This window comes from Mesorhizobium sp. WSM4837 (assembly GCF_055811435.1).
In genome coordinates this window covers 1-57671 of record NZ_JBVVQE010000002.1, presented here as the reverse complement: position 1 = coordinate 57671, position 57671 = coordinate 1, and the positions used below count along the sequence as shown (strand labels likewise).

Here is a 57671-nt window from a genome sequence, read left to right as displayed (position 1 = left end):
TGCCGTCCTTTATCTCTGAGATCCGCGCATTGTTTATCGACCGGGTGGGCCGGGAGAAATACGCCTGGATATCCTGGGGCACGTAATTGCGGGACAACATCGCTTTGACGATCGCGACCTCCCATTTTTCGAGCGTATTCCCTGGTCGCCTTGCCAATTTCGTGCCCCCCGTTCCTTATCTGCGCAGTTCGTAATGTCCCGGTTCTAGTCGTTGCCGTAGTCGGGCTCGTATTCCATTTCGCGCTCCTGCTGGTCCTCATGGATGTAGCTGAGGCCGGAGGCATCGATTTCGTCGCTTCCCATGAGCGTCAGGTCGCACGTCGGGCAGCGGAATTCCTCGCCGACGAACTCGCGGTCGACGATTTCCCAGATCGCGTACTCATCGCGCTCTTCGCTGATGTTTTCGCCGGTCTGCTCGCCGGTCATGAAAGCGCGGCATGCGCAGGCTGGGCAGCTCTCCACCCAGATCTCGTCGTAGCCACCCTTGAAAAGCCCCGCTTGATGATGCGGCTCGCGCAATTCGGCTTCGGCGGCGAGGCGCTCCCGTTCGGCCTTTTTCAGCGCCTCGAACTGCTCCCTGGCGGCTTCGACGCGTAACTTGACCGCAGCCTCAAGGGCGTTGGCGGCTTCATCGAGCAATTGGCGGGGTGCCTTTGCATCGGCCGCGCCGAGCCATTGCTCAAGGGATGACCCCATCTGGTGCAGGATCGTGTCGCAGGCATGCCAATAGCGCGCCTCCCAGGCGTCGAGACGCATGGCCCGGAATGGAAGGTCGGCCGAGTGCAGCTCAGTGTTTCTTCGCTCGGCGATGTCCTGGCAGAATTTTTGGACCGTCTTGTCGAACCGGGGGACGAGATGCGCGAGGCGCTCGAACAGGGTTTTGGCCGTGATGGTCTTCACGTCGGTCGTGACGTTGATGCCGGCGGCGACGAACATCGACTGCCAATGCGTCGGATCGACCACGAGGCTCGGGTGCTTCCGGGCCAGCGCTGCCTTGCCCAGCAGCTCGAGCGCGAGGGACGCCCAGAGCTGATACTCGTCGAGGTCGCCGGCGCCTTTCCGCGAGAGGGCACGGCCGATGTAGACCTTCGACTTGGCATGCAGAGCGTCACCGTTGATGGCAATAAAGACGTCTTCAGGCATCGATGAGAATCCTTGCAAGGCGTCGGCCGGACCCTTGGTCCGACGGCCTGCGCCCGTGCAGGACGCGCCAGTTATCAATGATGAGGATGTCGCCCTGGCGCCAATGATGCGCCTGGGCATAGGAGGCGGCGCCGGCGATCCGGTCTTCCACAAGCCTCAGGGCGTTCCGGCCGCGGGCGTCCAAGGCTTCGACGCAGCCGGGATCGTATCGCAAGAAGGCGCCGCCGGGCGCCAGGATGGTCGAATAGAAGGAGCGTCGGCCCGTGCGAACGAGGACCGGCGTGGCTTCGAGGAGGTCAAGCTCCTGCTGTGAAAATCCCAGGTTCCGCCAGTCGAGGAGCATTGTCGCTGCGGCCGGGGATCCCGGATCGATGCACCCGAGAAGGAGGTAACGGCAGGGTTTGGTGCGGTGGCTGAGTTCGGTGTGGAAGGGCAAGGTACCCACGCCGTAGCGCGCGCTCAAGGATCGCGGGTGGGCATCAGCTATGGGACGAGGCTGGATGACCTCTTCAAGGGAACCGGCGCGCCCCGCAACACGCGTCCCAAGGTGGTCGCCGATCCGACCCAATTCCCGGACTATCAAACTGGGGTCCGCGCCTGCGACGCAATGACAAGACCAGCCGCGCTCCGCCGTCGGGCTGAGATGCTGTTGAGGTTCGGAAACGGCGGTGTCGAGCGTGGCCATCTAGCAATCCTATCGATCGAGACGCACGCGAAGTCGCCGGGCGCGCTCGCGGAAAGCGGCTTCACCACCTTCGACGATGTCGCAGACCGCTTTGCGGATTGCAGCGTTCTCCAGCCCGCCCGCCACATAGCTGATGGGCGGCAGACCGCCTGAAGGATGTGGACCTGCTTCAGCGACGATGATCTGGTCCGCGTCGGTGTTGATGACGAGGTTGGCGTTGTGCGTGACCATGATCACCTGGCGCTTTGCTTTCGCGGCGATGAAGAGCGCGACAAGCTCGTCGAAAACGGATTTCGGATCGAGATTTTCTTCGGGCTGGTCGATGATCAGCGGACGATCGTCAGAGTCGTCGAGCGCCAGATAGAGCAGCAGAAGCACGATGCCTCGCGTGCCGGGCGAGAGCTTGCGGATGTCGACGCCGTCATAGGAGATTTCATAACGAACGGTGATGTGGTCGGTGCTGAAAAGCCAGTGTGCGAACTGCTTCGACCATGTCCGGAATTCGGCCTGCTGCGTCGGCGCATAAGGCGCATGCGACAGCAGATCCCGCAGGTACTTCGCCATAAACGCCGTCATAGCGGCCTGCACCTCAGCCGCCGTCCCGGTCTCCCAGGCCGACTTGAGCGCCTCCGTCGCCGCGGCGATCAGGGAACCGCGCCCGTAGAAGGGCCCGGTCTTGCGCCGATCGAGAAGCTCTTCCTCCGCAATGGTGCCCCAGGCGTGGACGTCGGCGATCCTGCGAACCGAGAAGCTCAGCTTCTTCAGCGTGCCCGACGATGCGGCAACGCGCGCCATCAGAGGCGCGTAGAGGCCCGCCAGCGCATCCTGCTCGTTGATGATCGCCTCGAAGACCCGGCCATATGTGTCATCGCGCTCGGTCTGCAGGTCCTTCCGTCGCGCGGCTGCGCCCTGCGCATCGGTAAGGCGGGTTTCGAGAGTTTGAAGGGCGGAATTTTCCTGTGCGATGCGTCCGGTCAGGGCCGCATATTGCTCGCGCACCAGCTTGTCGGAGCTAAACAGCGCCTCCAGCCGCGTCATCTCGGCGGCGATCGGCGCGAGCGGCAATGTCGTTATGTCGGCTGTGTCGGCGATGAGGGCGACGTTCGGATCGCCGGGGGGCGGCACCACACCGTTGAGCTTACGGACCTCGCCGTCCGCCCAGGCAATGTAGGCCGTGAGGCTCTTGTCGACGTCGCCTTTGTAGATCAGCAGGAAGCCGTCCCACTGTTTGGCGTCGAGGCCGCTATTGGCGTGTCGAGCCTGTGCCTGGCGCAGCATCTCGGGTGCGCCGGTCGCCCGCATGCTACGGACCTCGTCCTGCAAGGCAACGTAAGTGCGGCGCTTATTCCCGAAATTCTGGATCCTATTCCTGAGCTTCTGCGCCGCCTCGCTTAGCTGCGTGTGGCGGGCGACCTGAGCTTCGGTCCCTTTGACGACGAGCTTCGCGCGGTCGGCTGTATAGTCGGCGATCAGCTTCTTCTTCTGGCCGACCTGGGTCGTCAGCGAGGCGACGAGGCTCTCTTTCTCGAATTCGGTCGCGATCCGATCCGAGATATCGGAGATCGCCTCGGCCTCACGCTCGCGCGCCTGCTGGAACCGTGAGGTCTGCTGGTCGCGCAGCTCGTCGAAGTCGAGCGCCCACTCTCGATCGTCCTGCGAGTGCGATTCGAAAATCACCCGTTCGATCTCGTCGACCAGCCCGTCCGAAACCCCTTTCGCCGAGCACAGCTCCTCGACGAACTGCTGGGACAGATAGCGGGCGCGTGGAAACGACATATGCCCGTTGGCGTCGCGTCCATCGAGTGCGCGTATGACCGTAGCGCCGCTGCCCCACGTCAGCGTGGTCGTCGCATCGCCAATCAGCCGGCGCGCACGCGCCAGGAACGAGGGGCTGATGTTTTCGTCCGCGTCCCACCCGGAGGGTGTGATCGCATCGCAGCCGGCCGCGATGACATCTGCGAGCGCGGTCTTTCCCGAGCCGCGTGCGCCGATAATGGCGACAAGGCCGGGGTTGAGCGGGATGTCCGGTGTGATTGCCCAGTCCGCATCGTCGATCCGGACATGCGAGATGACCTGAGATGGCATTGCCGAACGCGGCGGCTGCTCGCCAACATAGGCGCGGCCTTCGGGATCAATGCAGGCTTGCCGGAGGGCATCGAATTCCAGCGCGCCCTTGATCCACGAAAAGCGGTTGTCGACAGGCTGGCCCACGGTTTTCTGGTCATGCGAGTCGCTGCCATGCAGACAGGGCTTGCACCCGTCATATCGATCGCGCAGCTCCTCGATCGTCACGCCGCGCTGGCCAATCCAGAATTCGCGCTGCGCCGGGCTGCTCGAAAAGATGATGTGGGCGAACTTCTCGATCTCCTGACGGACGGTGGAGTCAGCGGCCTGACGGACGCCGGACGTGCCGTCTCCGGCCGCGCCGGCGACGGCGATAAGAATGTTCTTCTTCGCCCATTCGCTTTCGTCGATGACCTTGCGCAGTTGATCGAAGTTGACCTTGAACTGCGTGGCACCGTGCCGGAGCGCAGAGCCGTCGTCGGTGATCGACTGGTCGGATCGCTTCCCGAGTTTGATTAGCTCCTCGCGGGTGCAATCGAAGCGGTCATTGAACGCGTGGAACTGCAGGCGCTTGAGGATGCGCTTCACCTCGTTGAGGTGGTCGGGATCTTCAGGGCTGACCAGAAGGTGGACGTTCACGAAGCCCGACTTCGCCGCCACATCTAGGCGCAACTCGATGTTGGGAAAGACCAGCTTCACGCCGGGCAAGCGGCCTGCCGCCTTGTGCTTGAGGAACTCCTCGTAGGTGTCGGTAACGTAATAGTCGGTGACCGCAACCGCCTCGACCTTCGGCGTCAGCCCTTCGAGCGACGTAAGGTAGACACCCCAGGGATCGGCTGCCCCGAACTGATTGTTGAGGATGGTGCCAGGGGCATGAATATGCGGCTCCCAACGGTGCCATTCCGAACCGCGACTGATCATACGCCCCCCCTGGTCCACTTATTGGGGGAGTACTTGCCACATTGGCGCCCGGCGAGTCGAGAATGGCGTGCTGAGCGTAAGTATTACCTTCGGCGCAAGCCTGCGTGATTGTGACCAGCGGCGCCATTTCGTGCTTTTCGCAGTTTTCGTCACGACGTGGCCCTCCGCGCCGGCTTCGGATCAGTCACGGGTTACGGCAGGTCTGCTTTCTCGCTCACGCTTCCCGAAGCAGCTAGTCTGCTTGCGGCCCATCTTCCCCCTGGGCGGAAGGAACCGACGACGGCCGCTGGGGGCATTGCCGTAGATCTTTTGGCGGCCATAAGCTTCCCGCAGAAGCATTTACTCTGCAGCCCGCGTTCTCGCCTTGCAGTTGGGTGGGTGGTTCGCGGCTTTGGAAGCAACACGCCTCAACCATGTTCGACCACAGTTTCCTGGCCCGAACACCAAGATAAGCAATGGTGCTGCTATCCTCAGGGGTTCTCGGATACGCTTTTCTTAAGCCTATTGATGCTATGAAGTCCGGCTGACAGGTGTCAGGGGGACGGAACTTGGGGTTCAAACCTACCGAAATCGCAGGAATCCAGCCGTGGCGGAAGGCGGTCTTCACCACCTACGCGCTCAGTCTGTCGTTCTTCGAATCCGTCGTTCTCGATGCACTCGTGCGGGGCCGCAGCCAGGAGGCGCTGATCCTCGCCGACGTTGAAGGAATCCGATCCGGACTGAGCGAGCAGGGAGCGCAGCGCGTGGGTCGCGACTACGAGATCGAACCCGTTTCCGTCAGCAACGGGGTCTTTCACCCCAAGGTCTCCGCGTTTGTATCCGACGAGGACTGCCATCTCATCGTCGGATCGGGCAACCTCACCTTCAGTGGATGGGGCCGCAATCTTGAGACGGCCGAGCACCTTCATCCCTCGTTTGCAGCCGATGCCTTCCACGGGGCCGCGCGATTCTTTGAACTGCTCGGCGGTCAGCGGGGAATTACGCACGGGGCGCAGGAAGTGTGCGCGTCACTCGCACAGGATCTCTCGCGCGCGGCAGGCCGCGGACGCGGGGATGGTTCGGTGCGCTTCCTGCACAGCCTCGAAGGAAGCATCGCCCAGTCCATGGAAGACATCACGGGAGAACTCGGCGGCGCGACCCGCCTCACGGTTGCCGCGCCCTTCTGGGACGGCGGCGGAGCGGTAGACGACCTCTGCAGTCGGCTGAAGCTGGAAGAAGTGCACGTTCACGCGCATGCGGGAGGCACAGTGCGGGGCACGGCAGGGGCCAACTGGCCGTTCGGCGCGAAGTCCCGGGTCGTTGCGGTAGCCGCAGAACCGTTTACGGAGACGGCAAACAGGAAGCTGCACGCCAAGGCATTCGAAGTCGCCTGCAGAAACGGCAGGCTTATCGTCTCCGGAAGCGCGAACGCCTCCGGGGCGGCGCTGACCGGTTTCAATGTCGAGGCCTGCGTGGCGCGCGTGCAGCGCGGCTCGACGGTCAACTGGCATCTTGTCCCCGCCGCTGTGCCGCTTCCCGTTCTCCCTTTGGAAAACGAAGCAGAAGACGATGGCCCGCAGCCCGGCGTGCTGCGCGCATCCGTAACTGGCGACGCAATCACGGGACGCGTGCTCTCGCCCAGGATGAAAGGGCCTGCCCAGATCCTTCATTATGGGTCCGCAGGATGGAGGCCGCTCGCCGATGCGTTCCTCGACGATGAAGGGAGCTTCAACGTCGCGATCCCCGGATTCGAGGCCGCTTCGCTGCGAGGGGGGCGCGTCGTTTTCAGGGTCGAGGCGGGACAGAGCGCCGCGGAAGGGTTTGCATCTCTCTCGGCCATTACGGGCCTGAGACGGTTCGCGGGAAAGGCTGCGGCCAGTCTCATGGCTATTCTCGGCGGCACCGAAACGCCTGACGACTTCCGTGTGCTCCTAGAATGGGCGCACGACAATCCCGGCTTCCTCCGGCCCGAGATCGCCGGAGGCGGAGGGAGCGCGGCACCTAAGCCGGCGGGGCCTTCCATGATCCCGACATCGGATCTGTGGAGCACGGGCGGCTCGGCAACGGCGATGCCGGGCGGCGCGGAAGCCGGCCGGGGCTGGGCACGGTTCGTAGATGCGCTCCTGTCCGCGCTTAAAGAGCGCCGCGGTCCGATCGGACGCGATGACAACGAAGACGAACCCGAACCGGGCGACGGCCGGAAGAAGCCGAAGTCCGGAAAGGCCGACGGCGGAGCCAATCGGGATCCCCTCGAAGTCCTCGATAAGGTGCTCGAGGCCATGCTTGCGAAGGGAGCCAGCCGCGAGACGGCGCTCAGGGCGATGACCCTGGTGGCCTATGCATGTGACAGACTTACCGACCGTGTAACCGCAGGCAAGGCCGAACAGTGGCTGAAGCGTGTGGTGGATGCCTACTGCGCCGCTGCCGTGGAAGGACCTCTGGACGAAGAGGCCGCATCGGCGATCCTCGCCCTGTGCGGACCTGATCCGTCCCCGGACGCAGCGCGCGCGGCGCGCCAGCGAATCATGAGGACCGGAGGCGACCTCGACGGAGACTGCCCTACCACAAAGCCAGCGGAACCGTTCATCGCCGCGATAGGGCGCGAGGCTTCCTACGAAGCGGCCTGGGCCAGGATCGTAGAGATCAGGACGTGGCGCGAGCAGGCAGGGGCATACGCCGCTGCACTGGCAGACGGCAGTCCCTGCGACGGATATGCCGAACTGCTCGGCTCGTGTCCCTCGGAATCGCAGCTGATGGCAGACGCTTTCGCATCCGAAACGGCTCGGCGCCGCGTTTACATAATGAGCGGCACGGGATCGTGCTGTAACCGCCGCATGACGCTCCCCAAGATTGAGCAGGGAAGGCTAAGAAGCTTTGGCGTGGCCCGATCGGCCAACTGCTGCCAGAAAGTTCTCGTTCTGCCGGAGGGTGTCGATGGCTAAGCGGACAATGGCCGAAATCCTGTCCGAGGCCAGCGCGGCGGGTGGACCCAGCGTCGTCGTCGACACGCAGATCGCGCATTCCTCGGTAGATCCGTGCGGCCTGCGTCAGACGAACTTCGACCTCATGAACATGGTGGCTGACGGCCTAAACAACGTCGCGAGACACGTCAGGCCGTTCTCCTTCGTCTCCTGGGCGTGGCGCCGCGCGCTGAGGCTCGCCAAGGCCGAGGGCAGGCCGGACACCGACGCAACGGTCCTTGAAGACTTCGTGGCGCGCTGCGAGGTCATCTTCGCCTGGTCGATCTTCATCTCGGGAAGCCAGACGGATCTTCCGGGACGGCAGGCCATGGCGCAGCTGCTTGGCGCGCAAAACATGGACTTCCACGGAGCGGCGTGGGAAGCCTTCCGGGAAGGTCGCGCCGACAGCACGTCGCTCTCCGCCGCAGTGAATTACGGACCAGGCCTCAAGTCGCTGGGCTGGCTCGGACGCAACGACATGAACGCGAAGGTTCTAGTGCCGCCAAGCAACGTCGACGCGGCTCTCGATGCATTCGAAGCCAGGATTGCCGACCGCCTCGGCCATCCTGCATTTTCGGGTTTCGGCCCGGCGACGGTCACGAGAGAAGAAGCACTTGCATGGGCGCAGGCATGGATGCCCGACGAACTGACGGAAGAAGAACGCAGACATGCAGCGAGAACCCTGACCGGCGACCTTGCTACGGAGACCCGGGCCGAGGGCATGAAGCTGCTTCTGCACGCCGCCGCCCGCCCCGAACTGGGTTCGACCGAAGCGGTGAGGTCGGCTCTCGCAGGGGAAGACCCCGGCTTCGAGGTCCCAGAGGGGTTGGAGAGAGCGGCCGCGCGGTGGCGACGGCTCCAATACAGGCAGCTGTTCCGCTACGCAGTGGAGTCCCTTCTCGCATGGACCCTGGACAGGCTGGCCCAGTCGGACGGCCCGCTAGGCACTCCCGCACTGGTCTCCACCTTTCTCGGCGAAGCCGTAATCGACGGGGCCGGACCCGCATCCGACTGGCTGGACGGAACGGACCCCACAACGCCACCGTCGTCCGCGACGGTGGCTATCGCCGACGCGCTACGCAGCCAGTCAAGGGAAGGCCTCGCCGCCGCGATCGCGCAAGCGCTCGCCCTGTGCATCGCCCACTCGCCGCACGACCCGGAAACCTTCGACCGGGAAGACCGCCTGCCGCTGCGAAGGGCGGGTAGGGAAGCGAACGCCCGCCGGCATGCGCAGGCGCGTGAACTCGTCCGTCACGCGATCGAGACATGGGCGATAGCGCAGCACGTCTACTGGGCGGTAGGAAGGGGACTGCAGGACGCGCGCGGTGGCGGCAAGACGATCCTGCGCCTCAAGCTGGTGATGGAAGAGGGTGGCTGGACGGCGCTGCCGGGCAGGAGCAGGCTAACTCCCGCGCCCACTCCGGACAGGATAGAAACAGCTATCTCCCTGGCCGCAGAGTGCGGCCTCTTTCCGGAGGTGGCGGCCTGACCTCGTCCTCACGCCAAGCACGGCGCTACCGGGCATCGCAACTGCACCCTATCTGCTTGACCGCGTCGTCAAAGTCGAACGGATTCTGTTCGATGCGCAATCTTGATCAATTCGAAGAATCGAAGAACTTGCAATGGAAATCGCAGTAAGCCTGCGCTTGGGCCGACCGACTACGAGGAGCCGCCTCTCGGCTATACGAAGAAGGTGTCGCTGTACCGCGGCCTGAGCCAAGGCGGTTGCCCGGCTCGGCACCCCATCCGGACAGTCCCGAACTTGGCGTGACGGGCCGTCCGCGCCCGGCAAGCCCCGGCGTCTGTGGCCCTGTCGAAAACGACATGGTTCGTCTTGTCAAATCGTTCGACGCGGCCCTCACCGCTGTGTTGATGGAGCTTCAGCGCACACAGAGCGAAAGCGAAGCTGACGCTCGAAATCGAGGCAGAAGCCCAGCGACGGGTTGCCGAGGGTGACGTTATCATCGATCGGGACAACGCACAGCAGCTCAAGTTCAACTCTGAATCGACCGGTTTTGAAGAGTAATCGTTCTATTCCGCCATTCGACATGCCAACGCTTTGCCTGTAACAGAAACTGTGATAGTCGAGTCATTGACTGTGGCTAAGTTGATTAGCAAAATCAGCAGGTTATGGTGCCACCAAATTTAGAGGTGTGAGTCCTCTTCTGGGCACCAATCCCTTTGTAAGCTCTTGATTTCCTGGAAACCATAGGTTTCCGGGTCATCGGCTGCTACACAAAGCTGTCGCCTTGCGAATGACCTCACCCAACAAGGAGTCCTGATACGCCCCCTGGTTCTTAAGGCGCATGCCTGCGGACATCTCTGAGGTTGTCGCGCGGCGGCCGTGTCTGAGCATCTTCCCATACGGAATGTCATCGAGTAGCGTGCAGGGGCGGCATGTGACGGCGCTCTCCTTGGCGAATGCACTGCTGCACCTTCAGCAGTTGCCGTCAGACCATTGGGCTGCTGTCACAACCCGGTGCTTGCCGAGACAATTTGTTCCCGTCCCGGTTCATTTCAGCACCGAAGCGAGGGGAAAGAAATGCACAACCGATTGCGGCAGTGCCTGCGGAGAATGTCGCTTGCGGCATTGATGCTGGCGGTAAACATCCCGGTCCACGCGGCTGATCTCGTCATTGCGATGCCGAACTGGCCGTCGGGCCAGGCGACGGCAAACATTCTCAAGGTAAGCCTGAAGCAACATTTCGGGCTCGATGCCGATGTGCGCGAGATGGGGACGCTTATTGCCTTTGCCGGCCTCGATTCGGGCGAGGTGGATATTCATCCCGAAATCTGGCTGCCCAACCTGGACAATCTGGTGAAGAAGTATGTCGACGGCGCCGGCACGGTAGCCATCAGTCCCATCGGTGTGCCGGCATGGCAAGGCATATGCGCTACCCGCGAAACGACCGACAAATTTGGCATTCGCGACATTTCGGATCTCACCGACCCGCGCAAAACCGCCGCGTTGGACACTGATCGGGACGGACGCGGAGAACTCTGGATTGGCGCCGAGGGTTGGTCCTCGACGGCGATCGAGCGTGTCCGCGCCAACAGCTATGGCTACGCCGAGACAATGACATTGCTGGAGACGCCGGAGGATGTCGGAATGGCGGCTGTCGATGCCGCGGTTGCCACGGCTCATCCGATGGTGTTTGCCTGCTATGCGCCGCATCACGTGTTTGAACTGCACGAAATTGTCCGGCTTGCCGAGCCGCCTTTTGACCCGGCAAAGTGGAAGATCGTGCTGCCTTCCGAGGACCCGCTCTGGGTCTCGAAGTCCAGGGCGCCGGTGTCATGGGATTCGGCACATTTCCACATCGCTTACGCCACCTCGCTGCGCAAGAAATATCCTGAGGTGGTCGCGTTCCTGGAACGGGTCGCCCTCAAGCCCGAGGACGCCACCAAGATGAGTTATGCGCTCCAGGTGGAGCGCCAGGATCCTTACGAGTACGCCAAACAATGGGTCGCCGCGCAAGGCGCTCGGGTGCAAGGGTGGGCAAATCCATGACCGGAAAGCTGACGATCGCGGGACGCACCGCTCTCCAGCGGCGCTGCCTGACGGCAACTGTCGCGGTAGCGCTCGGTCTTGTCGCGGTGGCGGCGCTGGCTGCTGGAACCCAGGTTTTCGATCCAAAAACCCGCAAATGGGTGGACTACGACCGCGCCAAGGCGCGCAAATACTATGCCGCGCATAATCAGGTGCCAGAGGCGTTTCGCCCGCAGATGGTCAAGTTCCGCACCGCGGAAGCGCCCGGTACGATCATCATCGACGGCAACCAGCATTTTCTCTACCTTGTGCAGCCGGGTCAGCGCGCCATGCGCTACGGTATTGGCGTCGGCCGGGAAGGCTTTGGATGGGCCGGAATCGTGCGCGTCGGCCGCATGGCGGAATGGCCGACCTGGACGCCGCCGGCCGAAATGGTCGCTCGCGATCCGAATGCTGTCAAACATGCGGGAGGCATGCCGGGAGGGCCCGACAACCCGCTCGGCGCCAGGGCGCTCTATCTGTATGAGCGCGACCAGGACACGATCTACCGGATACACGGCACGCCGGAGCCGTGGACGATCGGGCTCGACGTGTCATCAGGCTGCATCCGGATGCGGAACGACGACATCACCGACCTGGCATCACGCGTCAAGGTTGGGGCCAAGGTCATCGTTCTCATGCAGGGGGCGGCACTTTACAAGGGTGTTTGAAGCCAGGGTGTTTGAAGCCGGGGTGTGTGAAGCCGGGGTGTGTGAAGCGGCATTCGGAGAGGGACAAGCAATGTCGGCAAAACCTGCAGTGAGAACTTCGATCCGGGCAACAGCAATTGGGTTCCTGGCAGGGGCCTTGAGCGCTTGCGTCAGCACGCCGCCGCCGCCGCCGCCTCAGGACCAGATGTCCAGGACCCAGGTCGAGACGGCCCCGGCCGACCTTCAGCTGCTTTGCGCCGACGCAGCCGCCAAGGCGAGCGGTGCCGACAGCAGCAAAATACTTCCGGTTTCGTCGAGCAAGATCGATTCCACAACCTATCGGGTCGAACTCGATGCCAGCGGCAAGAAGACAAGCTGCCTTGTCGATACCGAAGGCAATGTCAAATCCGTTCAGCCCACCTGATCCGCTCTGGTCGAAGGATTTTGCGGCGATCTGACGATTGCCGCGAACGTGGCGTCGGCTTCGGACGTGACGATTGGTGGCGACCAGCCGCGGCGAGGTTCAGACACTAGGAGAAAAAGCCCGGCCGACGGCAGCGTGTCTCAACCCAGCGGCATCATCGCGATTGGCAGCTTCGGGCATTCGCTGTACCATTCCTGCGCCGGTCGGCGAAATTGCGCGTTCCGGCAAGGGAGAAACGTCCATGTTACGATCAATTTCGCTCGCGGTTTTCCTGGCGGTCGTTCCTGCGGCAGCCTTTGCAAATTCATGCCCGACCATCATGGCCGCGATCGACGCGGCGTTGCCGACCGCGACGCTGGCCGAGGCCGACATGAACAAAGTCAAGGAACTGCGCGCCCAAGGCGAGAAATTGCACGCCGCCGGCGATCATGCAGGGTCGGAGGCTGCGCTCAACCAAGCCAAGTCGATGCTCGGCATATAGATGCTCCCCCTTCTCCCCCTGTGGGAGAAGGTGGCCGAGCGAAGCTCGGTCGGATGAGGTGTTCCAGCTTGGCACCAACAGAGCTCCGGCCAACACCCCTCAACCGTCTTGGCGCTGCGCGCCAATCCACCTTCTCCCACAAGGGGAGAAGGAAAGCTCTCCACCGGCAGGGCCGCGTGGGTTGGTTCACCCCAGCCCAATCCGCCTGGCGCCCTGCCGGAACATCGCCTCAGCGTCCGGCTCGAAGCGGAAGGTGCCGATGAAATCGTCGGCGCAGTAGTTCGGCAGCGTCTTGCGGATAGCGGCCGCGAAAGTGCGGGCCTCGTCAAGCCGCCCCGCCAGCGCCAGGCAGTGCGCCGCGATCGCCAGGATGATGGCATGGGCGTTGGGACGGGCGGCGGCCTTCAGCGCCCATTCGGCGGCCTCGTCAAACTGCCCGAGGCGGACATGCGCCATCGCCCTGGCGCCGAGCATGCCAAACAGCAGCGGATCGAACGGACTGAGATGGCGCGAGTGATCGGATGAACCGATCGCCGCGTTCGGATCACCCGACTGCGAGTGGACAAACGAAAGCGCGTAATGCCCGAGCGCGAAGTTCGGGCTGAGGTCCACCGCCCGTTCCAACTCGATGAGGGAGCCGTCCTGCTCGCCGCGCAACCACAGCGCCCGGCCCATGGCCCAGTGCGCGGCCGGATTGTGATCGTCGATCAGAAGACTTTGGCCGGCGGTCTCGAAGGCGAGCGCGCTTTCCTGGTCGCGGTCTCCCCAGCGCTGAAAGGCGTTCTGCCAATGGGTGAAGGACAGGCCGGCATAGGCGCGGGCGAAGGTCGGATCGAGCTTCAATGCCATTTCGAAGAAATGCCGGGCCTGCTCGTTTTCCGTGCGGGTGAAGCGATACATGTGCCAGAGGCCGCGATGGTAGGCTTCCCAGGCGTTCAGCGAGCTGGGGGCTTTCAGCATGGCGCGGTTGCGTTCGACCATCTCGATCTCGGCGGAGATCGACGAGACGATGCTGTTGCCGATATCGTCGAGGACGGCAAAGATGTCGTCGGGCCTGCGTTCGAAGGTTTCGGCCCAGACGATCCTGGCCGTGCGCACCTCGACAAGTTCGACGCTGACCGCGACACGGCCAGCCTGGCTGCGCACCGTCCCGGTGGCGACGTAGTCGACGTTGAGCCGCCGGCCGGCATCTTCCGGCGCGATGTTCTTTTCGGCCAGCGCAAAGACCGAGCCGCGGGCGATGACGAAAAAATCCCTGAGCTTGGCCAGACGGGTGATGATGTCGTGGGTGAGGCCGTCGGCCAATCCACCGCAAGAGGGGCCACCGCAAGGGCCGCCGACAGCTGCCTCCTCGACAAACGGCATTACCGCGAGCGACGCCTTGCACGGTGCAGCAACACCGGAATCGGGAAGCACAATTGACGTTTTGGCGGCTGCGGGCGACAGCGCCGGCTGCGGCCGGAGCGTTGCGGCAGGTCGTTCGCTGCGGATCGTCCGCCATGCCTCACGAACGGGTCCGAAATCGAGATCCTCCGAGGCAAATAGCTGCGCCGCCGAAGCAAGATGGTCCTCGCAGGCGGCGATCTGGCCATGCCGCGCCAGGCTTGCCAGAAGAGCCACGTGCGCGCGCGCGTCGAACGGATTGAGTTCCAGCCATTTCTCCAGATGCGCGGACATTTCGTCGGCATCCGCCGGGAGCTTGCTGACGAGCTGTTCCAGAATGGCGGCGTGCCACGAGCTGAAGCGGCGGCGTTGCGCGATCAGCCAGCTGTTGAAATGCGGGCTGCGGTCGATCTCCAGCCCGTCGAGGAAGTCGCCGACGAATAGTCTGGACAGGGCCTGCAGCCGCTCAAGATCGAGCGTCTCGATGCCCGTGGCGGCGGCCGAGGCGATATCGAAAGCGTCGACGGAAACGCCCTTCAGATCGAGCGCGACCGTGTCGCCTGATGTTTCGATCCTGTGACGATCCGGTTCGTCAAGAATGCCCCTGAGCTTGCTGAGGCACCAGCGAAGCTCGCCGCGCGGATCGTTCGGCACATCCCACAAAAGCTCGCACAGACGGCTGCGGCCGACGGCATGCGGCGCGAGCGCCAGATAGGCGAAGAGCGCGCGCAGCTTGCGCGATGCCGGCAGTTGCACGGTGGCGCCGTCACGGATGACCGTCAGCGGCCCGAGCAGCCGCACGGACAGCCCGGCCGCTGCGCCGTCCAGGCTCGATCGAGCGGATTCCACGTGCGTTTCCACGCTTGCTCCCACGCTGGCCAGTTGTCCTCTGTTTTACCATCGAAAGCGATCGAGGGCATCCGGCAACGAATTTTCCGCGCCGGTTGCCCGCATTGCCAGCTTTCCGGGCCGCGTTGACGGCAACGGACCGTATCGCGGCAAGGTCTCGAAACCTCGCCGCCCAAGCCGCCGGTTTGTAACCGGCTCGTGACAACGAACACCTCGTGACGACAACAAAAAGGGGAGAGCAGACATGTTGCAGCAACGGAAAATCAGGACCACGGCCGGTCGCGGCCGCCTGTTCGACAGCATTATCGACACGGTCGGCGATACGCCGGTGATCAGGATCAACAATCTCGGCCCCGATCATGTGACGATCTATGTGAAGGCCGAGTTCTTCAATCCGGCAGCGTCGGTGAAGGACCGGCTGGCGCTCAACATCATCGAGGAGGGCGAGCGCAGCGGCGCCCTGAAACCGGGCCAGACCGTCGTCGAGGCGACCAGCGGCAACACCGGCATCGGTCTGGCCATGGTCTGCGCGCAAAAAGGCTATCCGCTGGTGGTGACGATGGCCGACAGTTTCTCCATCGAGCGGCGCAAGCTGATGCGCATGCTGGGCGCCAAGGTGGTGCTGACGCCGCGTGCCCAGAAGGGTTTTGGCATGTACAACAAGGCGGTCGAGCTCGCCAAGGCCAATGGCTGGTTCCTGGCCCGCCAGTTCGAGACCAAGGCCAATGCCGCCATTCACGAGGCGACGACGGCGCGCGAGATCATCAACGACTTCGCCGCATCGCGGCTCGACTGCTTCGTCACCGGCTACGGAACCGGCGGCACCGTCGTCGGTGTCGGGCGCGTGCTGCGCCGCGAGCGTCCCGAGATCCGGATCGTGCTGGCCGAACCCGCCAATGCCCAGCTCATCGGCAGCGGCAAGGCGCAGGAGCGCGGCGCCGACGGCGCACCCGCCGCCAGCCATCCGGCCTTCGAGCCGCACCCGATCCAGGGCTGGACGCCGGATTTCATTCCCAACGTCCTGCAGGAGGCGGTCGACGCCAGCCTCTATGACGAGGTCGTGCCGATTGCCGGGCCCGAGGGCATCAAATGGGCCAAGGCGCTGGCCCAGAAGGAAGGGATTTTCACTGGCATTTCCGGCGGAGCCAGTTTTGGCGTGGCGCGCCAGATCGCCGAAAAAGCCGCACCCGGCTCGGTGATCCTGTGCATGCTTCCCGACACCGGCGAACGCTACATGACGACTCCGCTGTTCGACGGCATCGAAGCCGAGATGGACGCCGAGGAGATCGCGCTGTCGCGCTCAACGCCGGGCTGCCAGTTCCCGGCCGAATAATTGCGCATCGGGAGCAACGCGGATGGATGCCATGCTGAAAGCCGCCGGCACTGCCGGTATGGTTGCCGAAGAAACGCTCGATCCGGTCGACTGGGCCGACGTGCAGGCGCTGTCGCACCGGATCGTCGACGACGCCGTCGACTATCTGCGCGATGTCAGGGAACGCCCGGTGTGGCAGGACATGCCGGCGGAGGTGAGAGAATTTTTCGCAGAGCCGCTGCCGCAATCGCCTCAACCGCTGGCCCAGGTCTATGGCGAGGTCGCCCGCAACGTGATGGCCTACCCGATGGGCAACATCCATCCGCGCTTCTGGTCCTGGTACATGGGGTCGAGCAATTTCACCGGGGCGCTCGGCGATTTCCTGGCGGCGGTGCAGGGCTCCAACCTCGGCGGCGGAAACCATGCCGCCGCGCTGATGGACAGCCAGGTCGTCGACTGGTGCAAGCAGATGATGGGCTTTCCGCAATCAGCCAGCGGCACGCTGGTCAGCGGCGGCTCGATGGCCAACATCATTGGCCTGACCGTGGCCCGCAACGCCAGGGCTGGCATCGACGTGCGCGAGCATGGCGTTGCCGCCATCGACAAGCCGCTGCGTTTCTATGGCTCGGACCAGCTTCACTCCTGCCATCGCAAGGCGATGGAGGCGCTCGGCCTCGGCAACCGCGCGCTGCGCCGCATCCCGACCGATGCCGGATTGCGGATCGACATCGACGCGTTGCGGGCGGCGATCACTGAGGACCGCCAGGCGGGTTTTCGGCCGGCCTGCGTGATCGGCACGGCCGGCACCGTCAACACCGGCGCGATCGACGATCTGCAGGCGCTGGCAAGGCTGGCGGCGCAGGAAGATCTCTGGTTCCATGTCGACGGCTGCATCGGCGCGCTGATTGCCATCGCGCCGGAAAATTCCCATCGCGTTGGCGGCATCGAGCACGCCCACTCGATCGCGCTCGATCCGCACAAATGGCTGCACGCTCCGTTCGAGGTCGGCTGCGTGCTGATCAGGGATGCCTCGGCGCATCGCAGCACGTTCGCGGTGACGCCGGAATTTCTCGAATCGACGCCGCGCGGCCTCGCCTCGGGGCAGTGGCTGCATGATTTTGGCCTGCAGACGTCACGCGGTTTCAGGGCGCTGAAGGTGTGGATGGCGCTGAAGCAGCACGGCATCGAGAAATTCGGCCGCCTGATCGACCAGAACATCGCGCAGGGACATTATCTCGGCACGCTGATCGCCGCCGAACCGCTGCTGGAACGGGTCGCGCCACTGAGCATCAACATCGTCTGTTTCCGCTACCGTGGCGACGGGCTGACGGGAGAGCGGCAGAAGGCGCTCAACACCGAGATCATGCTGCGGCTGCAGGAAGACGGCATCGCCGCCCTTTCGGATACGACGGTGCACGGCCAGCATTGCCTCAGGGCAGCGATCAACAACCACCGCACCCGGCGCGACGACCTGGATTTGTTGGTGCGGGAAACGGTGCGGCTTGGGCAGGAGATTTCAAGGCCTGGCGTCGCCGGCTAAGGATCCTGGCAATCACCTCAGACAAATCACAGCGCCCAAGCGTGTGGGGTGATCGACTGTTGATGTCGGCGCTGCCCCTCACCTGCCTGCCGGCATCCTCTCCCCGTAGAACGGGGAGAGGGGCGCTTTCATTAATGGTTTCGTTCAATCACCAGCGTTACAAGAAGGGCACCGGCATTGAGGCCAGCCCCTTCTCCCCGTGTCACTATACGGGGAGAAGTGCCCGGCAGGGCGATGAGGGGCAGCGCAAACCTGAAACGATTGCCCCTGTGCCCCGCAACGAGGATCACGCCTCGAGCCAGACCTTCTCGAAATGCTGCTCCAGAGACTGATGCTGCTCGCAGCCGTGCACGCCCTTGCGGAACGTCCGGTAGACCGAGCGCCAGTAGGGCTGGATGATGATGCCGGAATCGCGCAGATTCCGCTCGATCTTGGCCATGATCTCCTTGCGCGCGCTGGCGTCGGGTGTGGCCAGCGCCTTGTCGAGCAAGGCGTCGAACTCCGGATTGGCGTAGGCGGTCTCGTTCCAGGCAGCGCCCGATCTGTAGGCCAGCGCCAGCACCTGGACGCCCAGCGGCCGGCCGAGCCACTCGGTGCAGGAGAAAGGATATTTGCTCCAGTCGTTCCAGAACGTCGCCGCCGGCAGCACGGTCCGTTTGACCTTCAGCCCGGCGTCGCGCATCTGCGCGGCGATGGCGTCGCCGGTGTTCTTCTGCCAGTCGACATCGACGGAGATGAGCTCGTATTCGTGATCGGACTTGCCGGCCTCGGCAAGCAGCGTCTTGGCTTCGTCGACATTGCGGACGGCCGGGCCGATATCGGCGTATTCGGCATGCATCGGGCCGACATGATGGTTCTCGGCCGGCTTGCCGCGGTCGTCCATGCCGATCTTCAGGATTGCGGCATTGTCGACGGCGAGCTGGGCGGCGCGCCGCACCCTGATGTCGTCATAGGGCGGATTGCCGACGTTGAAGCGCGCGACGATGGTCGAGCCGGTGGCAAGCTCGGAATTGCTCAGACCCATGGCGTCGGTCTGCGAGACGGTATCGGCGGCGGTTTCGTGGTTGGTGTCGATCTCGCCCGATTCGAAGGCCGAAAACATCGCATTGGGATCGGAGCCGTAGTCGACCCATTGGATGCCGTCGAGCCAGAAATCGCCCTTCCACCACGGCTTGTCCTTGCGGCGGACCTCGGCGCCGACCTCGGCGTCCCATGCCACCAGTTCGCAAGGTCCAGTGGTGATCGCCAGGGCCTTCAGCGGATCGCCGTCGCCGTCGTAGCTGCGGTGCATGATCAGCGCCGGATAGTCGGTCGTGCCGGCAATCAGCGAAATGTCGGGCTTCGGCAGATTGAGCCGGACGGTAAAGTCGTCGACACGTTCGATGCCGCCGTCGATCGGCTTCTTGGTGGCGGCGTCGACCAGCGCCCCCATCCGCTCGGCGACCGAATTGCCGGCAACGCTCGCATCGCACCAGCGCGTCAGGTTGTGGACGACGTCGTCGGCGTTGAAAGTGTCGCCGTTCGACCAGGTGATGCCCTTGCGGACGTGCAACGTCAGCACGCGGGCGTCGTCGCTGGTCTCCCAGCTCTCGAGCAGCCACGGCTCGAAGGTAAAATCGCGGTTCCAGCGCACCAGATATTCGTTGCAGTGGCGGGCGACATTGGACATTTCGACGCCGTCGAAGGTGCGCGGGTCCTTCCAGCCCTTGACGTTCATGGCGACGCGCAAGACGCCGCCGCGCTTCGGCTCCTGCGCCCTGGCCGGCGAGGGCGCAAGGCCGCCAAGCGCCAGCGCGCCGGCGGCGCTGACGCCAAGTGCTGCCATGGTGGCGAGATATTCGCGCCGGTTCATGCTGCCTTTTTTAAAACCGTCGGCGACGGGCTCGGCCTGCGGATGCAGCGCTCTTTCGGTCAGCATCAACTTCATCGTCGAATCCTCCCTGTCGGGGGGCCCCGGGGCCGGGGGGGGGGGGGGGGGGGCGGGCGGGCGGGGGGCGCGGGGCGCCGGCGCGGGCGATGGGGCGGGGGGGGGCGGAGGTGGGGGTGGTGGAGGAGCGTGGGGTGTTTGTGGAAACCACCAACACCCCCCCCCCCCCCGCGGGGGCGGCCCCCCCCCCCGCGGGGGGGGGGGGGGGGGGGGGGCGGGGGCCCCCCTTGGCCATAGGCGATGATAGTGCGGGATTCAGCGGGGAAGTGTTCGGGTTTCCGCAGGCGTTGTGCGCTGTTCCGCAGAAGCTTGCGCTACTGCGGCGCAGAACCTTTCGAGACGCCGGCGGGACAGCGCCCCCCTCTGCCCTACCGGGCATCTCCCCCACTTGGGGGGAGATCGGCTGTCGTCCCGGCTTTCGCCAATTTCCAACATCGCAGCAGGAGCGCAGCGCCGAAACTGCCAATCTCCCCCCTCGTGGGGGAGATGCCAAGTTTTGGCAGGGAGGGCAGGACAGAGGGGGCGCGAAGGATCGCCAGCCTTCCTGGTTCAGAGCTCGGCGTATAGCCGGGCGGCGTTTTCATAGGTGAAGCGCAAAGGCACCGAGCCCACGACCTGCCATGCATCGACCGTCTCGCCTGCCATCAATCGGCAGGCGCCGTCGGTTGTGGTGACGGCGCCGCCATAGAGCCGGTTGGCAAGGTTGAGGATGGCGGTCTGGTGCATCGCCGTGCTGCCGCTGCCGCAGGCGTCCTTGACCAGCAGCACCCGAAAGCCCGATGACACCGCATCCCTGACGGTGGCGTCGATGCAGGCCTCGGTCCATACGCCGGCAACGACCAGCCACTCGATGCCTTCAGCCTTGAGCCGGCCGGCGGCAGGGCCCGCACCGAAGGCGCTGGCCTCGGTCTTGACCAGCATCATCTCGCCGGCGACCGGCGCCACTTCCGGACAGATCGCCGTCAGCGGATCGTCCTTGTCGGAGAAGGCCGACCTGCCATTGGCATCGACCGGATGGAACCGCCGCGCCTCCCTGGTGAGATCGACGATATAGGCCGAATGGTAGAGCAGCACATCGTTGGCCCGTGCCGCCGCCTGCAGGCGCTGGACGTTGGCGAGGATGTCGGCAAAACCCTCGACCAGATAGCGCTTGTCCTGCCGGTGCTCCTCCTGGAGGTCGACGAACACCGCGGCCACCGTGCCGCGTCTGATCGAGACCGGGCCCTTCATGCGGACACCCTGAACGAAAGCATGAGCGCTGCGGCTACTCCCGAAGGTTTGCGATACCGCACCTCGATTGGTGGTGGATGCTGGGATCAAACCTGTTTCTCCAGAAAGTCGTCCTCATAGGGAAAGCGCGACAGAAGCTCGGTGCCGGTTTCGGTGACCAGGATCTCGTCCTCGAGCTTGACGCCCTCGCGTCCGCCTTTCTCGCCGATATAGCTCTCGACGCTGACCACCATGCCGGGCGCGACAAACCCGTCGCGGCCATAAGTCTCGTAGTCCATGGCGTGCGCGATGAACGGCGTCTCGCCATGCATGCCGACGCCGTGCATGACAGACGTGTAGCGCTGGTCGACGAAGCGGTCCGGGATCTTCCAGGCCTTTTCGGCAATTTCGCGAAACGCCATGCCCGGCCTGACGATCGAGATGTTGTGCTGAACCTGGTCGTGGGCCATGCGGTAGAGCGATTTCTGATAATCCGTCGGCTTGCCCGGCCCGCAGCGGAAGGTGCGCGAGAAGTCCGAATAGTAGCCGTAGCAGCCGATCGTATCGGTATCCAGCGCCAAAAGTTCGCCCGGCCTGATCTTGCGGCCGCTGGCTTCGTTGAACCACGGGTTGGTGCGCTGGCCCGAGGTCAAGAGCCGGGTTTCGATGAACTCACCGCCCTGGCGGATCACCTCGTGATACATGATGGCGAACAGGTCGTTCTCGGACACGCCGGGCTTGATCGCCTCGCGCACCGCATAGACGGCCGCCTCGGCGCCGGCCATCGATACCTGCAGGCATTTTACCTCTTCGGGCGTCTTGACCGCCCGCACGGCGAGGATCTCGCCCTGGCAATCCCGGACCTCGCAGCCGCGCTTTTCCAGCGCCAGCGCCTGCAGATGGCCGCAGCGGTCGAGGCCGAGCTTCATCGAGCCGCCGCCATGTACCTTGAGCAGCTCAGTGATCTCGTCGGCGAAGGGGCCGGCGGTCTCGTCGTCGCGGCCCGACACCGAAGACCACACCAGCTTCGACGGCCGCGCCTCGTCGATCGTGTCGAGCACCATCGAGACATGATAGCTCTGCGGATATTCGAACAGCACGATCGGCCCTTCGGTCGAGATGAAGAAGTAGCGCGTCGAGTTGCGCAGAAAATAACCGAACATGTTGCGCGAGCCGGTGGCGTAGCGCTGGTTGTAGGGGTCGAACAGCACGACGCCGCCATAGCCGGCCTCGCGCATCCAGGCACGCAGCTTCGCCAGCCGGCCTTTGCGCAGCGCGTCCGCATCGATGAAGGACGGCTCGGTGTCGGACAGCCACATGCCGCCGGCCGGATCGGCCGCCGCCGGGTGGCGCATACGGTCCTTGAAGTCGACGTCCTCAGTGCTGTCGGGGTCGAAAACGACGATGCTCACGGGTGCCTCCTGGAAGCGGGGAAGATGAGCCATGCACAGCGAAGAGGCTGTGCGGGATACCGCAGATGTTGTGCGGGATGCCGCCGGGATCGTCCCGTAGTGCTCTACGGCGCCCCCCTCTGTCCTGCCGGACATCTCCCCCACGAGGGGGGAGATTGGCAGCTTCGGCGTTCCGCTCATTCCTGCAACGTTGGCGATCGGCGAAATCAGCGGTGACAGCCGATCTCCCCCCAAGTGGGGGAGATGGCCGGCAGGCCAGAGGGGGGCGCTGTCCCGCCAACGTCCAAAAAGACCTAATGCCTGCGCGCCACCTTCGGCGCATGCCCATGCTCTTCCCTGAACGCCCGCGCAAAGCTCGACATCGAAGCAAAACCGCAGGCGAGCGCCACGTCGCGCACCATCAGTGTCGAATGCGCCAAAAGGTCGGCGGCGCGCTTCAGCCGCAGGCGGCGGTAATAGCCGTTGGGCGAGACGCTGAGCTCGGAGCGAAAGTTTCGTTCGAGCTTGTCGGAGGAGACGCCGAGCTTTTCCGCCAGCGCCGCCATGCCGAGCCGCTCCTCGACCGCGTCCTCCATGATGGCGATGGCCGACAGCACCAGTTCGTTCTGGACGCCGGTGCGTAACCGCAGCGGCATCAGCTTGCGGTCGACGCTGGAGCGCAGCGGGCTGTGCACGAACCATTCGGCGACGCCGGCCGCGAGCTCGGCGCCATAGTCTGATGTGATGATCTCCAGCATCATGTCGAGGCTGCCGACGCCGCCGGCCGAGGTGAAGCGCTTGCGGTCGATGACATAGAGATCGCGCCTGAGCTCGATGTCCGGAAACGCCTCGGTGAAGGCCGCCTGACTGGTCCAGTGCAAGGTGCAGGCATGACCGTCGAGCAGGCCGGCCCGCGCCAGGAAGAAAGCGGCATCCGCCACCGCGCCGATATTGGCGCCGCCGCGCAGGCTCCTGCGGATCCAGCTCACCGCGTCTTCGGCCACGAGATGATCGGCATCGCCGCCCGAGCAGACGACGATGCGGTCGACCTTCGGCGCATCGCCGGCGAAAAAGCCGGGCTGGATGACGACCCCGTTCGAGGCTGCGACCGGGCCTTCAGCGGCGCCGACGATGATCCAGCGGTAGCATTCTTTCTTGGCCAGCACGTTGGCCGCGCGCAACGGCTCGATGACCGAACTGAACGCCATCATCGGAAAGCCGGGGAAGACCAGCACCGCGAAGGTGAGCGGGGCGTCGGTGGCTATCGGCTGGTGGCGCTCGCGAATGGTCATGGCTTGAACCGGCCTGTCGGCAATTGCAGGGAAGGCCACAATTCCGCCGGATGCCACTCAGGTCAACGGGCGGTTGGGTCAGTTTGAAAATTCCATCGCGCCTAGGCGTTGTCGCCTATCGGCCGAACTCCTAAATGCTTGCCGTAGCATTGGAGATAGTGACGGTCGCACTGCGCGGCCCGTATAAGAAGCGAGTTTAGGTCGCTAAAATTAGCTTCTTGACCTGTTTACGGTCTTCCGGCGACCATTGCTTCGGGTCTTCCCCGTGAGCGATCGCGCCGTGAAGCTCGACGTGCTTCATCACTTCCGCCTCGGTCTCTGCCGTGAACATCGCTGGACAGGCGGCGTTTCCCGGATAATCCCTGCAACGATACGAGTAAGCCATGACTTTCCCTCCAGGTTGCCCCGATAGCAAAGCGAGGGTACGTCGCCTTTGTCAATTCACAGTTGGATGCGCCAGTCAGCCGGGAAATTTCAAACTGACGCCACTATCCAACAGGGCACGGACCCCCCTTCAACCCCCCAGCGCCTGATCCAGATCCGCGATCAGATCGTCGCCATCCTCGATACCCGCCGACAGCCGCACCAGCGAATCGGAAATCCCGATTTCCGCGCGTTTTTGCGCCGGGATCGAGCCGTGCGTCATCAGTGCGGGGTGCTCAATCAGGCTTTCGACGCCGCCGAGGCTTTCGGCCAGCGTGAACAGTTGCGTGTGCTCGAGGAAGCGTTTGGTGCCGGCGAGGTCGCGGTCGAGCTCGACCGTGATCATGCCGCCGAAGGCGTGCATCTGCTTTCTGGCGATGGCGTGCTGCGGATGGCTGGGGAGACCGGGATAGATAACGCGGCGGATGTCGGGACGGCGCTCCAGCCAGTGCGCGATCTTCTGGCCGTTCGACGAATGGCGCTCCATCCTCAGCGCCAGCGTCTTGAGGCCGCGCAGCGCCAGAAAACTGTCGAACGGTCCGGAAATGGCGCCGATGGCGTTCTGCAGGAATTTCAGCCGGTCGGCGAGATCCTTGTTGTCGCCGACCACGGCGACGCCGCCGACCATGTCGGAATGGCCGTTGAGGTATTTCGTCGTCGAATGCACCGATATGTCGATGCCGAGCTCCAGCGGCCGCTGCAGGTAGGGGCTGCAAAAGGTGTTGTCGGCGACCGAGAGCACGCCTTTGCGCCTGGCCAGGGCTGCGACCGCTTCGAGATCGACGACACGCAGCAGCGGATTTGTCGGCGTCTCGACCCAGAGCAGCTTGGTTTCCGGGCGGATCGCCGCTTCGACCGCGGCCAGATCGGTGAAGTCGACGAAGTCGACCTGCAAATTGGCCGAGCGCTTGCGCACCCGCTCCAGCAGCCGGAACGTGCCGCCATAGATATCATCGGTGGCAACGACATGGGCTCCGGAATCGAGCAGTTCGAAGATCGTGGCGATCGCCGCCAGCCCCGAGGCGAAAGCGAAGGCGGCTGCGCCGCTTTCGAGATCGGCCACCGCGCGCTCGAAGGCAAAGCGGGTCGGGTTCTGGCTGCGGGCATATTCAAAACCCTTGTGCACGCCCGGGCTCTGCTGGCCGTAGGTCGAGGTCGCATAGATCGGCACCATCACCGCGCCGGTCGTCGGGTCGTGGCTCTGGCCGCCATGGATGGTGCGCGTCGAGAAGGCCAGGCGGTTGCTGCCCGATACGGTGGCTTTGATGGTCATCTTGCGCGGCGCCTCAGATGGTTGATCAGGTCGATGCGGGTAATCAGGCCGATGAATTCGTCGCCGTCGAAGACGATGGCGACCTCGTTGCGGTCGAACACCGGCAGCAGCGCGTCCAGCGTCTGGCTGGCCTGCAGCGTGTGCAGATTGGAAGTCATCGCCGTGCGCACCGGGGCCTTGAAACGGTCCCAGCGGCTGTCATAGGGGCCTTCGACGTGGGCGAGGATATCGCTTTCGTCGACGATGCCGACCAGCTTGCCGTCGTCCAGCACCGGCAGCTGCGAGACGTCCGAACGGCGCATGCGGCCATAGGCGTTGAGCAGGCTTTCGTCCGGGCCGACAGACACGATGTCGCCGGTGCGGTGCGTGCGCATCACCAGGTCGCGCAGATCGCCATGCTGCTCGTGCTCGGCGAGGCCCTGCTCGATCAGCCAGAAATCGTCGAACACTTTCGACAGATATTTGTTGCCGCTGTCGCAGACGAAGGTGACGACCCGCTTCGGCACGGTCTGCTCGCGGCAATAGCGCAGCGCTGTCGAAAGCAGCGTGCCGGACGACGAGCCGGCGAGAATGCCCTCCTTGGAAAGCAGGTCGCGCACCGCCAGCATGCTCTGCTTGTCGGTGATCGAGTAGGCCTTCTTGACCAGCGACAGATCGGCATTGGGCGGGACGAAATCCTCGCCGATGCCCTCCACCGTCCAGCTGCCGGCCTCTTGCATCTTGCCGGTCTTGATCAGGGGCGCCAGCACCGAACCGACCGGATCGGCGAGAATCATCTCGGTTTTCGGCGAGATTTTTGCGAAATAGCGGCCAAGCCCGGTCAGCGTGCCGCCCGAGCCGACGCCGACGACCACTGCATCGACGTCACCGTCGAGCTGCGAATAGATCTCCGGACCGGTCGTGGTTTCATGGGCGTCCGGGTTGGCCGGATTGGCGAACTGGTTGGCATAGAAGGCGCCGGGCAGCTCGGCGGCGATCTTTTCGGCCATGTCCTGATAGTATTCGGCGTGGCCCTTGCCGACATCGGAACGGGTCATGCGCACTTCCGCGCCGAGCGCCCGCAAATGCTGGATCTTTTCGCGTGACATCTTGTCGGGCACGACCAGGATAATGCGATAGCCCTTGGGGATGCCGACCTGGGCGAGGCCAAGGCCGGTGTTGCCGGCGGTCGCCTCGACAATGGTGCCGCCGCGCTTCAGCCTGCCCTGTTTTTCGGCGTCGGCGATCATCGACAGCGCAATGCGGTCCTTGATCGAGCCGCCGGGGTTCTGGCTTTCGAGCTTGATGAACAGCCGGCACTTGCCGATGTCGAATTTGGTCAGCTCGACAACCGGCGTTTGCCCGATCAGGTCGAGAACCGATGCATAGGGCGGACGCAGGCGGGACATTGCCCTGTCCGGGAGGGCGCTCTTGTGCACGCTCATGCTGATGCTCCATGGTCAAGCGACCGCCTTGGGCAGGCTGTCAGCCTATCTTCTTTTCCAGCCGTTTGCAGTCTGAAAGAAGATAGATCGTGCCAATCCATTGGCCAGACGGGGAATGGGATTCCGGTGGGGCCGCTCCGTCACGCCAATCACGATAAGGTCGCGGGACAGCACCCCGTAGAGCGCCGACCTCACCCAAGCAACCGCTTCCCCAGCCTTGCACATTGCACGCGAATATCCGGTATGGCGTCGATCTCGAAGAAGGTGCCGCGCGTCAGCGGCCCGACCGCCAGGATCTTGGCCGAGACGGTGCCGTCGCTGGCGATGACCTCGCAATTGTCCGATACGTCGAGGCCAAGCCGCAGCGGATCCGGCCGGGCCAGCCCGCGGTCGACCAGCGACCGCACCACGCTGTTCGACGTTGTCGAGATGTCCCTGGCGATGCCGGTGCAATCGTAGATGCGGGCGACGTCGAACGTCTCGATGTTTTGCGTGTGGCGCGACTGGACCTGCACGCTGAATTCGTCGCCCGCCGTGATGCCGACGACGCGCCCGGCGACAAGCCGGATGCGGCCCGACTGCACCGCCTCGGTGACACGGGCATAGACTTCCGGCGCCATGCGATGGCGGTGGATGTCCCACCACGCCTTGGTGTGCTCGACAAAGCGGCGCTTGGCCGAAGACGGCCAGTTCTGCCAGATCTTCTGGTTGAACGGCCTGAGACCGTCGACGACGTCGCGCCAGTCGATGCCGGCCTTCTGGTTTTCCCGGATCAGGTCGCGAAACCAGCCGACGAAATAGGAGAGCTGGGTGCCGAGCGGAATGTCGGCGACGTCGAGCTTGATCGGATTGCCCTTGCGATGCGGCGAAGGCAGCAGGCCGCGCCGCGACACCGCGATGATCTCGCCGCGATGGCCGCGTTGTTCGAGCGACAGGAAGGCATCGACCATGCTCAACCCCGTGCCCAGCACCAGGACCCGGGCTTCCCCGTCGAGCACGGTGTCGGCCTCCGATCCCATCCTGATCGCATGGCCGTGGCCGGCACCTGGCTCCTCGTCATGTCCGGTCGCCAGCACGGCAAGGTGGGCGACGACGCTGGTACCGTTGGCCAGCGCCACCTCGACCCCGGACCCGGTCGGCGAGATCGACAGGCTCTCCTCGCGGATCAGGCGAAGACGCCCCGTCTCGCGAGCCTCGAGCTCGTCCAGTAGTTCCTTCAGATAGCGGGCGTAGACGCTGCGCGGTGCGTAGACCGGCGCCTGCTCTGGCGTTGCCAGGCCGCGCTCAAGCAGCCAGCGCCAGAAATTGCCGGGGTCGTCGGCATGGGCGCTCATGCCGGCCGCGCTGACATTCAGCACATGCGCCGACAGCAGCGTGGAATAGGCGATGCCCTGGCCGAAATGCGGCCGCTTTTCAATCAGCGTGACACGCAGATCGGGATTGGGCGACTTCAACAGATGCGCGGCAAGGACGACGCCGCTGGCGCCGCCGCCGACGATAATGATCGAACTTGGGACAATCGAATTTGCGCGGCCGGTCATGCGCGCACCAAGTGCCTGAGGAGCCGTCCGTTCCGGCTCAGGCCTGGATTTTCAACGCAGCCGAAAGGTCGTCGTCGCCGGCGATATCGCGCATCTCGGCGAGGCTGCGCTGATCCAGCACCTCGGCGATCGCTTGCCGGACCTCCAGCATCAGATGTCGGACTTGGCATGTCGCCTCGTTGCAGTCTTCACAGCGCTGATACCGGGTGCGGCTGGCGCAGGGAATTGGGGCAAGCGGCCCGTCGAGCACGCGCACGACGTGGCCGATCTTGATTTCATCCGCCGGCCGCGCCAGGCGGTAACCGCCCTCCTTGCCCTTGCGGCTCTGGACAAAACCGGCATTGCGCAGTTCGCCGAGGATGGCGTCGAGAAATTTCTTCGGGATGTTGTTTCCGGCGGCGATATCGCCGACGAAGGCGAGCTGACCATCCGGCAGCCGCGCCAGATGGACGAGCGCCTTGAGGCCGTACTTGCCCTTTTTTGTGAGCATAGACCGAACGTTTCTCTGTCATGCGATGACGAAGGGCCACCGGTTGCGAAACGCCTGGAGTGCGTCCCCACCGCGTCCGCGTCCAGGCTTTCAAGACACATAAATTCTAGTGACATAATATACAAGACGGGCACCATTGATTTTGCTTGATTTTCAAGCCGCTGCGACGACTTGCCGGACGTTCTTTCCTCCTGAAGCCGCGAGGCACGCCAATGGCGACAGCCGGCGCTCGGCACTCATGCGGGTGATCGCCGCGATATGGACATCCTCATCGTTCTCCAATTCCTGTAATGTCGATAAGACTACTATACTTAGCCGCGATACAGGAACCGGTTTTCAAATCGTCGGCCATTCGCAGCATTCATTTGCCGAAGCTGCGCGCAAAACAGGAAATGGGTGTTTGCGGCGGGCCGCGCATTCGCCGGTCGACCGAAACGCCGCCAGGGCCGTTCGAGTGTCAGGGGAGCGAACGGTTCGCCCACACCAGCCCGCCCAGGCCAACCAGCGCGGTGACGATGCCGATATAGAGCCATTGCGACTGGCCGGTCATGAAGCTGCCGCCGACGAGGCCGATGCCCTGCAGCGACCACAGCGCACCGATGGCGAGCACAATCAGCGCCAGCAGATTTTTGATCAATCTCATCGTCGGAATTCCTTTCCCAAGTCGATCGCCAATTCCGCCATGACCGCGATGGCAAGGCGAAAGGAAGCGACCCGATCGCTGTCACATCTACTTGCATAATAAAGCCGGGGTCTTGCCGGAAACGCCCCGGTACTGGTGCGAAGACCACCAGACATACATCGGCGCAATCCCGACATTCCATGACAGACTGTTTCGCGCCGACTCCAAACGTGTACTATTGTCATGGAACCGCCAGACGACTGCCGCATTTGGTGCCACATTCCATCCGTAACGGCCGGGTCTGTCAAACGGAGCCCCTTGCCGCAGATGAAGAAACCCAACCGGACCGCGCTTGTCGCGGCGGCGATAGCGGCTGGCCTGATGGTCGGCGCATCCACCTCCCCTGCCGCCGCACAATGCGGCCGCGCCTCCTGGTACGCGCTGACCTCGAAGACCGCTTCCGGCGAGCGGATGAACCCGTCGGCGCTGACCGCCGCGCACCGCACCTTGCCGTTTGGCACCAGGCTAAAGGTCACCAACCGCAAAAACGGCCGCAGCGTCGTCGTGCGCATCAACGACCGCGGCCCGTTTATCAAGGGTCGCGTGATCGACCTGTCGAAGGGCGCCGCGGGGCGGCTCGGCTTCATCAGCTCAGGCCATGCTGCTGTGTGCACCGACCGCGTGTGAATGGCCGCGCCGCTTTGCGGCCAGGCGGATGAGGGGCAGCGCAAACCTGAAGCGATTGCCCTTGCTCTCCGGCACCTTTCGCAGCTGCACAATAAGCCGGCTGCCGCCGTTCAAAACCGATTTTCAACGCCTTAGACAAAAGTATAAGCATAAATCAATTCAATTGACGTATTGCATCGCAGCAGTTTGTTGTTAACCTTTGCGCGAGAGATTCAAGGCTCGGCACTGCTGTCGTCCCTTCGGTCGCAGCAGCGGAGTTCTCAATGTTCTACCAGCTCTACGAGTTGAACCACGCCGCGGTGCAGCCGGCCCGCGTCTATGCCGATGCGGTGCGGATGTTCTACACCAATCCGCTCAATCCGTTTGCGCACACGTCCTGGGGCCGCTCGGTCGCGGCGACGGCCGAATTGTTCGAGCGCACGACGCGCCGCTACAGCAAGCCCCAGTTCGGCCTGACCAAGACCGTCGTCGACTGGAAAAGCGTCGCTGTCACCGAAAAGACGGTGTGGTCGCGGCCGTTCTGCAATCTGCTCCGTTTCGAGCGGGCGGTTCCCGCCGGCCGCCGGCCTGATCCGAAGCTGCTGATCGTGGCGCCGATGTCCGGCCACTACGCGACGCTGCTGCGCGGCACGGTCGAGGCGATGCTGCCGCATGCCGACGTTCACATCACCGATTGGGTCGACGCCCGCATGGTGCCGATCAGCGAGGGCAGCTTCGACCTCGACGACTATATCGACTACATCGTCGACATGCTGCATGCGCTGGGCCCCGACACCCATGTCATGGCGGTGTGCCAGCCGTCGGTCCCGGTGCTGGCGGCGGTGGCGCTGATGGAAACGCGGGGCGACCCGTTCGTTCCCTCGACGATGACGCTGATGGGCGGGCCGATCGACACCCGCCGCAATCCGACTGCGGTCAACCTTCTGGCCGAGGAAAAGGGCACCGACTGGTTCCGCGACAACGTCACCATGCAGGCGCCATGGCCGGTGCCGGGCTTCGGCCGCGAGGTCTATCCCGGCTTCCTGCAGCTTTCGGGCTTCATGAGCATGAATCTCGACCGCCACATCATCGCCCACAAGGACTTCTTCATGCACCTGGTGAAGCATGACGGCGACAGTGCCGAGAAGCACCGCGACTTCTACGACGAATATATGGCGGTGATGGATCTGACAGCGGAGTTCTACCTGCAGACGGTCGACACCGTGTTCGTACGCCATGCTCTGCCCAAGGGCGAAATGATGCATCGCGGCGTCGCCATCGATCCCGCCGATATCCGCAATGTTGCGCTGTTCACGGTCGAGGGCGAGAACGACGACATTTCCGGCCTCGGCCAGACCCAGGCCGCGCACGACCTCTGCATCAACATCCCCGCGGACAGGCACGCCCACTACATGCAGCCGGCGGTCGGCCATTACGGCGTCTTCAACGGCTCGCGCTTCCGCTCCGAAATCGTGCCGCGCATCGTCGACTTCATCACCAGCTATGGCCGCCAGACCCGCGTTGCGGTGAGGCCGAAGCTGGTTCGCACCGCCAAAAAGTAAAGATGTCCCGGATGGCAGCCGCCGTTCAAGTCGACCTGTTGCACAATAGCCGCGCTTTCGGCGTCGCGGGTAACCATATCGCAAAACTGGCCGTTGGTATAATTGACAGGGACTGTAGATCGCCCTTAACGTTTCATTAACAACAAGGGACGAGGGGGACAATGATTTCCTCACCAATGGCGAGAGGGCTGCGCGTGTGCGCCCTGTTAGGGCTGGCACTTGCGACAGGCTGGTCTACGGCGGCTTCGGCGGCCGGGCCAATGGCAACCGGCGGCCCGACATCGCAGCCGATCGGCCATTACGATTTCTGCAAGACCAGTCCGGCCGAATGCTCGATCCACCCGGGCAATCTCGCCCCCGCCTCCATGACAGGCGCGCTCTGGCGCAAGATTCTCAGCGTCAACGCCAGGGTCAACAACGCCGTCAAGCCGATAAGCGACATCGATATTTACGGCAAGGACGAGGTCTGGGCCTACCCCGTCAGGGGCGTTGGCGACTGTGAGGACTATGTCCTGGAAAAGCGCCGCGAATTGAACCGCTTGGGCGTGTCCTATGCCAATCTTCTGATGACCGTCGTGCGCAAGCCGGACGGCGAGGGCCATGCCGTGCTGACCGTGCGCACAAGCAAGGGCGACTACGTCCTCGACAATCTCGACGGAAAGGTCCGCTCATGGGACCGGACCGGCTACCGCTTCCTCAAGCGGCAGGCGATCGACAATACCGGTCGCTGGGTGTCGATCCGTGATGGCCAGCCGGTTCTGGTCGGCGCGGTCCAGTAAGGTTTTTGCAAGCGACCACTGGATCGCTGCGTTTCGCGTTACCTGTTCCAGGCGTTTGCGCTGCCCCTCACCTGCCTGCCGGCATCCTCTCCCCGTATAGGGACGGGGAGAGGGGTGCTGTCATTGACGATTTCGCCAATCGCCGGCGTTGCAGGCCACGTTCGCGATCAGCCTCTTTCTCCCCGTTTACGGGGAGAAATGCCCGGCAGGGCAATGAGGGGCGGCGCCAACATCGACAATTGATCGCCTCCACACGAGTCGGGCAAACCCTACGTCCGCCCCAGCGCGGCGCGGATCGATGCGGTGATGCGGCGAAGCTCCGCCTCGTCTAGTTTTTCGATGTTTTCGGCCAGGACATTGGCAAGCTCGGTGGCGGCGGGGCTGAGGCCCGACGTGTCGAGTTTTACCCGCGGGTGCGAGGTCTCGGCCAGCCGCGCCAGTTCTTCGGCATCGTCCCAGATGACATTGAAATAGCCGATGATCTTCTGGATCAGCGTCCAGGTCGGCGCGCCGCGGCGGCCGTGCTCCAGCGCCGACAGATAGGCGGCGCTGACGCCGATCGCCCTGGCCATGGCCTTTTGGCTGACGCCGCGTTCGCTCCGCAGGGCGCGAAGCTTTTCGCCGAACGGGGTCACAAGTCCATCCTCGTCGGGTGCACCCTCATGCGCGCATCCGCATCAGCGCGTGCGCCGCAGGCGGATATAGAGCGCGCCCGAGCCGCCATGCTTGCGGGCGGCGTGGTCGTGGCTGGAGACCAGCGGTCTGAATGCGGGTGTCGACAGCCAGGCCGGCACGGCGCGCCGCAAGATGCCGTCGCCGCCGGACGAGGAGCCCTTGCCGGTGATCACCAGCACATAGCGGATGCCGCCGGCATGCGCCCGGTGCAGGAAGGAGAACAAAAGCGAATAGGCTTCGTCCTGGCTCAGGCCGTGCAGATCGACGCGGCCTTCGATCGGCAGCCGGCCCTTCGACAGTTTTTCCAGCGTCGGCTCGTCGAGCGCATGCGAAACATGCTGCGTCCTGGCTTTCGTGGCCGCAGCAGGAGCCATCGCCTGGTCGCGCAGCATTGGCTTGGTGTCATCAGCGATGTCCGGGCCAATATCCGGGATGTCGACGGCGGACTTGCCCTTCAGCGGCTTGGCAGTGCGCGCTACCAGGTTCCACAGCACCCGGTCGTCCTCGCTCAGCCTGTCGATGCGCCGGGTCATCGGCCCGCTCCCGGCACAAGCCGACGCGGGATCAGCGCGTAGAAATCGGCGGGGTTGCGGACAACGCCGGCGATCTCGCCGGCCGCATCTCCCGTACCAGTGAACAAATCGCCACGCGCCTGGCCGGTGATCGCCGAGCCGGTGTCCTGCGCGATCATCAGCCGCCGGAACGGCTTGTTGTCGAAAGCGGCCAGCGACGGCCCATCGATGTAGAACGGCGTGCCGAATGTATGCAGCAGACGGTCGACAGCGACGGAGCGGCCCGGCGTCAGCGGCACCTTTGCGGCAGCGATCGGCCCGAGTTCCGGGTCGTCGGCCGCCGCCGCCTCGCTGGCGGAAATCTCGCGGAAAAAAATATAGGAGCGGTTGCGCCACAGGATCTCGTCGATGCGTTGCGGATGCGCCTTGAACCAGGCGCGGACCGACCGCATGGTCACCGCTTCCAGCGGGATTTCGCCTAGCTCACTCAGGATCTTGCCCGGTCCGGTAAAGCGCTGGCCGGATTTGGCGGCATAGGTGACGCGGCAAAGCCGGCCGTCGGTCATGGTGAGCCGCGCAGAACCCTGTACGTGGATGAAGAAGGCATCGACCTTGTCGGCGAGCCAGGCGATTTCCAAACCCTTGCCAGCCAAACCCTTGACGAGCGCGCCGCGCTCGATCTCGCCGCGGTCGAAATACTCGACCGGTCCGTCCGGCGTGGCGCGGCCGAAGGCGAGATAGGGATCCATACCGACCGGCCGGTTGGCGCCGTCGATGTCGACGAGATCGGCCGGACGTGACAGCAGCGGCACCGTAAATCGTTCGGTTCGCACCGGCGAAGCGTCGACCACCGGTTCATAGAAGCCGGTGACGAGGCCGGCGCCGCCGCTTTCCGCCGCTATGTGCGCCGGGATGAAATGCCGCTCGAAGAAGGCGCGGGCTTCGCGCCGGTCGGTTGGCGACACGGTGCGGGCTGCAGCATAGGCCTCGGCGAAGGCATTGAAGTCGACACCGAGCCCGCCGGAGCGATAGGGTTTCGCCAGGACATGAAAAGCCGAACGCCGGAAAGCGGCGAACGCAGCCAGATGGTCGTCCTTGTCCCAGCCGGGCAGATCGACAAAGGATTTTTCGCGGAACGCCTGAGAAAGCGACACGACAGACCCCGCCGTGGTCCGGGCTCAGTCTTCTTCTTCGGTGGCGACGAGCTTCCAGTTCGGGTCGCGCGAGCGCGTATCGCGGGCGAAGGTCCAGACGTCCTTGACCTCGGCGACGGTTTCGGGATCGCCGTCGATGACGGCGCCGGCCTTGTCGCGCGTTGCCGAAATCAGTTCGCTGACGATGCGCAGCGTGATATGCGCCTCGCTGCCCTTCATCTCGGCGGAAACGATGTCGGCCTTGTCGATGCCGACGAAGGAGGACTGGATCTTTTCCGACTTCGCCTCGCGGTCGCCGATCGCCGCGACAAAGCCGTCATAGACCTCGCGCGACAACAGGTTCTTCAGCGTCTTGCGATCGCCATCGGCATAGGCCATGACGATCATCTCATAGGCCATCTTGGCGCCGTCGACGAAGGTCTTGGGGTCGAATGCCGGATCATTGTCCTTGATCGCGCGCAGGCCCTTGTTGAGATCGGTGTCAGGCTTGGCGAAGGCGTCGATCGCCGCATAGGCGTCGATTGCCGGCTCTCCCGGCGCTCGCTTGCGCGGCAGCGAGACCACATTCTCGGGTTTTTGGGCGTCGTCGCGGGTGCGGCCCGCCGTATAGGGATCGAACGGCGGGCGCTCGCTGCCGGTGCGGCGGCCGAGCACATTGCGCAGCTGGAAAAAGATCACAACCGCCGCAACCAGAAAGAAAATCGTGCCGAAGTCGAAGAATCCCATATCTTCCGCCAATCAATCCCTACTCCGGCCGGACCGCCCGGCCAGGCAATGGCTGCGGTCGCATAGCGTTCAACATCCAAAGCATATAGAACGCAAGCTGCAATCATTCAAATTAAAGGCAGCCATACCTATCTAAAAGGTTCAGTGCCAGCGGCGATTGCCCGCCTGCCGGCAAAACATCGAAACGATCGGTCAAGATTTGCGCATTTCGCTGCTTCCCCTGTTCATCCTCGCGCTTCCGCTGCTGGAGATCGCCGGTTTCGTCATTGTCGGCCGCCAGGTCGGCGCCCTGGCGACGGTCGGCCTGGTGCTGGCTTCGAGCATCGCCGGCGCGCTGTTGTTGCGATACCAGGGGTTCGGCGTCATGTCCCGGGTCCGTGCCGAAATGGACGCCGGACGTGATCCAAGCCGTCAGCTCGCGCATGGCGCCATGATCGTGCTGGCGGCGATCCTGCTCATCATTCCCGGCTTCATCACTGACATTTTAGGCATTCTGCTGCTGCTGCCGCCGGTCCGCGACCTCGCCTGGCGCCGGCTGAAAGGCCGCATCGTGATGGCCACCAGTTTCGGCACCGGCGGATTCCGGGCCCGGCAACGCGACAAGACCATCGACCTCGACGACAGCGACTATTCGCGCGGCGACGAGCACGGCCCCGATCCCAATTCCCCCTGGCGCCGCCTCAAGGACGAGTAGATCGCCTCAAGGACGAGTAGCCCGGCGCGGCTCTTTCCTTGTCCCCTTGTGGGAGAAGGTGGCCTCGCGAAGCGAGGTCGGATGAGGGGTGTTCCAGCTTGGCACCGACGGCGATCCTTCCAACACCCCTCAACCGTCTTGGCGCTGCGCGCCAATCCACCTTCTCCCACAAGGGGAGAAGGGAAAGCAAAGCCGCGCAAACCTTGTCTTGTCATGCCGGCCATGGTAGCGAACGCCCGATTTCAATCCGGTCAGCAACGCTGCCGAGGCAAAAGGACAAAGGCTTATGGCCAGCAAAGACGACGCGCCGACCGGCGCGGCCAGTGGCAACGGCGACGCGACGCAGCCTTCGCTCAACGTGCTTGCCCAATATGTGAAGGACCTTTCCTTCGAAAGCCCCGGCGCGCCGAACTCGCTGCGCGGCCGCGACAAGGCTCCCGGCATCGCCATCAACGTCAATGTCAACGCCAACCCGCTTTCGGATAAGCAGTTCGACGTCAATCTTACGCTGAACGCCAAGGCGTCCTTCGACAAGGAAGTGCTGTTCAACGTCGAGCTGGTCTATGGCGGTGTGTTCGCCATCAGCGGCTTTCCGCAGGAGCACATGCTGCCGTTGCTGTTCATCGAATGCCCCCGGCTGCTGTTCCCGTTCGCCAGGCAGATCATCGCCGAGGCGACGCGCAATGGCGGCTTCCCGCCGCTGATGCTCGATCCGATCGATTTCGCGCAGATGTTCCAGCAGAAGCTGGCCGAGGACCAGGCCGCCAGCAAGGTCAAGGCGAGCTGAGGCGAGTGCTCGGTGACGTTTGAAAAACCCGGCCTCGCGCCGGGTTTTTCTTTGGGATGCGGCGGGACAGCGAAGGATCGCTACGGGTCGGCTGATCCTGAACGCCCCTGCCGCTCCGCCAAAATCGCTATGCCGCAGAACTCGCTTCCGGGGCGACGCGCAGCCAGAGCGCCTTTTCGCCTAATGTGCCGACCATGCTCGCGTGCGCGGCGCGCTCTGCTTCGGTCAGGCGAGACGGCAGCGCTATCGGCCGTGCAGCGATGCTGATGTCGATGTCGTCGACGTTTCTCCTGCCGCTGGCCGGCGCCGTGGCACTGTCGAGGATGAGTGCCGCCTGCTTGCCGCCGATGAGCTCGATATAGACCTCGGCCAGCAATTCCGAATCGAGCAAGGCGCCGTGCTTGGTGCGGCGGGCATTGTCGATGCCGTAGCGCCGGCACAGCGCGTCCAGCGAATTGGGCCCCATCGGATGCTTGCGGCGCGCCAGCGCCAGCGTGTCGACGACAAGTCCGGGGTCAACGACCGGATGGCCAAGCCGGCCGAATTCGACATTGAGGAAAGCGATATCGAAAGTCGCATTGTGGGCGACCAGCTTGGCGCCGTCGATGAAGGCAAGGAACTCCTCGGCGATGTCGCTGAAGGTCGGCTTGCCCATCAGGTCGGCGGCGCTGATGCCATGAACGGCCTGTGCCTCGGCATGGATCGGTCGCCCCTGCGGATTGAGGTAATGGTGGAAGGTGCGGCCGGTCGGGAAACGGTTGACCAGCTCGATGCAGCCAAGCTCGATGACGCGGTCGTCGCGGAAATCAAGGCCGGTGGTTTCCGTATCGAAGATGATCTCGCGCATCGAATCAGTCCGTTGGGTCCGGCGTTAGTCCAGCCGAATCATGATGGGAACAAATTGGCAACATATTACGCCGGGCGCAAGCGCCGTTAAGCAGGCTTGCCGGCTTTATCCCCGACCAGTTTCGCGACTATCGCATTGACCGCCTCGCGCGCCGCATCAAAACCTTGACCGGTGTCGATGATGAAATCGGCGCGCTCACGCTTTTCGGCGTCGGGAACCTGCCTGGCCAGGATCGACGCCAGTTTCTCCTCGCTCATGCCCGGCCGCGCCAGCACGCGGGCGCGCTGGATGTCGGGCGACGCGGTGACGACCACGATCTTGTCGACACGGTCGCGGCCGCCGGTTTCGAACAGTAGCGGGATGTCGAGAACGACAAGCGGCGCGCCGGCGGCCCGGTGTCTGGCCAGGAAAGCGTCGGCGTCGGCGCGGACCAGTGGGTGGATGATCGCTTCCAGCCGTTTCAGTGCAGCTGCATCACCGAGCACCCGCTCGGCCAGCCTCGTGCGATCGACGGAGCCGGATTTCGCCGTTCCGGGAAACGCCGCCTCGACCAGCGGAGCCGCCTTGCCGGCGTAGAGGCGATGCACCGCCTCGTCCGAATCGTGGACAGGCACGCCGGCCTCGGCAAACATCCTGGCCGTCGTCGACTTGCCCATGCCGATCGATCCGGTGAGGCCGAGCACGATCATGTTTTTTTACTCCCTGGCGCCGAGATCGGCGACGATCATCTGCCGCAATTCGGCAGTGACCTCAGGCCTGATGCCGAACCAGCGCTCGAAGCCGGGCACCGCCTGGTGCAGCAGCATGCCGAGCCCGTCGACGGCTTTCAGGCCGCGCGCCTTGGCGGCGGCCAGCAACGGCGTTTCCAGCGGCACATAGACAATGTCGGTGACGATGGCATGGTCCGGCAGTCTGGCCGGATCGGCGGACAGGCCTTCATTGCCATGCATGCCAAGCGCTGACGTGTTGACCAGCAGGCCGGCATCGGCAAGCAGCTCGCGGGTCGCCGCCGTGCCGTGGGCCGAGACCCCGGCGCCGAAGCGGTGGCGCAGCTCCTCGGCTCGGGCGAGCGTCCGGTTGACGATGCGGATGTCACTGATGCCGCGCTGCTTGAGCGCATGGATGACCGCGCGGGCGGCGCCGCCGGCGCCAAGCACCACCGCTGGGCCGTTTGCGGCCCCGCCCGTCGCATGCTCGTCGAGATTGGCGGAAAAGCCATGGGCGTCGGTGTTGCCGCCGCACAAAATTCCGCCCTCGAGCCAAAGCGTGTTGACGGCGCCGATCTGTTCGGCCGCGTCGTCGCGGCGCGCCGCCAGCGCGAAGGCGGCCTCCTTGTGCGGGATGGTGACGTTGCCGCCACGATAGCCATTCGCCTCGAGTGTTTCGACGAATTCGGCAAAAGCCTCCGGCGCAACGTCGATCGCCCGGTAGCTACCGTCGATGCCGTATTTCGCCAGCCAGTAGCCGTGGATCTTCGGCGACCGCGAATGCGCGACCGGATGACCGGTGACGAAGGCCTTTTTCGCGGCCTCAGCCATCGATGGCTCCGAACTCGCGCAGCTTGGCCAGGACAGGCAGCAGCGGCAGGCCGACAATGGTGAAATAGTCGCCCTCTACTCTTTCGAACAGCTGGATGCCCTCGCCTTCGATCTGGTACGCGCCGACGCTGGACAGCGCCTTGGCGCCTACCCGCGCCAGATGGCGGCCGATGAAGGCCGGATCGAGCTTTCGCATGGTCAGGCTGGCGACGCCGACATGCCGCCACAGAACTGCGCCGTCGCGGGCCAGCACTACGGCGCTGTTGAGTTGATGGGTCCTGCCCGACAGCGCCAGGAGATGGCGGCGGGCGGCTTCCATGTCGGCCGGCTTATGAAACACTTCGTCGCCGAGCGACAGCGTCTGGTCGCAGCCGAGCACCAGGGCGCCCGGCTTTCGCTCGCTGACCTCGGCGGCCTTGGCCTCGGCCAGCACCAGTGCGACGTCCTCGGGCGAGATACCGCTGCCCTGCAAGGGCGCTTCGAGCGCGCGCTCGTCGACTGCCGCCGGAACCGCCTCGACCGCCACGCCGGCATGGACAAGCAACGCCTTGCGGAACGGGCTGCCGGAGGCAAGGATGATTTTTTCGGCCATTTTTGTCGCCTGCTTCTTCCTTCTCCCCTTGTGGGAGAAGGTGGATTGGCGCGCAGCGCCAAGACGGTTGAGGGGTGTTGGAAGGATCGCCGTCGGTGCCAGGCTGGAACACCCCTCATCCGACCTCGCTTCGCGAGGCCACCTTCTCCCACAAAGGGGAGAAGGAAAGGGCCGCCCACAGCACAAGCGCCCGAACCTAGCGCGTCTTTCCCCGCAGGGCAACGATCGCCGCCGCCGTCTCCTCGATCGAGCGGCGGCTGACGTCGATCATCGGCCAGCCGTGCCGGGTGCAGATCTGGCGGGCGTAGGCGAGTTCCTCGCTGATCGCCGCGCGGTCGACATAGTCGGTCGGCTCGTAGGCACTGGTGTTGCCGAGGATGCGGTTCTGGCGCACCTGCGAGATGCGCTCGGCGGTGGCGATCAGCCCGACGATCAGCGGCTTCGTGGCGTTGACCAGGCTTTCCGGCACCGGCACGCCGATCACGATCGGGATGTTGGCGGTCTTGATGCCGCGATTGGCGAGATAGATGCTGGTCGGCGTCTTCGAGGTGCGCGAAATGCCGACGAGCACGATGTCGGCGTCGTCCATATTGGCAGGCAGCTGGCCGTCATCATGCTCCATGGTGAAGTTGAGCGCGTCGATGCGGCGGAAATATTCGGCGTCCAGCACATGCTGGGCGCCGACACGGCGGCCGGCCGGCGTGCCGAGATAGGACTGGAAGACGGTCAGCACCGGTTCCAGCACGGAGACGCAAGGCAGGCCCATGGCGGCGCAGCGTTCGTCGATGCCGCGGGCGAGCTTCTGGTCGACGACCGTATAAAGGATGATGCCCGGCTCCTCCTCGATGTCCTCGAACACTTTCGTCACCTGCTTTTCGGTGCGGATGAGCGGGTAGATATGCTCGATGGCGCGCGCATCCTTGTATTGCGCCGAAGCCGCGCGCCCGGCCGCCAGCAGCGTTTCACCGGTGGCATCGGAAATCAGGTGAAGGTGAAAGAAGCTCTGGGGTTTGTTCACAGGGGTACGTTCCAAGCTGTGGGCCGATGTGGATAAGGTCGGTCGGAAAGATCGGCCGGTTCGGGGCGACTGTATCAGATGCCAGTTTGTCCACAATTCGATGCGCTGCCGGCTTCGTCGGGCGGCTGGGGACAAGTCCGGGGACGGGCTTTTTCGACTCGGTCTCATCCACAGGGTCATTTTCTCCAGGCGGGCGGTAACGCATTGTTCCGAGTCGGCAATTTCCGACTGTCCCCAAAGTCCTCCTATCCGGCAGAAGAAGCACGCGACAATATGCTGGCTGGCCTTTTCCGGGGCAAGGCGGGACAGCAGACAACCACCGATACCAACAGACTCTTAGAATCATAAGATTCCTAGAAATAGAATATTTAATTATAGAGAAGCCTGGAGAGGCGGAGGATTTGACTCTTTGGCAGGCCCTGGAAGAGATCATGAGCGGTCGTTGCGGATAGGCCTTCAGCTGCCAATCTCTGACGTTAGGGATTGGCCGACTCCGCCCCTCCCTTCGTCATCCCAGGGCGGAGCGAACGCGAAGCGGAGCGCAGACCCTGGGATCCATGCCGTGACACCTGCCGAAAAACGCGGCGGCGCAAAACTAAAGCTGCACTGTCCGCCGGCATCGAGGTTCTGCACTGCCACGGCGCTCCGATGTCACGGCATGGATCCCAGGGTCTGCGCCGCGTCGCTTCGCTCCTTGCTCCGCCCTGGGATGACGAAGGTGACAACATCGGAAAAGCGAGCGCTGAATGCCTGAAAACCGCATCATGCTGGACGTGTTGAGAGGCAAGACGGTATCTCCGGCGCCGCTCTGGATGATGCGGCAGGCCGGCCGCTATCTGCCGGAATATCGCGAGACACGCAGGCGGGCCGGATCGTTCCTCGATCTTTGCTATAATCCGGATCTTGCCGTGGAAGTGACGCTGCAGCCGATCGAGCGTTTCGGCTTCGATGCATCGATCCTGTTTTCCGATATCCTTGTCGTGCCGCATGCGCTGGGCCGCGACGTGCGCTTCGAGGAGGGCCGCGGACCGCTGCTGACGCCGATCTCGGCCGCGGAGATTGCGGCTCTCGACGGCGAAACGTTTCACGTGAATCTCGAACCGGTTTACGAGACGGTCAGACGATTGCGGACAAGACTGCCTGATCAAACGACGCTGATCGGCTTCTGCGGCGCGCCATGGACGGTAGCGACCTATATGATCGCCGGCCACGGCACCTCGGACCAGGCGCCAGCGCGGCTGTTTGCCTATCGCGAGCCGGCGGCTTTCCTGCAATTGCTGAAAGTGCTTGCCGATCACTCGGCTGCCTATCTGATCCGGCAGATCGAAGCCGGCGCCGATGTGGTGCAGATCTTTGACTCGTGGTCCGGCGTGCTCGACGAAGTTTCTTTCGAGGCGTTTTGCGTCAGGCCGGTGACGGAGATCGTCAGGCAGGTCCGGGCCGTCCATCCCGACATTCCGATCATCGGCTTTCCCAAGGGCGCCGGCGCCCATTACCGCAGCTATCGCCAAAAAACCGGTGTGACCGGGCTGGGGCTCGACTGGACCGTGCCGTTGACGACGGCGAAGGAACTGCAGCGCGACGGCGCCGTACAGGGCAATCTCGATCCGTTGCGGCTGGTGGCCGGCGGCAAGGCGCTTTCTGACGGTGTCGACGCAATCCTGGAAGCACTGGGCGATCGACCGCTGATCTTCAATCTCGGCCACGGCATCACGCCGGAAACGCCGATCGCGCATGTTGAGGCGATGGTGAAACTGGTGCGGGCGCATCGATGACCGACATGAACAACGCCAACAGTGGTGCGGGCAGCAGCGGTGGTGCAGCGATGCGTCGAGCATCGATCGCCATCGTCATCTTCCTCGTCCTGGCGGCGCTTCTGTTCCTGTTCGGGCCGGATGATTTCTATCCTTGGGCAAAGGCGATCCATGTCATCGCCGTCATCTCGTGGATGGCGGGCATGCTCTATCTGCCGCGGCTGCTGGTTTATCATGCCGATGCGGAAAAAGGCTCCGTCCAGTCGGAGACCTTCAAGGTGATGGAGCGCCGGCTGCTGCGCGGCATCATCAATCCAGCCATGATCATCACCTGGGCGTTCGGCCTCTGGCTGGCCTGGAAAGGTTTTGGTTTTCAGGGCGGCTGGCTGCATGCCAAGATCGCCGCGGTGCTCGGCCTCTCGGCGGTTCATGGCTACCTCGCCGGCGCGGTACGCAAATTCGCCGAGGACCGCAACGAAAAGCCCGCGAAGCACTGGCGGATCGTCAATGAGATCCCCACATTGCTGATGATCGTCATCGTCGTGCTGGTCATCGTGAAGCCGTTTTGAGCTTCGTCCTCAGCGAATATCCTGTAACGCCGACGATTGGCGAACCATCAATGAGAGCGTCCCCTCTCCCGTCTCTATACGAGGAGAGGATGCCGGCAGGCAGGTGAGGGGCAGCGCAAACCTGAAGCCGGTTGGCGGCCACAAAAGGCGACTTGCTCTTTCAGTCGACCAACGATAAAAGACGGGTCTTCCTTCCCGTCATGCGCCGCCCCATTCATCGCTTCGGCCGCGCCCGGCATTTGTCGCATCCCGCCGATATTTTCCCCATACTTACTCACTCAGAGTCCGTCTAATGATGCAAGAAATGAAACTCACAGAGTTCAAGAACAAGAAACCGCCAGAGCTGATCGCTTATGCCGAATCGCTCGAGGTCGAGAACGCCAGTGTCATGCGCAAGCAGGAACTGATGTTCGCGATCCTGAAGCGGCTGGCGACCCAAGATATCGAGATCATCGGTGACGGCGTCGTCGAAGTGCTGCAGGACGGGTTTGGCTTCCTGCGCTCGGCCAATGCCAATTACCTGCCAGGCCCGGACGATATCTATATCTCGCCGTCGCAGATCCGCCGGTTCTCGCTGAAGACCGGCGACACCGTCGAGGGCCCGATCCGCAGCCCGAAGGAGGGCGAGCGCTATTTCGCGCTGCTCAAGGTCAACACGATCAATTTCGACGACCCGGAAAAGATCCGCCACAAGATCCATTTCGACAATCTGACGCCGCTTTACCCGACCTCGCGGCTGAAGATGGAAATGGACGTTCCGACCTCGAAGGACATCTCGGCCCGCGTCATCGACCTGGTGGCGCCGCTCGGCAAGGGCCAGCGCGCCCTGATCGTGGCGCAGCCGCGCACCGGCAAGACGGTGCTGTTGCAGAACATCGCCCATTCGATCACCACCAATCATCCCGAATGCTACCTGATCGTGCTGTTGATCGACGAGCGGCCGGAAGAAGTCACCGACATGCAGCGCTCGGTGAAGGGCGAGGTCGTCTCCTCGACCTTCGACGAGCCGGCGGTGCGCCACGTCCAGGTCGCCGAAATGGTGATCGAGAAGGCCAAGCGCCTGGTCGAGCACGGGCGCGACGTCGTCATCCTGCTGGATTCGATCACCCGCCTCGGCCGCGCCTACAACACCGTGGTGCCGTCGTCCGGCAAGGTGCTGACCGGCGGCGTCGACGCCAATGCGCTGCAGCGGCCGAAGCGCTTCTTCGGCGCCGCCCGCAACATCGAGGAAGGCGGCTCGCTGACCATCATCGCCACCGCGCTGATCGACACCGGCAGCCGCATGGACGAGGTCATCTTCGAAGAGTTCAAGGGCACCGGCAATTCGGAAATCGTGCTCGACCGCAAGGTGGCGGACAAGCGCATTTATCCGGCCATGGACATCCTCAAGTCCGGCACCCGCAAGGAAGATCTTTTGGTCGCCCGCCAGGACCTGCAAAAAATCTTCGTGCTGCGCCGCATCCTGGCGCCGATGGGCACCACCGACGCCATCGAGTTCCTCATCGACAAGCTCAAGCAGACCAAGACCAACGCGGATTTCTTCGATTCGATGAATACGTAAGGGGCTGGCGCCTCTTGCCTTCTCCCCCGGTGGGAGAAGGTGGATCGGCGCAGCATCCCCTCTCCTATCCGCGCCGCAACCGACGCTCGAGTTCCTCGGCGTCCGTTATCACCGGCAAGCAGACCTGCCCCGTGCACAGCCAAGCGCCGGGCTTGCTCGTTGGCGGCAGAACGCCGTCTGGCAGCAACGGCAGGTTTGTCGCCGAGCCGACCGGCACGATCGTGTCGATCCGGCGCGGGTCCGGATTTCGATTCGCAACCGGAACAAGCCCCGGATTCTCTGGGCTATCCACCAGCACCAGCTTCAACGGCTCGAGTGCCAAGGCACAGGCGTTGACGATTCCCGCCTGGCCATAGGCCTGATGCACCGCCCGGCCGGCCGCGTGTTCGGCGACCTTCCAGGTTTTTTCCTGCAATTCGGGAGCGCCGGAAAGCGACGACAACCGGACCATGGCCTCGATGATCTGGCTGGTGGCTGACGGAATGGCCTCGTCGGCATCGCCCCTGATGCGGATCGGCACGTCGCTGCTGTCCGACGCGGTGAGATAGTAGCCGGTGTTGTTCTCATCACTATGCCATTGGTCGAGCTGCGCGATGAATTGGCCGGCCAGTTCGGCATAGCTCGATGTGCCGGTAGCCTCGAACAGCGAGATCGCGGCGTTGGCCATGGCGGCGTAGTCGCTCGACAGCGCCGGAAACAGCTTCTTGGCGCCTAGCATCGAATGTGGCAGGCGACCGTCTCGACCGGCACTGGCAATGGCGGCAAAGGCCTGTTCCGCTGCCTCGATCCAGTCGATCCGTTTCAGCGCGCGCCCGGCTTCGGCGAGAGCGGCGATCACCAGGCCGTTCCAGTCGGTCAGGATTTTTCCGTCGCGCCCGGGCCTGACGCGCTGCTCCCTGGCTGCCAGCAGTTTTTCTCTGAGCGCAACGAGCCGGTCGCGATCGGCGATGCTTTGTGTTTGCTGGGCCGCAGTCCGGTGGATGATCGGCTTGCCCTCCCAGCCTTGCGGGCTGGAAAGCGTGAAGTATTGGAAAAACAACGCCGATTCGTCACCGAGAGCAGTTTCGATCTCATCCCTGCTCCAGGTGTAGAACAACCCCTCCTCGCCCTCGCTGTCGGCGTCCAGGCTGGCAGCGAATGCGCTGCCTTCGACGCGCATCTCGCGCAACAGCCAGTCGACCGTCTCTTCGATTCGTATCCGGAACAATTCGTTGCCGGTTGCCGCATAAGCCCAGTTGCACAGCCGGATGAGCTGTGCGTTGTCGTAGAGCATCTTTTCGAAATGCGGCACCAGCCATTCGGCATCGGTCGAATAGCGGCTGAGGCCGCCGCCGACATGGTCATAGATGCCGCCTGCCAGCATCTTTTCGAGGCTGAGCAGGACAGCGTCGCGGTGGGCTGTGGCGCCGTCGCGCAGCCAGGACAGCCACAGCGTCTGCATGAACGGCGCATTGGGGAATTTGGGCGCGCCGCGCAGGCCGCCCAGATCCCTGTCGATCATGCCGTCGACGCCGTTGGCGAGTGTCGCGAGCGTGTCGCGGTCGAGCACCGCCTTGGCATGGCTGCCCGCCAGCCGCGCCTCGACATGCGTGGTCAGGCCGTCGGCGCTTTGGTTAACGCTTCCTTTCTTCTCCCGCCACGCCTTGTCGACCGCCTCCAGCACCTGGACGAAACCCGGGCGGCCGTAGCGGGCCTCGAGCGGAAAATAGGTGCCGCCCCAGAAAGGTTTTCCATCCGGCGTCAAAAACATGGTCAGCGGCCATCCGCCCTGCTCGCCCATCGCCGACAATGCGGCCATATAGATCTGGTCGATGTCCGGCCGCTCTTCGCGATCGACCTTGATATTGACGAACAGACGGTTCATGACGGCGGCGACGTCGCCGTTCTCAAAACTTTCGTGCGCCATGACATGGCACCAGTGGCAGGCGGCGTAGCCGACTGAGAGCAGGATCGGCCGCTCGAGCGCCTTGGCTTCGGCGAGAGACGCCGGCGACCACGCCCGCCAATGCACCGGGTTGCCGCTGTGCTGCTGCAGATAGGGGCTGGCCTCTTCGGCAAGCAGGTTTTTCGCGGGCAACGTCACTGTTGATAACTCGGCAATCTGTTGGTGAACAAGCGAAGCTAGGGCGGTTGTGCTGGGTCGGCAAATGATTTCAGGTAATTCCATTGTTGCCCTGTCGAGCGGCCGCCTGCCCGCCGGGGTTGCCGTGATCCGCATTTCCGGCCCGCAAAGTCGATTCGTCGTAGAAACGATTGCTGGCCCCAAGGTCAAGAACCGTGTTGCCGCCTATCGCCAGTTCAGGGCGCCGGACGGATCGGTGCTCGACAGCGGGCTGGTCGTTTTCTTTGCCGGCCCAAACAGCTTTACCGGCGAGGATGTCGCTGAATTCCACGTCCATGGCGGGCGGGCCGTGGTGGCGAAGATGCTGGAGGTGATCGCCGGCTTCGACGGCGTCAGACATGCCGAGCCGGGCGAGTTCACCCGCCGCGCCTTTCTCAATGGCAAGGTCGATTTGGTCGAGACCGAGGCGCTGGCCGATCTCGTCAATGCCGAGACTGAGGCGCAGCGGCGTTTTGCCGTCCAGAATGCCGAAGGCGTGCAGAGCGAGCTCTACCTCGCCTGGCGCCGCCGGCTGATTCATGCGCGCGCGATGATCGAGGCAGAAATCGATTTTGCCGACGAAGACGATGTGCCCGGTTCCGTTGCAGAGACGGTCTGGTCCGACGTCCGCGCGATGATCGGCGAGATCGAGCGTCATGTCCAAGGCTTCCGGGCCGCCGAAATCATCCGTGACGGCTTTGAGGTCGTCATTCTTGGCGCGCCGAACGCCGGCAAATCGAGCCTGTTCAACGCTTTGGTCCGGCGCGATGCGGCGATCGTCACCGAGGAGCCCGGCACCACCCGCGATCTGCTCGAGGTGGTGCTGGACCTGGAGGGGATGCGCATAAGAGTGACCGATACCGCCGGCCTGCGCGATACGCCCGGCAGGATTGAGGCGATCGGCATCGAAAGAGCAAGGAGCAAGGCCGGCACTGCCGATTTGTTGCTGATGCTGGAGGATATGGTGGAGCCGGTGCCGATCGGCGCAATACCACCTGATGTCCCGGCCTTGAGGATCGGGACGAAGGCCGATTTGCTGCGGGATGAATCGCTTGTGGCGCGCTACGACGCGGTTATCTCGACCAAGGACGGCACCGGGCTGGCGGAATTGCTGGTCGAGATCGGCCGTCGCGCCGCAGCGCAGGTCGGCCAGGCCGGTGAGATCCTGCCTTCGCGGCTGCGGCACGTCGAACTGCTCAACGAGACGAAGCACTTCCTGCTGGTGGCAGCGGCAGAGCATGGACGCGGGCAGGAACTGCGGGCAGAGGAATTGCGGCTGGCGGCGGATCGGCTTGGCCGCATCATTGGGGCGGTCGATGTCGAGGACATGCTCGACGTCATCTTTGCGCAGTTCTGCATCGGCAAATGACTCACGTGAAACATTGCGGGCCGGCCAGCTCTGGGTGATTCACGTGAAACACCACGCGATTAGCTCGAAGGCATTGTTTCACGTGAAACGATCCACGGTCCCCGAGGCGGGATCGAATTTCAGACTTAGCGCTGCCCTCATTGCCCTGCCGGGCATTTCTCCCCGTCTAGTGACGGGGGAAAGACACAACCGTCGACGGTTTCCCAATCACCAGCGTTGCAAAAGACCCGTCGTTGCTGCGGCTAGCCCGCTTCTCCCCGTCACTATACGGGGAGAAGGTGCCGGCTTGACACCACGTCCTGACGGGGACATGTGTCGGTCAACCTGAATCTGGAACCCTAAAAATGACCGATCACTATGATGTGGTTGTGGTGGGCGGCGGCCATGCTGGTTGCGAGGCGGCCAGTGCTGCCGCGCGCGCTGGCGCGAAGATTGCCCTGGTGACGCTGCGCTTCGAGACGATCGGCGTCATGTCGTGCAATCCGGCGATCGGCGGGCTCGGCAAGGGCCATCTGGTTCGCGAGATCGATGCCATGGACGGGCTGATGGGGCGCGTCGCCGATGCGGCCGGCATCCAGTTCCGTCTGCTCAACCGCCGCAAGGGCCCGGCAGTTCGCGGGCCGCGGACGCAAGCCGACAGAAAACTCTATCGGCTCGCCATGCAAGCGGCGATACGCGAACAGGCCGGCCTCGACGTGGTCGAGGGCGAGGTCCTGGATTTCGAAATCGCCAATGAGCGCCTGGCGGCGGTGCTGCTGGCGGATGGCCGCCGGTTTGGCTGCGGCGCCGTGGTGCTGACCACCGGCACTTTCCTGCGCGGGCTGATCCATATCGGCGAGAAGAAGATCGTTGCCGGCCGCATGAACGAGCAGGCCAGCCTCGGCCTGTCGGCGACGATGAGCCGCGCCGGCTTCAAGCTCGGACGGCTGAAGACCGGCACGCCGCCGCGGTTGGACGGACGAACGATCGATTGGGCGTCGCTGGAGAGCCAGGCGGCGGATGACGACCCGGTGCCGTTCTCGCTGATGACCGACCGCATCGACAATCCACAGATCCATTGCGGCATCACGCGCACGACGGCGGCTACACATGAGCTGATCCGCGCCAATCTGGGCCGTTCGGCGATGTATTCCGGCTCGATCGAAGGGGTGGGGCCGCGTTACTGCCCGTCGATCGAGGACAAGATCGTCAAGTTCGGCGACCGCGAAGGCCACCAGATTTTTCTCGAGCCGGAAGGGCTGGACGACGATACCGTCTACCCGAATGGCATTTCGACCTCGCTGCCCGAGGACGTGCAACTCGACATTTTGAAGACCATCCCGGGTCTGGAACGTGCAACGATGCTGCAGCCCGGCTATGCCATCGAGTACGATCATGTCGATCCGCGCGAGCTCAAGCCGACGCTGGAAACCAAGCGGATCGCCGGTCTTTTTCTGGCCGGGCAGATCAACGGCACCACCGGTTACGAGGAGGCGGGGGCGCAGGGGTTGTTGGCCGGCCTCAACGCCGCGCGCAAAACGTCGGCAAGCGACCAGATCGTGCTCAGCCGCACCGAGGCCTATATCGGGGTGATGGTCGACGACCTGACCAGCCGTGGCATCGCCGAACCGTATCGGATGTTCACTTCGCGGGCCGAGTTCCGGCTGTCGCTGCGCGCCGACAATGCCGATGAGCGGCTGACGCCGCTGGCGATCAAGCTCGGGATAGCCTCGCAGGAGCGGATGCAACGGTTTAGCGATATCGTGCAGAACCTTGAAAATGCGAGGGACCTTGCGCTTGGCTTCACCATGACCCCGAATGAAGCGGCGCGTCATGGGCTGGAGATCAACCGGGACGGGGTGCGCCGCTCGGCCTATGAATTGCTGGCCTATCCCGGCGTCGACGTCGCTTGGCTGGCCCGGATCGCCCCGCAGTTTGCGGGCATTGACAGCAAAACGGCAGAGCGCCTTGAAACGGAAGCGAAATATTCAGTCTATCTCGACCGCCAGCAAGCCGACGTCACGCAGATCAGGCAAGAGGAGAGCCGATTGATCCCGGCGTCGCTCGACTTTGCTTCCGTTCCGGGCCTGTCCAACGAGCTGAAGCAAAAGATGCTGTCGGGCCAGCCGCGCTCGATCGCCGACGCACAGCGTATGGAAGGCATGACGCCGGCGGCACTGGCAATCATTGTCGCGCATGTCCGCAACGCCGAGGCTGCCACGCGAAGGAATGTTGCGTGAGCGCTGCCTCATGGGCCGGCCTGCAATCGGCTGCCGGTCCGGTTTCACGTGAAACATTCGAACGCCTGGTAGAGTTCGAGACGGTCTTTCAGAAATGGAACCGCCGGATAAACCTGGCGGCGCAGTCGACGCAGGGCGACGTCTGGCGCCGCCACATCCTCGACAGCGCGCAGCTGGCGCGAATCAAACCAGACGCGAAGCGCTGGCTCGATCTCGGCTCCGGTGGCGGTTTTCCCGGCCTGGTGCTGGCGTTCCTGTTTGCCGAGCGCGACGGCGCCAGCATCGACCTGGTTGAAAGCAATCGGAAAAAGGCATCGTTCCTGCAAGCAGTCGTCGGCCAGTTCAACCTGCCGGCCAGGGTCGTCGCACGGCGCATCGACGACGCGTATCCGTTTGTTTCAACACCTCAAATCGTTACCGCCAGAGCGCTGGCGTCGCTTCCGGTGTTGCTCGAACTGGCGGCGCCGTGGCTGACGACGGGCACCTGCGGCCTGTTCCACAAAGGCCGGGATTACCGAACCGAATTGGCAGAAAGCGCTCAACGATGGTCGTTCGATCTGGTAGAACATGCCAGCGCGACCGACGCTCATGGCGTCATCCTCGAACTGTCTGATTTGCGCCAACTGACTTAGATCGGCGACCTCGGCATGAATTTCTGGCATAGACCCATGATGAAGAATGGCCCCCGAATCATCACCGTAGCCAACCAGAAGGGCGGCGTCGGCAAGACGACGACCGCCATCAATCTGGCCACGGCGCTGGCGGCGATCGGCGAGCGGGTGCTGATCGTCGATCTCGACCCGCAAGGCAACGCCAGCACCGGTCTCGGCATCGACCGGCGCGACCGCACCGTTTCCTCCTACGACGTGCTGACCGGCGAGCTCGATCTGGAGGCGGCGGCGATCCCGACGGCGGTGCCGGGACTGTCGATCGTGCCGTCGACGCTCGACCTGCTCGGCATCGAAATGGAGATCGCCTCGGCGCCGGACCGGGTGCTGCGGCTGCGCAACGCCTTGAGCGCCTCGGCCGAGCGCTCGGCGAATTTTGGCTATGTGCTGATCGATTGCCCGCCGTCGCTCAATCTGCTGACGCTGAACTCGATGGCGGCAGCCGATTCGGTGCTGGTGCCGCTGCAATGCGAGTTCTTTGCGCTCGAGGGCCTGAGCCAGCTTTTGGAGACGGTCGAGCAGGTCCGCCGCTCGATCAATCCCGAGCTGACCATCCAGGGCATCGTGCTGACCATGTTCGACGGGCGCAACAACCTCGCCAACCAGGTGGTGCAGGACGTGCGGGCGCATATGGGCGACAAGGTCTATGAAACCGTCATCCCGCGCAATGTGCGCGTCTCCGAGGCGCCGTCCTACGGCAAGCCGGCGATCCTCTACGACCTCAAATGCTCCGGCAGCCAGGCCTATCTGCAGCTTGCCTCCGAGGTGATCCGCCGCGAGCGCAAACTGCGCGCCGCTTAGAAGCCGAATTGATACCGAAACGATCTGGACAGACGATGAGCGAAGACCTTTCGAGAAAAAGACTGGGCCGGGGACTGGCGGCGCTGATCGGCGAAATCGATCGTCCGGCAGTAGTGGAAAAGCCGGGCATGAATGCCGACGGCAAGGTGCCGATCGAGTTCCTTAGCCCGAACCCAAAGAATCCACGCCGGCATTTCGGCGACGCCGACCTGACCGATCTTGCCCAGTCGATCCGCGAACATGGCGTGGTGCAGCCGGTGGTGGCGCGGCCATCGCCGACGCAGGCTGGCCGCTACGAGATCATCGCCGGCGAGCGGCGCTGGCGCGCCGCGCAGCGCGCCGGGCTGAGCGAGATCCCGATCATCGTGCGCGATGTCAACGATCGCACCGCGCTCGAGCTGGCGATCATCGAAAACGTCCAGCGCACCGACCTCAATCCGGTCGAGGAGGCGATGGGCTACCAGCAGCTGATCGACGATCACGGCTACACCCAGGCCGATCTCGGCCAGGTGATCGGCAAGAGCCGCAGCCATGTCGCCAACACGCTGCGGCTGTTGAAGCTGCCGGACGTGATCCGCGACATGCTGGTCGACGGCGCGCTGTCGGCCGGCCATGCCCGTACATTGGTGACGGCGCAGGATCCGGTGGGCCTGGCCAAGCGCATCGTCGAGGACGGGCTTTCGGTGCGCCAGGCCGAAGCGCTGGCGCAGATGCCGGCGGGTGCGCCGACGGTGAAGCGACAGCCTGCAGCACCGGTGCAAAAGGATGCTGATACGCGGGCGCTGGAAAAGTTCATGACCGACACGCTCGGCATGTTCGTCACGATCGAGCACAACGAGCGCGGCGGCGTGATCAGCGTCGCCTATCGGACGCTGGAGCAACTCGACGAGCTTTGCCGGCGGCTGAAGCAGGAGCAGTAGTTAGCCGGCAAAGAGCCTAGGGGGTCCCGCTTGCTTTAGACGAGGATCGGCGACCTTATAGGCTACCTGCTCCAGCGTTTGCGCCGCCCCTCACCTGCCTGCCGGCATCCTCTCCCCGTATAGTGACGGGGAGAGGGGGCTGTCATCGACGGCTTCGCCAATCACCAACGTTGCAGATAAGAGGCCGGCAGGGCAATGAGGGGCGGCGATTGCCAGCCCTTCCCTTTTCCAGCGCCGGTGATTGGCGAAATCGTCGAGGCTGCTGATCTCCTCCCTGAGGGGGAGATGGCCGGCAGGCCAGAAGGGGTCGCCTCACATCAAGCGCCGGCACCTTGCTGAAGCGAAGAAGATGTCGGCGCTCCACGCGCTGCGACCCCCTCTGTCGCCTTCGGCGACATCTCCCCCTCAAGGGGGGAGATCAGGTGCGCGCCAGTCTTGCGCTCTCCACGGCGATGCCGAGCAGCGCCTGTCGGGCCAGCGCGACCGCGAGGTCCGGCCGGCGCCGGGTCTGCAGCACCGCCGTCTGCAGGCGGTTGAGCGCGCGGGCGAGCGCCTCGCTGCTCCAGCGTTCGAGGGCTTTTTCGACCAGCTTGCGCCGCGCGAAAAAAACCGGCGGGCGCGCCGCGGCGACGACCGAAGCGGCGTTGCGGCCGCCGGCGTCCATCAGGCCGCGCATTGCCTGGATCGCCTGCAGCTGCCGCATCGCCGACGACAGCACCAGAAATGCCTGGCCGCCGGACTGGCAGTGACGGGTGAAGGCTATGTCGAAGTCGCCGACCTTGCCGTCGAGCAAAGCATCGACGGCGTCATCGAAGGACAGGCCAGAGACGTCGCCCGACGTCGCCTTGACGTCATCGAGGCCGATTTCGCTCTGGCCGTGGGCATAGAGCACCAGCTTTTCGATCTCGCCGCGCGAGGCCAGCCGGTCACCACCGAGGTTGCGGCGCAGCGCCTGGCGGGCTTCCAGCGTCATCGACATGCCGGCCTTGCGCAATTCGTCGTCGATGACCGTATCGATGTCCCGCGCCTCGTCGGTGTAGCACGGCAGCGCCATGGCAATGTCCGCCGCCTCGACAATGGCGCGCAGCCCGACGCCCTTCTTCAGGTCGCCGGCCTCGATCAGGATAATGGCGTCACGCGGCGGCTCCGCGGTCAGCGCCTTGACGTCGTCGGCAAGCGCCTTCTGGCCGGACGCATTGCGCACCCAGAGCAGGCGCCGGTCCGAAAACATCGGCACGGTGCGGGCCTCGTCGAGCAGGCGGCCCTCGTCGCGATCGACTTCCGAACCGTCCAGCCTGACCACGGAGAACGGATCGTCGAGCGGCAGGCCGGTCTTGCCGGCAAAGGCGCGGGCGCGCTCGGCGACCAGCCCGCGATCGGGCCCGTAGAGCAGGACGATCGAGACACGCGGGTCCGGCCGCGCCAACCACGAATCGACCTCGTAACCTTTCTTCTGTGCCATGGGTTATGGGTTAGCATGATGCGGGCGCCGGGTGAAACGATAGGTGGGCAATCGCTGCGGACAAACGTTGAGGAGCGTGATCCCCCCACAAGGGGGAAGATTGGCAGCTCCGGCCGCCGTGCTCAGCCTCAATCCGAGGCCTTGTCCAATCTGGCGGGAAACCCGGCGCAATCATGCGCCAAATTGCGCGCAGAGCCGGAAGATCGACAAGAAATTTCGCTGACATATCTTCATCCTGGCTAGTGCTGCTGCCGGCGCGGTGGTTGGCCGGAAGCCTTGCCCGACGAATTGGCACTGGTCTCCCGGTGTGCAAGTATCTTGGCCGGGCAACATGGGAGGACGAAGGTCATGGCCGATGCGGGAATGTTGCGCTTCCATGTGCCGGAGCCCGAGGTGCGACCGGGCGGAACGCCGGATTTTTCTGATGTGACCATCCCCAAGGCCGGCTCGGTGCCGCGTCCCGAGATCGATGTCGATCCGCGTGATATCCGCGACCTGGCGTTTTCGATCATCCGCGTGCTCAACCGCGCCGGCGAGGCCGTCGGGCCGTGGGCCGGGCTGCTTTCCGACGACGAGTTGCTGGAAGGCCTGCGCCACATGATGACGCTGCGCAGCTTCGACGCGCGCATGCAGATGGCGCAGCGCCAGGGCAAGACTTCCTTTTACATGCAGCACCTCGGTGAAGAGGCGGTGAGCTGCGCCTTTCGCAAGGCGCTGGCGCCGGGCGACATGAACTTTCCGACCTATCGGCAGGCTGGCCTGCTCATCGCCGACGGCTATCCGATGGTTACGATGATGAACCAGATCTATTCGAACGAGGCCGACCCGCTGAAGGGCCGGCAGCTGCCGATCATGTATTCGTCGAAGGAGCATGGTTTCTTCTCGATCTCCGGTAATCTGGCGACGCAATATATCCAGGCAGTCGGCTGGGCGATGGCTTCGGCGATCAGCAATGATTCGAAGATCGCCGCCGCCTGGATCGGCGACGGCTCGACGGCCGAGTCCGACTTTCATTCGGCGCTGGTCTTCGCCTCGACCTACAAGGCGCCGGTGGTGCTCAACGTCGTCAACAACCAGTGGGCGATCTCGACCTTTCAGGGCATTGCCCGCGGCGGCTCCGGCACATTTGCCGCCCGCGGCCTCGGCTTCGGTATTCCGTCGCTTCGGGTCGACGGCAACGATTATCTCGCCGTCCACGCGGTGGCCAAATGGGCGGCGGAGCGGGCGCGGAAAAATCTTGGGCCGACGCTGGTCGAATATGTCACCTATCGCGTCGGGGCGCATTCGAGTTCCGACGATCCGTCGGCCTACCGGCCGAAGGCCGAATCCGACGCCTGGCCGCTCGGCGACCCGATCGTCAGGCTGAAGAACCATCTCATCCAGCGCGCTGTCTGGTCGGACGAGCGCCACACCCAGGCCGAGGCGGAAATCCTCGAAACGGTGATCGCGGCGCAAAGGGAGGCCGAGCGCCACGGCACGCTGCATGCCGGCGGCAAGCCTTCGACGCGTGACATGTTCGAGGGCGTCTATGGTGAGATGCCGCCGCATCTCAGACGCCAGCGCCAGCAGGCGGGGGTCTGACCATGCCAAGACGGACCATGATCGAGGCGATCCGCGACGCCATGGACGTCTCGATGGGGCGCGACGAACGCGTCATCGTGTTCGGCGAGGATGTCGGTTTTTTCGGCGGCGTGTTTCGCTGCACCCAAGGCCTGCAGGCGAAATACGGCAAGAGCCGCTGCTTCGACACGCCGATCAGCGAAGCCGGTATCGTCGGCTCGGCCATCGGCATGGCCGCCTACGGCCTGAAACCTTGCGTCGAGGTGCAGTTTGCCGACTATGTTTATCCGGCCTATGACCAGATCGTCTCGGAGGCAGCGCGGCTGCGCTACCGCTCGAACGGCGATTTCACCTGCCCGATCGTGGTCAGGATGCCGACCGGCGGCGGCATTTTTGGCGGCCAGACCCACAGCCAGAGCCCGGAGGCGCTGTTCACGCATGTCTCCGGCCTGAAGGTCGTCGTGCCGTCCAATCCGCATGACGCCAAGGGTCTTCTGATCGCGGCGATAGAGGATCCCGATCCGGTGATCTTCCTCGAGCCGAAGCGGCTCTACAACGGCCCGTTCGATGGCCATCACGAGCGCCCGGTGACGCCGTGGTCGAAGCATGAGCTCGGCGAGGTCGCCGACGGGCATTATACGGTCCCGCTCGGCCGGGCGGTGATCCGCCGGCCGGGCGCCGCTGTCACCGTGCTGGCCTACGGCACGATGGTCTATGTCGCGCAGGCGGCGGCCGAGGAGACCGGCATCGACGCCGAGATCATCGATCTGAGGACGCTGCTGCCACTCGATCTCGAGACGATCGTCGACTCGGTCAACAGGACAGGTCGCTGCGTGATCGTGCACGAGGCGACGCTGACATCCGGCTTCGGCGCCGAGCTGTCGGCGCTGGTGCAGGAAAACTGCTTCTACCATCTGGAAGCGCCCGTGGTGCGGGTCGCCGGCTGGGACACGCCCTATCCGCATGCGCAGGAGTGGGACTATTTCCCCGGTCCGGCCAGGCTCGGCCGCGCGCTCGTCGAAACGATGGAGGCCTGACGATGGCAGGCAGAGCCTCGGACCAATTGCCAATGGTGGCGCCGCCCCTCATCCGCCTGCCGGCACCTTCTCCCCGTGCAGACCGGGGAGAAGGGACTGGTCGCCACGCCGGCGATCCCCAACTCCCCGTTTTTCACGGGGGTCCGAAGGACGGGCGAGACAAGCGGCTCGCCCCGGAATGGGCAGGGGTGAGGGGCAGCGCAAACGCTTCGGTAGAGGGGACCTGACGATGGGCGAATATGTGATCAAGCTGCCCGATGTCGGCGAAGGCGTCGCCGAGGCCGAACTGGTCGAATGGCAGGTCAAGGTCGGCGATCTCGTGCGCGAGGACGCGGTGCTTGCCGCCGTCATGACCGACAAGGCGACGGTCGAGATTCCTTCGCCAGTCGACGGCGAGATCGTCTGGCTGGGTGCGGAGATCGGCGACACGGTGGCGATCGGCTCGCCCATTGTACGCTTGAAAGTGGCCGGCGAGGGCAATGTGAAGGCAGCTGCGGAGCCGGGTGGCGAGGCGGCCGCCAAGAGCACCGACCGCAGTACCCCAACCCCTGGCCCCTCCCCACAAGGGGGAGGGGGACGCGCCCAGGC

At 64.0% G+C, this 57671-nt stretch carries 51 protein-coding genes (1 of these 51 running past the window's edge); 24 read left to right on the top strand and 27 right to left on the bottom strand.

What is annotated here, in order from left to right:
• The 4 genes in view from AC0L3D_RS01640 to AC0L3D_RS01625 are tightly spaced (at most 47 nt apart) and all read right to left on the bottom strand, a layout consistent with a single transcriptional unit that may run on beyond the window.
• On the bottom strand, window positions 1-157 hold the beginning of the coding sequence (locus tag AC0L3D_RS01640) for a DUF3644 domain-containing protein (RefSeq protein WP_473642799.1). The gene continues 1028 nt to the left of window position 1, outside the view; only the first 157 of its 1185 coding nucleotides appear in the window; it begins with the start codon at window positions 155-157; its stop codon lies beyond the left edge, outside the window.
• A 47-nt stretch (window positions 158-204) separates the two neighbouring features.
• Complete coding sequence (locus tag AC0L3D_RS01635; protein ID WP_473642797.1) at window positions 205-1143, bottom strand: hypothetical protein; 939 nt, start codon at window positions 1141-1143, stop codon at window positions 205-207.
• Complete coding sequence (locus AC0L3D_RS01630) at window positions 1136-1828, bottom strand: TauD/TfdA family dioxygenase (protein WP_473642795.1); 693 nt, start codon at window positions 1826-1828, stop codon at window positions 1136-1138. The genes AC0L3D_RS01635 and AC0L3D_RS01630 overlap by 8 nt, the downstream gene beginning before the upstream one ends.
• 9 nt (window positions 1829-1837) lie before the next feature.
• Window positions 1838-4813: a TrlF family AAA-like ATPase gene (locus tag AC0L3D_RS01625; RefSeq protein WP_473642793.1), complete on the bottom strand. Its 2976-nt coding sequence runs from the start codon at window positions 4811-4813 to the stop codon at window positions 1838-1840.
• A gap of 548 nt (window positions 4814-5361) precedes the next feature.
• On the opposite strand from AC0L3D_RS01625, the gene AC0L3D_RS01620 reads away from it, so the two are divergent.
• From AC0L3D_RS01620 to AC0L3D_RS01595, 6 genes are all read left to right on the top strand, one after another.
• A complete protein-coding gene (locus tag AC0L3D_RS01620) occupies window positions 5362-7734 on the top strand; it encodes a hypothetical protein (RefSeq protein WP_473642791.1) in 2373 nt (790 codons plus the stop codon).
• Window positions 7727-9241, top strand: a complete 1515-nt coding sequence (locus AC0L3D_RS01615) for a hypothetical protein (protein ID WP_473642789.1) — start codon at window positions 7727-7729, stop codon at window positions 9239-9241. Before AC0L3D_RS01620 ends, AC0L3D_RS01615 begins: the two co-directional genes overlap by 8 nt.
• Window positions 9242-10294: 1053 nt before the next feature.
• Window positions 10295-11263 carry an ABC transporter substrate-binding protein gene (locus AC0L3D_RS01610; RefSeq protein WP_473626683.1) on the top strand — a complete coding sequence of 323 codons (969 nt, stop codon included), beginning with the start codon at window positions 10295-10297 and terminating at the stop codon, window positions 11261-11263.
• On the top strand, window positions 11260-11952 hold the full coding sequence (locus AC0L3D_RS01605; RefSeq protein ID WP_473626682.1) for a L,D-transpeptidase: 693 nt from the start codon (window positions 11260-11262) through the stop codon (window positions 11950-11952). Before AC0L3D_RS01610 ends, AC0L3D_RS01605 begins: the two co-directional genes overlap by 4 nt.
• Before the next feature lie 184 nt (window positions 11953-12136).
• On the top strand, window positions 12137-12355 hold the full coding sequence (locus tag AC0L3D_RS01600; protein ID WP_036263676.1) for a hypothetical protein: 219 nt from the start codon (window positions 12137-12139) through the stop codon (window positions 12353-12355).
• A gap of 241 nt (window positions 12356-12596) precedes the next feature.
• Window positions 12597-12836 carry a hypothetical protein gene (locus tag AC0L3D_RS01595; RefSeq protein WP_023803696.1) on the top strand — a complete coding sequence of 80 codons (240 nt, stop codon included), beginning with the start codon at window positions 12597-12599 and terminating at the stop codon, window positions 12834-12836.
• Between the two features lie 186 nt (window positions 12837-13022).
• On the opposite strand, the gene AC0L3D_RS01590 is transcribed toward AC0L3D_RS01595, so the two are convergent.
• Entirely contained in the window at window positions 13023-15068 is a 2046-nt protein-coding gene (locus AC0L3D_RS01590; RefSeq protein ID WP_473642787.1) for a BTAD domain-containing putative transcriptional regulator, read from the bottom strand.
• A 244-nt stretch (window positions 15069-15312) separates the two neighbouring features.
• On the opposite strand from AC0L3D_RS01590, the gene AC0L3D_RS01585 reads away from it, so the two are divergent.
• Window positions 15313-16401, top strand: a complete 1089-nt coding sequence (locus AC0L3D_RS01585) for a PLP-dependent cysteine synthase family protein (protein ID WP_473626679.1) — start codon at window positions 15313-15315, stop codon at window positions 16399-16401.
• A 22-nt stretch (window positions 16402-16423) separates the two neighbouring features.
• The gene (locus AC0L3D_RS01580; protein WP_473642785.1) at window positions 16424-17920 is read left to right on the top strand and encodes a pyridoxal phosphate-dependent decarboxylase family protein; all 1497 of its coding nucleotides are present in this window, start codon (window positions 16424-16426) and stop codon (window positions 17918-17920) included.
• Between the two features lie 286 nt (window positions 17921-18206).
• Here the strand turns inward: AC0L3D_RS01580 and AC0L3D_RS01575 are convergent, their stop codons facing one another.
• The 11 genes from AC0L3D_RS01575 to AC0L3D_RS01525 all read right to left on the bottom strand — a co-directional run bounded on the left by AC0L3D_RS01575 (window position 18207) and on the right by AC0L3D_RS01525 (window position 29533).
• Window positions 18207-19847 carry an ABC transporter substrate-binding protein gene (locus tag AC0L3D_RS01575; RefSeq protein ID WP_473642784.1) on the bottom strand — a complete coding sequence of 547 codons (1641 nt, stop codon included), beginning with the start codon at window positions 19845-19847 and terminating at the stop codon, window positions 18207-18209.
• Entirely contained in the window at window positions 19783-20082 is a 300-nt protein-coding gene (locus tag AC0L3D_RS01570) for a hypothetical protein (protein WP_473642782.1), read from the bottom strand. The genes AC0L3D_RS01575 and AC0L3D_RS01570 overlap by 65 nt, the downstream gene beginning before the upstream one ends.
• 314 nt (window positions 20083-20396) lie before the next feature.
• Window positions 20397-21077, bottom strand: a complete 681-nt coding sequence (locus AC0L3D_RS01565; RefSeq protein WP_287316973.1) for an isochorismatase family protein — start codon at window positions 21075-21077, stop codon at window positions 20397-20399.
• Window positions 21078-21163: 86 nt separating this feature from the next.
• Window positions 21164-22468: a M24 family metallopeptidase gene (locus AC0L3D_RS01560; RefSeq protein ID WP_473626674.1), complete on the bottom strand. Its 1305-nt coding sequence runs from the start codon at window positions 22466-22468 to the stop codon at window positions 21164-21166.
• A 293-nt stretch (window positions 22469-22761) separates the two neighbouring features.
• Entirely contained in the window at window positions 22762-23739 is a 978-nt protein-coding gene (locus AC0L3D_RS01555) for a GlxA family transcriptional regulator (RefSeq protein ID WP_473642780.1), read from the bottom strand.
• A 196-nt stretch (window positions 23740-23935) separates the two neighbouring features.
• On the bottom strand, window positions 23936-24124 hold the full coding sequence (locus tag AC0L3D_RS01550; RefSeq protein WP_473626673.1) for a DUF1059 domain-containing protein: 189 nt from the start codon (window positions 24122-24124) through the stop codon (window positions 23936-23938).
• A gap of 129 nt (window positions 24125-24253) precedes the next feature.
• The gene (locus AC0L3D_RS01545) at window positions 24254-25435 is read right to left on the bottom strand and encodes a cystathionine gamma-synthase (RefSeq protein ID WP_473626672.1); all 1182 of its coding nucleotides are present in this window, start codon (window positions 25433-25435) and stop codon (window positions 24254-24256) included.
• Window positions 25432-26859 carry a pyridoxal-phosphate dependent enzyme gene (locus AC0L3D_RS01540; RefSeq protein ID WP_473626670.1) on the bottom strand — a complete coding sequence of 476 codons (1428 nt, stop codon included), beginning with the start codon at window positions 26857-26859 and terminating at the stop codon, window positions 25432-25434. The genes AC0L3D_RS01545 and AC0L3D_RS01540 overlap by 4 nt, the downstream gene beginning before the upstream one ends.
• Window positions 26860-27050: 191 nt before the next feature.
• Window positions 27051-28400, bottom strand: coding sequence for an FAD/NAD(P)-binding protein (locus AC0L3D_RS01535; RefSeq protein WP_473482365.1), 1350 nt, complete (start codon window positions 28398-28400; stop codon window positions 27051-27053).
• A gap of 37 nt (window positions 28401-28437) precedes the next feature.
• On the bottom strand, window positions 28438-28890 hold the full coding sequence (locus tag AC0L3D_RS01530) for an RrF2 family transcriptional regulator (RefSeq protein WP_473626669.1): 453 nt from the start codon (window positions 28888-28890) through the stop codon (window positions 28438-28440).
• Window positions 28891-29347: 457 nt separating this feature from the next.
• Window positions 29348-29533, bottom strand: coding sequence for a hypothetical protein (locus tag AC0L3D_RS01525; RefSeq protein WP_023802672.1), 186 nt, complete (start codon window positions 29531-29533; stop codon window positions 29348-29350).
• A gap of 306 nt (window positions 29534-29839) precedes the next feature.
• On the opposite strand from AC0L3D_RS01525, the gene AC0L3D_RS01520 reads away from it, so the two are divergent.
• The 3 genes from AC0L3D_RS01520 to AC0L3D_RS01510 all read left to right on the top strand — a co-directional run bounded on the left by AC0L3D_RS01520 (window position 29840) and on the right by AC0L3D_RS01510 (window position 32519).
• Complete coding sequence (locus AC0L3D_RS01520) at window positions 29840-30199, top strand: septal ring lytic transglycosylase RlpA family protein (RefSeq protein ID WP_023802673.1); 360 nt, start codon at window positions 29840-29842, stop codon at window positions 30197-30199.
• A gap of 263 nt (window positions 30200-30462) precedes the next feature.
• Complete coding sequence (locus tag AC0L3D_RS01515; protein ID WP_473626667.1) at window positions 30463-31740, top strand: polyhydroxyalkanoate depolymerase; 1278 nt, start codon at window positions 30463-30465, stop codon at window positions 31738-31740.
• A gap of 161 nt (window positions 31741-31901) precedes the next feature.
• On the top strand, window positions 31902-32519 hold the full coding sequence (locus tag AC0L3D_RS01510) for a transglutaminase-like cysteine peptidase (protein ID WP_128171022.1): 618 nt from the start codon (window positions 31902-31904) through the stop codon (window positions 32517-32519).
• Between the two features lie 269 nt (window positions 32520-32788).
• Here AC0L3D_RS01510 and AC0L3D_RS01505 read toward each other — a convergent pair whose 3' ends face one another.
• Genes AC0L3D_RS01505 through AC0L3D_RS01490 form a run of 4 tightly spaced genes read right to left on the bottom strand, consistent with a single transcriptional unit; the run spans window position 32789 to window position 35586 of the window.
• Entirely contained in the window at window positions 32789-33154 is a 366-nt protein-coding gene (locus AC0L3D_RS01505; RefSeq protein ID WP_023802676.1) for a helix-turn-helix domain-containing protein, read from the bottom strand.
• Between the two features lie 42 nt (window positions 33155-33196).
• The gene (locus tag AC0L3D_RS01500) at window positions 33197-33727 is read right to left on the bottom strand and encodes a Smr/MutS family protein (protein ID WP_473626665.1); all 531 of its coding nucleotides are present in this window, start codon (window positions 33725-33727) and stop codon (window positions 33197-33199) included.
• Window positions 33724-34860: a murein transglycosylase A gene (gene mltA / locus AC0L3D_RS01495; RefSeq protein ID WP_473642778.1), complete on the bottom strand. Its 1137-nt coding sequence runs from the start codon at window positions 34858-34860 to the stop codon at window positions 33724-33726. Before mltA ends, AC0L3D_RS01500 begins: the two co-directional genes overlap by 4 nt.
• A gap of 24 nt (window positions 34861-34884) precedes the next feature.
• A complete protein-coding gene (locus AC0L3D_RS01490; RefSeq protein ID WP_023802679.1) occupies window positions 34885-35586 on the bottom strand; it encodes a Tim44/TimA family putative adaptor protein in 702 nt (233 codons plus the stop codon).
• Window positions 35587-35785: 199 nt separating this feature from the next.
• Between AC0L3D_RS01490 and AC0L3D_RS01485 the strand changes: the two genes are divergently transcribed.
• Window positions 35786-36280, top strand: coding sequence for an FxsA family protein (locus AC0L3D_RS01485; protein ID WP_473626662.1), 495 nt, complete (start codon window positions 35786-35788; stop codon window positions 36278-36280).
• A 286-nt stretch (window positions 36281-36566) separates the two neighbouring features.
• Window positions 36567-37067, top strand: coding sequence for a protein-export chaperone SecB (secB, locus tag AC0L3D_RS01480; protein ID WP_023802681.1), 501 nt, complete (start codon window positions 36567-36569; stop codon window positions 37065-37067).
• Between the two features lie 127 nt (window positions 37068-37194).
• Here secB and dnaQ read toward each other — a convergent pair whose 3' ends face one another.
• The 5 genes from dnaQ to AC0L3D_RS01455 form a co-directional block, all read right to left on the bottom strand.
• The gene (gene dnaQ / locus AC0L3D_RS01475) at window positions 37195-37914 is read right to left on the bottom strand and encodes a DNA polymerase III subunit epsilon (protein ID WP_128176585.1); all 720 of its coding nucleotides are present in this window, start codon (window positions 37912-37914) and stop codon (window positions 37195-37197) included.
• A gap of 86 nt (window positions 37915-38000) precedes the next feature.
• Complete coding sequence (coaE, locus tag AC0L3D_RS01470) at window positions 38001-38603, bottom strand: dephospho-CoA kinase (RefSeq protein ID WP_473642776.1); 603 nt, start codon at window positions 38601-38603, stop codon at window positions 38001-38003.
• A gap of 6 nt (window positions 38604-38609) precedes the next feature.
• A complete protein-coding gene (locus AC0L3D_RS01465; RefSeq protein ID WP_473642774.1) occupies window positions 38610-39452 on the bottom strand; it encodes a shikimate dehydrogenase in 843 nt (280 codons plus the stop codon).
• A complete protein-coding gene (locus AC0L3D_RS01460; RefSeq protein ID WP_091592060.1) occupies window positions 39445-40044 on the bottom strand; it encodes a Maf-like protein in 600 nt (199 codons plus the stop codon). The genes AC0L3D_RS01465 and AC0L3D_RS01460 overlap by 8 nt, the downstream gene beginning before the upstream one ends.
• Window positions 40045-40240: 196 nt before the next feature.
• Entirely contained in the window at window positions 40241-41062 is an 822-nt protein-coding gene (locus tag AC0L3D_RS01455; RefSeq protein ID WP_023802686.1) for a pyruvate, water dikinase regulatory protein, read from the bottom strand.
• A gap of 746 nt (window positions 41063-41808) precedes the next feature.
• Here AC0L3D_RS01455 and hemE point away from each other — a divergent pair.
• The 3 genes from hemE (at window position 41809) to rho (ending at window position 44946) form a co-directional block, all read left to right on the top strand.
• Entirely contained in the window at window positions 41809-42837 is a 1029-nt protein-coding gene (hemE, locus tag AC0L3D_RS01450) for a uroporphyrinogen decarboxylase (RefSeq protein WP_473626659.1), read from the top strand.
• The gene (gene hemJ, locus AC0L3D_RS01445) at window positions 42834-43385 is read left to right on the top strand and encodes a protoporphyrinogen oxidase HemJ (RefSeq protein ID WP_473626657.1); all 552 of its coding nucleotides are present in this window, start codon (window positions 42834-42836) and stop codon (window positions 43383-43385) included. The genes hemE and hemJ overlap by 4 nt, the downstream gene beginning before the upstream one ends.
• A 295-nt stretch (window positions 43386-43680) precedes the next feature.
• Complete coding sequence (gene rho / locus AC0L3D_RS01440) at window positions 43681-44946, top strand: transcription termination factor Rho (RefSeq protein WP_027153631.1); 1266 nt, start codon at window positions 43681-43683, stop codon at window positions 44944-44946.
• A 64-nt stretch (window positions 44947-45010) separates the two neighbouring features.
• Here rho and AC0L3D_RS01435 read toward each other — a convergent pair whose 3' ends face one another.
• Window positions 45011-47029: a thioredoxin domain-containing protein gene (locus tag AC0L3D_RS01435; protein ID WP_473626655.1), complete on the bottom strand. Its 2019-nt coding sequence runs from the start codon at window positions 47027-47029 to the stop codon at window positions 45011-45013.
• A 64-nt stretch (window positions 47030-47093) separates the two neighbouring features.
• Between AC0L3D_RS01435 and mnmE the strand changes: the two genes are divergently transcribed.
• The 5 genes from mnmE to AC0L3D_RS01410 all read left to right on the top strand — a co-directional run bounded on the left by mnmE (window position 47094) and on the right by AC0L3D_RS01410 (window position 53024).
• Complete coding sequence (gene mnmE / locus AC0L3D_RS01430) at window positions 47094-48416, top strand: tRNA uridine-5-carboxymethylaminomethyl(34) synthesis GTPase MnmE (protein ID WP_473626652.1); 1323 nt, start codon at window positions 47094-47096, stop codon at window positions 48414-48416.
• Window positions 48417-48760: 344 nt separating this feature from the next.
• On the top strand, window positions 48761-50635 hold the full coding sequence (mnmG, locus tag AC0L3D_RS01425; protein WP_473642772.1) for a tRNA uridine-5-carboxymethylaminomethyl(34) synthesis enzyme MnmG: 1875 nt from the start codon (window positions 48761-48763) through the stop codon (window positions 50633-50635).
• Window positions 50632-51267 carry a 16S rRNA (guanine(527)-N(7))-methyltransferase RsmG gene (gene rsmG, locus AC0L3D_RS01420; protein WP_473642770.1) on the top strand — a complete coding sequence of 212 codons (636 nt, stop codon included), beginning with the start codon at window positions 50632-50634 and terminating at the stop codon, window positions 51265-51267. Before mnmG ends, rsmG begins: the two co-directional genes overlap by 4 nt.
• A 36-nt stretch (window positions 51268-51303) precedes the next feature.
• Window positions 51304-52104 carry a ParA family protein gene (locus tag AC0L3D_RS01415; protein WP_473536365.1) on the top strand — a complete coding sequence of 267 codons (801 nt, stop codon included), beginning with the start codon at window positions 51304-51306 and terminating at the stop codon, window positions 52102-52104.
• A 35-nt stretch (window positions 52105-52139) separates the two neighbouring features.
• A complete protein-coding gene (locus AC0L3D_RS01410) occupies window positions 52140-53024 on the top strand; it encodes a ParB/RepB/Spo0J family partition protein (RefSeq protein WP_473626649.1) in 885 nt (294 codons plus the stop codon).
• Window positions 53025-53442: 418 nt separating this feature from the next.
• Here AC0L3D_RS01410 and holA read toward each other — a convergent pair whose 3' ends face one another.
• Window positions 53443-54486, bottom strand: coding sequence for a DNA polymerase III subunit delta (gene holA, locus AC0L3D_RS01405; protein WP_473522975.1), 1044 nt, complete (start codon window positions 54484-54486; stop codon window positions 53443-53445).
• Window positions 54487-54834: 348 nt separating this feature from the next.
• Between holA and AC0L3D_RS01400 the strand changes: the two genes are divergently transcribed.
• The 3 genes from AC0L3D_RS01400 to AC0L3D_RS01390 all read left to right on the top strand — a co-directional run.
• A complete protein-coding gene (locus AC0L3D_RS01400; RefSeq protein WP_473626647.1) occupies window positions 54835-56067 on the top strand; it encodes a thiamine pyrophosphate-dependent enzyme in 1233 nt (410 codons plus the stop codon).
• A 2-nt stretch (window positions 56068-56069) separates the two neighbouring features.
• Window positions 56070-57083 (top strand): alpha-ketoacid dehydrogenase subunit beta, encoded by a 1014-nt coding sequence (locus tag AC0L3D_RS01395; protein ID WP_027153639.1) that lies wholly within the window; start codon window positions 56070-56072, stop codon window positions 57081-57083.
• A gap of 229 nt (window positions 57084-57312) precedes the next feature.
• Window positions 57313-57671: biotin/lipoyl-containing protein (locus tag AC0L3D_RS01390; protein ID WP_473642769.1), on the top strand; the 359-nt coding region annotated here is incomplete at its 3' end.

Bases quoted from the DNA above. Each gene is read 5' to 3' on its own strand.
- AC0L3D_RS01500 (WP_473626665.1), bottom strand. From the start codon at position 33,727: ATGACCCGGCGCATCGACAGGCTGAGCGAGGACGACCGGGTGCTGTGG.
- AC0L3D_RS01410 (WP_473626649.1), top strand. From the start codon at position 52,140: ATGAGCGAAGACCTTTCGAGAAAAAGACTGGGCCGGGGACTGGCGGCG.
- AC0L3D_RS01400 (WP_473626647.1), top strand. From the start codon at position 54,835: ATGGCCGATGCGGGAATGTTGCGCTTCCATGTGCCGGAGCCCGAGGTG.
- hemJ (WP_473626657.1), top strand. From the start codon at position 42,834: ATGACCGACATGAACAACGCCAACAGTGGTGCGGGCAGCAGCGGTGGT.
- AC0L3D_RS01575 (WP_473642784.1), bottom strand. From the start codon at position 19,847: ATGAAGTTGATGCTGACCGAAAGAGCGCTGCATCCGCAGGCCGAGCCC.
- AC0L3D_RS01630 (WP_473642795.1), bottom strand. From the start codon at position 1,828: ATGGCCACGCTCGACACCGCCGTTTCCGAACCTCAACAGCATCTCAGC.
- AC0L3D_RS01535 (WP_473482365.1), bottom strand. From the start codon at position 28,400: ATGACCGGCCGCGCAAATTCGATTGTCCCAAGTTCGATCATTATCGTC.
- AC0L3D_RS01490 (WP_023802679.1), bottom strand. From the start codon at position 35,586: ATGGGATTCTTCGACTTCGGCACGATTTTCTTTCTGGTTGCGGCGGTT.
- AC0L3D_RS01555 (WP_473642780.1), bottom strand. From the start codon at position 23,739: ATGACCATTCGCGAGCGCCACCAGCCGATAGCCACCGACGCCCCGCTC.
- secB (WP_023802681.1), top strand. From the start codon at position 36,567: ATGGCCAGCAAAGACGACGCGCCGACCGGCGCGGCCAGTGGCAACGGC.
- AC0L3D_RS01635 (WP_473642797.1), bottom strand. From the start codon at position 1,143: ATGCCTGAAGACGTCTTTATTGCCATCAACGGTGACGCTCTGCATGCC.
- AC0L3D_RS01565 (WP_287316973.1), bottom strand. From the start codon at position 21,077: ATGAAGGGCCCGGTCTCGATCAGACGCGGCACGGTGGCCGCGGTGTTC.
- AC0L3D_RS01525 (WP_023802672.1), bottom strand. From the start codon at position 29,533: ATGAGATTGATCAAAAATCTGCTGGCGCTGATTGTGCTCGCCATCGGT.
- AC0L3D_RS01545 (WP_473626672.1), bottom strand. From the start codon at position 25,435: ATGACCATCAAAGCCACCGTATCGGGCAGCAACCGCCTGGCCTTCTCG.
- AC0L3D_RS01460 (WP_091592060.1), bottom strand. From the start codon at position 40,044: ATGGCCGAAAAAATCATCCTTGCCTCCGGCAGCCCGTTCCGCAAGGCG.
- AC0L3D_RS01625 (WP_473642793.1), bottom strand. From the start codon at position 4,813: ATGATCAGTCGCGGTTCGGAATGGCACCGTTGGGAGCCGCATATTCAT.
- AC0L3D_RS01595 (WP_023803696.1), top strand. From the start codon at position 12,597: ATGTTACGATCAATTTCGCTCGCGGTTTTCCTGGCGGTCGTTCCTGCG.
- rho (WP_027153631.1), top strand. From the start codon at position 43,681: ATGCAAGAAATGAAACTCACAGAGTTCAAGAACAAGAAACCGCCAGAG.
- AC0L3D_RS01515 (WP_473626667.1), top strand. From the start codon at position 30,463: ATGTTCTACCAGCTCTACGAGTTGAACCACGCCGCGGTGCAGCCGGCC.
- AC0L3D_RS01465 (WP_473642774.1), bottom strand. From the start codon at position 39,452: ATGGCTGAGGCCGCGAAAAAGGCCTTCGTCACCGGTCATCCGGTCGCG.
- AC0L3D_RS01520 (WP_023802673.1), top strand. From the start codon at position 29,840: ATGAAGAAACCCAACCGGACCGCGCTTGTCGCGGCGGCGATAGCGGCT.
- AC0L3D_RS01580 (WP_473642785.1), top strand. From the start codon at position 16,424: ATGGATGCCATGCTGAAAGCCGCCGGCACTGCCGGTATGGTTGCCGAA.
- mnmG (WP_473642772.1), top strand. From the start codon at position 48,761: ATGACCGATCACTATGATGTGGTTGTGGTGGGCGGCGGCCATGCTGGT.
- AC0L3D_RS01615 (WP_473642789.1), top strand. From the start codon at position 7,727: ATGGCTAAGCGGACAATGGCCGAAATCCTGTCCGAGGCCAGCGCGGCG.
- AC0L3D_RS01530 (WP_473626669.1), bottom strand. From the start codon at position 28,890: ATGCTCACAAAAAAGGGCAAGTACGGCCTCAAGGCGCTCGTCCATCTG.
- AC0L3D_RS01395 (WP_027153639.1), top strand. From the start codon at position 56,070: ATGCCAAGACGGACCATGATCGAGGCGATCCGCGACGCCATGGACGTC.
- AC0L3D_RS01605 (WP_473626682.1), top strand. From the start codon at position 11,260: ATGACCGGAAAGCTGACGATCGCGGGACGCACCGCTCTCCAGCGGCGC.
- hemE (WP_473626659.1), top strand. From the start codon at position 41,809: ATGCCTGAAAACCGCATCATGCTGGACGTGTTGAGAGGCAAGACGGTA.
- AC0L3D_RS01610 (WP_473626683.1), top strand. From the start codon at position 10,295: ATGCACAACCGATTGCGGCAGTGCCTGCGGAGAATGTCGCTTGCGGCA.
- holA (WP_473522975.1), bottom strand. From the start codon at position 54,486: ATGGCACAGAAGAAAGGTTACGAGGTCGATTCGTGGTTGGCGCGGCCG.
- AC0L3D_RS01540 (WP_473626670.1), bottom strand. From the start codon at position 26,859: ATGAGCGTGCACAAGAGCGCCCTCCCGGACAGGGCAATGTCCCGCCTG.
- AC0L3D_RS01600 (WP_036263676.1), top strand. From the start codon at position 12,137: ATGTCCAGGACCCAGGTCGAGACGGCCCCGGCCGACCTTCAGCTGCTT.
- dnaQ (WP_128176585.1), bottom strand. From the start codon at position 37,914: ATGCGCGAGATCATCTTCGATACGGAAACCACCGGCCTTGATTTCCGC.
- AC0L3D_RS01585 (WP_473626679.1), top strand. From the start codon at position 15,313: ATGTTGCAGCAACGGAAAATCAGGACCACGGCCGGTCGCGGCCGCCTG.
- AC0L3D_RS01415 (WP_473536365.1), top strand. From the start codon at position 51,304: ATGATGAAGAATGGCCCCCGAATCATCACCGTAGCCAACCAGAAGGGC.
- mnmE (WP_473626652.1), top strand. From the start codon at position 47,094: ATGATTTCAGGTAATTCCATTGTTGCCCTGTCGAGCGGCCGCCTGCCC.
- AC0L3D_RS01550 (WP_473626673.1), bottom strand. From the start codon at position 24,124: ATGGCTTACTCGTATCGTTGCAGGGATTATCCGGGAAACGCCGCCTGT.
- coaE (WP_473642776.1), bottom strand. From the start codon at position 38,603: ATGATCGTGCTCGGCCTCACCGGATCGATCGGCATGGGCAAGTCGACG.
- AC0L3D_RS01570 (WP_473642782.1), bottom strand. From the start codon at position 20,082: ATGGCCAAGGGGGGCCCCCGCCCCCCCCCCCCCCCCCCCCCCGCGGGG.
- AC0L3D_RS01510 (WP_128171022.1), top strand. From the start codon at position 31,902: ATGATTTCCTCACCAATGGCGAGAGGGCTGCGCGTGTGCGCCCTGTTA.